Annotated in this window: 66 protein-coding genes (2 of these 66 only partly in view); 14 read left to right on the top strand and 52 right to left on the bottom strand. The window is 62.5% G+C overall.

Features of this window, described 5'->3' with window-relative positions:
• The 6 genes from LPC04_RS16590 to LPC04_RS16565 form a co-directional block, all read right to left on the bottom strand.
• Window positions 1-274, bottom strand: the start of a protein-coding gene (locus LPC04_RS16590; RefSeq protein WP_275683370.1) for a hypothetical protein. Its footprint begins 431 nt before the window's first position; the window shows 274 of its 705 coding nt (coding positions 1-274); its start codon is at window positions 272-274; its stop codon lies beyond the left edge, outside the window.
• Window positions 275-386: 112 nt separating this feature from the next.
• On the bottom strand, window positions 387-875 hold the full coding sequence (locus LPC04_RS16585; protein ID WP_275683369.1) for an HAD domain-containing protein: 489 nt from the start codon (window positions 873-875) through the stop codon (window positions 387-389).
• Window positions 872-1,348 (bottom strand): HAD domain-containing protein, encoded by a 477-nt coding sequence (locus LPC04_RS16580; RefSeq protein WP_275683368.1) that lies wholly within the window; start codon window positions 1,346-1,348, stop codon window positions 872-874. The genes LPC04_RS16585 and LPC04_RS16580 overlap by 4 nt, the downstream gene beginning before the upstream one ends.
• 59 nt (window positions 1,349-1,407) lie before the next feature.
• Entirely contained in the window at window positions 1,408-2,211 is an 804-nt protein-coding gene (locus LPC04_RS16575) for an antitoxin Xre/MbcA/ParS toxin-binding domain-containing protein (protein ID WP_275683367.1), read from the bottom strand.
• Window positions 2,212-2,218: 7 nt separating this feature from the next.
• Window positions 2,219-2,812, bottom strand: a complete 594-nt coding sequence (locus LPC04_RS16570; RefSeq protein ID WP_275683366.1) for a hypothetical protein — start codon at window positions 2,810-2,812, stop codon at window positions 2,219-2,221.
• The gene (locus tag LPC04_RS16565; protein ID WP_275683365.1) at window positions 2,809-3,807 is read right to left on the bottom strand and encodes an antitoxin Xre/MbcA/ParS toxin-binding domain-containing protein; all 999 of its coding nucleotides are present in this window, start codon (window positions 3,805-3,807) and stop codon (window positions 2,809-2,811) included. The genes LPC04_RS16570 and LPC04_RS16565 overlap by 4 nt, the downstream gene beginning before the upstream one ends.
• A 202-nt stretch (window positions 3,808-4,009) precedes the next feature.
• On the opposite strand from LPC04_RS16565, the gene LPC04_RS29090 reads away from it, so the two are divergent.
• Complete coding sequence (locus tag LPC04_RS29090) at window positions 4,010-4,327, top strand: antitoxin Xre/MbcA/ParS toxin-binding domain-containing protein (RefSeq protein ID WP_420854734.1); 318 nt, start codon at window positions 4,010-4,012, stop codon at window positions 4,325-4,327.
• Here LPC04_RS29090 and LPC04_RS16560 read toward each other — a convergent pair.
• Window positions 4,322-4,618, bottom strand: a complete 297-nt coding sequence (locus LPC04_RS16560; RefSeq protein ID WP_275683364.1) for a hypothetical protein — start codon at window positions 4,616-4,618, stop codon at window positions 4,322-4,324. The genes LPC04_RS29090 and LPC04_RS16560 overlap by 6 nt on opposite strands.
• 209 nt (window positions 4,619-4,827) lie before the next feature.
• On the opposite strand from LPC04_RS16560, the gene LPC04_RS16555 reads away from it, so the two are divergent.
• The 3 genes from LPC04_RS16555 to LPC04_RS16545 are packed head-to-tail and all read left to right on the top strand — an operon-like array spanning window position 4,828 to window position 6,684.
• The gene (locus LPC04_RS16555) at window positions 4,828-5,139 is read left to right on the top strand and encodes a hypothetical protein (RefSeq protein WP_275683363.1); all 312 of its coding nucleotides are present in this window, start codon (window positions 4,828-4,830) and stop codon (window positions 5,137-5,139) included.
• A gap of 1 nt (window position 5,140) precedes the next feature.
• Window positions 5,141-6,109, top strand: coding sequence for a hypothetical protein (locus LPC04_RS16550; protein ID WP_275683362.1), 969 nt, complete (start codon window positions 5,141-5,143; stop codon window positions 6,107-6,109).
• On the top strand, window positions 6,106-6,684 hold the full coding sequence (locus tag LPC04_RS16545) for a hypothetical protein (RefSeq protein WP_275683361.1): 579 nt from the start codon (window positions 6,106-6,108) through the stop codon (window positions 6,682-6,684). The genes LPC04_RS16550 and LPC04_RS16545 overlap by 4 nt, the downstream gene beginning before the upstream one ends.
• Before the next feature lie 190 nt (window positions 6,685-6,874).
• Here the strand turns inward: LPC04_RS16545 and LPC04_RS16540 are convergent, their stop codons facing one another.
• Window positions 6,875-7,057 (bottom strand): hypothetical protein, encoded by a 183-nt coding sequence (locus LPC04_RS16540; protein WP_275683360.1) that lies wholly within the window; start codon window positions 7,055-7,057, stop codon window positions 6,875-6,877.
• Window positions 7,058-7,066: 9 nt separating this feature from the next.
• Window positions 7,067-7,519, bottom strand: coding sequence for a hypothetical protein (locus tag LPC04_RS16535; RefSeq protein WP_275683359.1), 453 nt, complete (start codon window positions 7,517-7,519; stop codon window positions 7,067-7,069).
• 182 nt (window positions 7,520-7,701) lie between these two features.
• Here LPC04_RS16535 and imuA point away from each other — a divergent pair, with 182 nt between their 5' ends.
• The 3 genes from imuA to LPC04_RS16520 are packed head-to-tail and all read left to right on the top strand — an operon-like array spanning window position 7,702 to window position 12,927.
• Window positions 7,702-8,562, top strand: coding sequence for a translesion DNA synthesis-associated protein ImuA (gene imuA / locus LPC04_RS16530; protein WP_275683358.1), 861 nt, complete (start codon window positions 7,702-7,704; stop codon window positions 8,560-8,562).
• Window positions 8,504-9,820 carry a Y-family DNA polymerase gene (locus tag LPC04_RS16525; protein WP_275683357.1) on the top strand — a complete coding sequence of 439 codons (1,317 nt, stop codon included), beginning with the start codon at window positions 8,504-8,506 and terminating at the stop codon, window positions 9,818-9,820. Before imuA ends, LPC04_RS16525 begins: the two co-directional genes overlap by 59 nt.
• The gene (locus LPC04_RS16520) at window positions 9,817-12,927 is read left to right on the top strand and encodes an error-prone DNA polymerase (protein WP_275683356.1); all 3,111 of its coding nucleotides are present in this window, start codon (window positions 9,817-9,819) and stop codon (window positions 12,925-12,927) included. The genes LPC04_RS16525 and LPC04_RS16520 overlap by 4 nt, the downstream gene beginning before the upstream one ends.
• Before the next feature lie 96 nt (window positions 12,928-13,023).
• Here LPC04_RS16520 and LPC04_RS16515 read toward each other — a convergent pair whose 3' ends face one another.
• From LPC04_RS16515 to LPC04_RS16505, 3 genes are all read right to left on the bottom strand, one after another.
• Entirely contained in the window at window positions 13,024-14,082 is a 1,059-nt protein-coding gene (locus LPC04_RS16515) for a hypothetical protein (protein WP_275683355.1), read from the bottom strand.
• Window positions 14,083-14,573: 491 nt separating this feature from the next.
• Window positions 14,574-15,257: an SOS response-associated peptidase family protein gene (locus tag LPC04_RS16510; protein WP_275683354.1), complete on the bottom strand. Its 684-nt coding sequence runs from the start codon at window positions 15,255-15,257 to the stop codon at window positions 14,574-14,576.
• 200 nt (window positions 15,258-15,457) lie between these two features.
• On the bottom strand, window positions 15,458-15,751 hold the full coding sequence (locus tag LPC04_RS16505) for a hypothetical protein (protein ID WP_275683353.1): 294 nt from the start codon (window positions 15,749-15,751) through the stop codon (window positions 15,458-15,460).
• A 222-nt stretch (window positions 15,752-15,973) separates the two neighbouring features.
• On the opposite strand from LPC04_RS16505, the gene LPC04_RS16500 reads away from it, so the two are divergent.
• Window positions 15,974-16,768, top strand: a complete 795-nt coding sequence (locus tag LPC04_RS16500) for a LuxR C-terminal-related transcriptional regulator (protein ID WP_275683352.1) — start codon at window positions 15,974-15,976, stop codon at window positions 16,766-16,768.
• 605 nt (window positions 16,769-17,373) lie between these two features.
• On the opposite strand, the gene LPC04_RS16495 is transcribed toward LPC04_RS16500, so the two are convergent.
• The 8 genes from LPC04_RS16495 to LPC04_RS16460 all read right to left on the bottom strand — a co-directional run bounded on the left by LPC04_RS16495 (window position 17,374) and on the right by LPC04_RS16460 (window position 24,193).
• Window positions 17,374-17,868 (bottom strand): hypothetical protein, encoded by a 495-nt coding sequence (locus LPC04_RS16495; protein WP_275683351.1) that lies wholly within the window; start codon window positions 17,866-17,868, stop codon window positions 17,374-17,376.
• A gap of 640 nt (window positions 17,869-18,508) precedes the next feature.
• Entirely contained in the window at window positions 18,509-19,093 is a 585-nt protein-coding gene (locus tag LPC04_RS16490) for a hypothetical protein (RefSeq protein WP_275683350.1), read from the bottom strand.
• A gap of 9 nt (window positions 19,094-19,102) precedes the next feature.
• On the bottom strand, window positions 19,103-21,175 hold the full coding sequence (locus LPC04_RS16485) for a fimbria/pilus outer membrane usher protein (RefSeq protein WP_275683349.1): 2,073 nt from the start codon (window positions 21,173-21,175) through the stop codon (window positions 19,103-19,105).
• Window positions 21,176-21,270: 95 nt separating this feature from the next.
• The gene (locus LPC04_RS16480; protein WP_275683348.1) at window positions 21,271-21,870 is read right to left on the bottom strand and encodes a fimbrial biogenesis chaperone; all 600 of its coding nucleotides are present in this window, start codon (window positions 21,868-21,870) and stop codon (window positions 21,271-21,273) included.
• Window positions 21,870-22,397: a hypothetical protein gene (locus tag LPC04_RS16475; protein ID WP_275683347.1), complete on the bottom strand. Its 528-nt coding sequence runs from the start codon at window positions 22,395-22,397 to the stop codon at window positions 21,870-21,872. Before LPC04_RS16475 ends, LPC04_RS16480 begins: the two co-directional genes overlap by 1 nt.
• A 58-nt stretch (window positions 22,398-22,455) precedes the next feature.
• Window positions 22,456-22,998, bottom strand: a complete 543-nt coding sequence (locus LPC04_RS16470) for a glycine zipper 2TM domain-containing protein (RefSeq protein WP_275683346.1) — start codon at window positions 22,996-22,998, stop codon at window positions 22,456-22,458.
• Between the two features lie 50 nt (window positions 22,999-23,048).
• Window positions 23,049-23,555 carry a hypothetical protein gene (locus tag LPC04_RS16465; RefSeq protein ID WP_275683345.1) on the bottom strand — a complete coding sequence of 169 codons (507 nt, stop codon included), beginning with the start codon at window positions 23,553-23,555 and terminating at the stop codon, window positions 23,049-23,051.
• Between the two features lie 32 nt (window positions 23,556-23,587).
• Window positions 23,588-24,193, bottom strand: coding sequence for a hypothetical protein (locus LPC04_RS16460; RefSeq protein ID WP_275683344.1), 606 nt, complete (start codon window positions 24,191-24,193; stop codon window positions 23,588-23,590).
• 36 nt (window positions 24,194-24,229) lie between these two features.
• On the opposite strand from LPC04_RS16460, the gene LPC04_RS16455 reads away from it, so the two are divergent.
• Entirely contained in the window at window positions 24,230-24,577 is a 348-nt protein-coding gene (locus LPC04_RS16455) for a hypothetical protein (protein WP_275683343.1), read from the top strand.
• Between the two features lie 18 nt (window positions 24,578-24,595).
• On the opposite strand, the gene LPC04_RS16450 is transcribed toward LPC04_RS16455, so the two are convergent.
• The 19 genes from LPC04_RS16450 to LPC04_RS16360 all read right to left on the bottom strand — a co-directional run bounded on the left by LPC04_RS16450 (window position 24,596) and on the right by LPC04_RS16360 (window position 41,042).
• The gene (locus LPC04_RS16450) at window positions 24,596-24,823 is read right to left on the bottom strand and encodes a hypothetical protein (protein WP_275683342.1); all 228 of its coding nucleotides are present in this window, start codon (window positions 24,821-24,823) and stop codon (window positions 24,596-24,598) included.
• On the bottom strand, window positions 24,820-26,931 hold the full coding sequence (locus tag LPC04_RS16445) for a hypothetical protein (protein ID WP_275683341.1): 2,112 nt from the start codon (window positions 26,929-26,931) through the stop codon (window positions 24,820-24,822). The genes LPC04_RS16450 and LPC04_RS16445 overlap by 4 nt, the downstream gene beginning before the upstream one ends.
• Before the next feature lie 19 nt (window positions 26,932-26,950).
• Complete coding sequence (locus tag LPC04_RS16440; RefSeq protein WP_275683340.1) at window positions 26,951-27,604, bottom strand: hypothetical protein; 654 nt, start codon at window positions 27,602-27,604, stop codon at window positions 26,951-26,953.
• A gap of 117 nt (window positions 27,605-27,721) precedes the next feature.
• Window positions 27,722-27,979, bottom strand: a complete 258-nt coding sequence (locus tag LPC04_RS16435) for a hypothetical protein (protein ID WP_275683339.1) — start codon at window positions 27,977-27,979, stop codon at window positions 27,722-27,724.
• A gap of 36 nt (window positions 27,980-28,015) precedes the next feature.
• Window positions 28,016-29,836 carry a TraM recognition domain-containing protein gene (locus tag LPC04_RS16430; protein WP_275683338.1) on the bottom strand — a complete coding sequence of 607 codons (1,821 nt, stop codon included), beginning with the start codon at window positions 29,834-29,836 and terminating at the stop codon, window positions 28,016-28,018.
• A 23-nt stretch (window positions 29,837-29,859) separates the two neighbouring features.
• Window positions 29,860-31,545 (bottom strand): hypothetical protein, encoded by a 1,686-nt coding sequence (locus LPC04_RS16425; RefSeq protein ID WP_275683337.1) that lies wholly within the window; start codon window positions 31,543-31,545, stop codon window positions 29,860-29,862.
• 19 nt (window positions 31,546-31,564) lie between these two features.
• Window positions 31,565-32,452, bottom strand: a complete 888-nt coding sequence (locus LPC04_RS16420) for a hypothetical protein (RefSeq protein WP_275683336.1) — start codon at window positions 32,450-32,452, stop codon at window positions 31,565-31,567.
• Window positions 32,453-32,552: 100 nt separating this feature from the next.
• Window positions 32,553-33,800: a relaxase domain-containing protein gene (locus LPC04_RS16415; protein ID WP_275683335.1), complete on the bottom strand. Its 1,248-nt coding sequence runs from the start codon at window positions 33,798-33,800 to the stop codon at window positions 32,553-32,555.
• 191 nt (window positions 33,801-33,991) lie between these two features.
• Window positions 33,992-34,576: a hypothetical protein gene (locus LPC04_RS16410; protein WP_275683334.1), complete on the bottom strand. Its 585-nt coding sequence runs from the start codon at window positions 34,574-34,576 to the stop codon at window positions 33,992-33,994.
• A 2-nt stretch (window positions 34,577-34,578) separates the two neighbouring features.
• Window positions 34,579-35,442 carry a hypothetical protein gene (locus tag LPC04_RS16405; RefSeq protein ID WP_275683333.1) on the bottom strand — a complete coding sequence of 288 codons (864 nt, stop codon included), beginning with the start codon at window positions 35,440-35,442 and terminating at the stop codon, window positions 34,579-34,581.
• Window positions 35,443-35,460: 18 nt separating this feature from the next.
• Window positions 35,461-36,300 carry a hypothetical protein gene (locus LPC04_RS16400; RefSeq protein ID WP_275683332.1) on the bottom strand — a complete coding sequence of 280 codons (840 nt, stop codon included), beginning with the start codon at window positions 36,298-36,300 and terminating at the stop codon, window positions 35,461-35,463.
• 289 nt (window positions 36,301-36,589) lie between these two features.
• Window positions 36,590-37,192 (bottom strand): hypothetical protein, encoded by a 603-nt coding sequence (locus tag LPC04_RS16395; protein ID WP_275683331.1) that lies wholly within the window; start codon window positions 37,190-37,192, stop codon window positions 36,590-36,592.
• Window positions 37,193-37,241: 49 nt separating this feature from the next.
• Window positions 37,242-37,910, bottom strand: a complete 669-nt coding sequence (locus LPC04_RS16390; RefSeq protein WP_275683330.1) for a relaxase domain-containing protein — start codon at window positions 37,908-37,910, stop codon at window positions 37,242-37,244.
• A complete protein-coding gene (locus LPC04_RS16385) occupies window positions 37,907-38,107 on the bottom strand; it encodes a hypothetical protein (protein WP_275683329.1) in 201 nt (66 codons plus the stop codon). Before LPC04_RS16385 ends, LPC04_RS16390 begins: the two co-directional genes overlap by 4 nt.
• A gap of 95 nt (window positions 38,108-38,202) precedes the next feature.
• On the bottom strand, window positions 38,203-38,490 hold the full coding sequence (locus LPC04_RS16380; RefSeq protein WP_275683328.1) for a hypothetical protein: 288 nt from the start codon (window positions 38,488-38,490) through the stop codon (window positions 38,203-38,205).
• Between the two features lie 39 nt (window positions 38,491-38,529).
• Entirely contained in the window at window positions 38,530-39,210 is a 681-nt protein-coding gene (locus tag LPC04_RS16375) for a hypothetical protein (protein WP_275683327.1), read from the bottom strand.
• Between the two features lie 101 nt (window positions 39,211-39,311).
• Window positions 39,312-39,764, bottom strand: coding sequence for a hypothetical protein (locus tag LPC04_RS16370; protein ID WP_275683326.1), 453 nt, complete (start codon window positions 39,762-39,764; stop codon window positions 39,312-39,314).
• A 119-nt stretch (window positions 39,765-39,883) separates the two neighbouring features.
• Window positions 39,884-40,393: a hypothetical protein gene (locus LPC04_RS16365; protein WP_275683325.1), complete on the bottom strand. Its 510-nt coding sequence runs from the start codon at window positions 40,391-40,393 to the stop codon at window positions 39,884-39,886.
• Window positions 40,394-40,850: 457 nt separating this feature from the next.
• On the bottom strand, window positions 40,851-41,042 hold the full coding sequence (locus LPC04_RS16360) for a hypothetical protein (RefSeq protein WP_275683324.1): 192 nt from the start codon (window positions 41,040-41,042) through the stop codon (window positions 40,851-40,853).
• Between the two features lie 160 nt (window positions 41,043-41,202).
• On the opposite strand from LPC04_RS16360, the gene LPC04_RS16355 reads away from it, so the two are divergent.
• The 3 genes from LPC04_RS16355 (at window position 41,203) to LPC04_RS16345 (ending at window position 42,552) form a co-directional block, all read left to right on the top strand.
• Window positions 41,203-41,439 carry a hypothetical protein gene (locus tag LPC04_RS16355; protein ID WP_275683323.1) on the top strand — a complete coding sequence of 79 codons (237 nt, stop codon included), beginning with the start codon at window positions 41,203-41,205 and terminating at the stop codon, window positions 41,437-41,439.
• Between the two features lie 58 nt (window positions 41,440-41,497).
• Window positions 41,498-41,929, top strand: a complete 432-nt coding sequence (locus LPC04_RS16350; protein ID WP_275683322.1) for a hypothetical protein — start codon at window positions 41,498-41,500, stop codon at window positions 41,927-41,929.
• A gap of 128 nt (window positions 41,930-42,057) precedes the next feature.
• Entirely contained in the window at window positions 42,058-42,552 is a 495-nt protein-coding gene (locus LPC04_RS16345; RefSeq protein WP_275683321.1) for a hypothetical protein, read from the top strand.
• Between the two features lie 12 nt (window positions 42,553-42,564).
• On the opposite strand, the gene LPC04_RS16340 is transcribed toward LPC04_RS16345, so the two are convergent.
• The 7 genes from LPC04_RS16340 to LPC04_RS16310 form a co-directional block, all read right to left on the bottom strand.
• A complete protein-coding gene (locus tag LPC04_RS16340) occupies window positions 42,565-43,083 on the bottom strand; it encodes a M50 family metallopeptidase (protein WP_275683320.1) in 519 nt (172 codons plus the stop codon).
• A 36-nt stretch (window positions 43,084-43,119) separates the two neighbouring features.
• The gene (locus LPC04_RS16335; protein WP_275683319.1) at window positions 43,120-44,115 is read right to left on the bottom strand and encodes a hypothetical protein; all 996 of its coding nucleotides are present in this window, start codon (window positions 44,113-44,115) and stop codon (window positions 43,120-43,122) included.
• A 239-nt stretch (window positions 44,116-44,354) separates the two neighbouring features.
• Entirely contained in the window at window positions 44,355-44,516 is a 162-nt protein-coding gene (locus LPC04_RS16330) for a hypothetical protein (protein ID WP_275683318.1), read from the bottom strand.
• Window positions 44,517-44,563: 47 nt separating this feature from the next.
• Window positions 44,564-44,776 (bottom strand): hypothetical protein, encoded by a 213-nt coding sequence (locus tag LPC04_RS16325; RefSeq protein WP_275683317.1) that lies wholly within the window; start codon window positions 44,774-44,776, stop codon window positions 44,564-44,566.
• Window positions 44,777-44,799: 23 nt separating this feature from the next.
• Entirely contained in the window at window positions 44,800-44,922 is a 123-nt protein-coding gene (locus LPC04_RS16320; protein WP_275683316.1) for a hypothetical protein, read from the bottom strand.
• Window positions 44,923-45,154: 232 nt separating this feature from the next.
• Window positions 45,155-45,421 carry a hypothetical protein gene (locus tag LPC04_RS16315; RefSeq protein WP_275683315.1) on the bottom strand — a complete coding sequence of 89 codons (267 nt, stop codon included), beginning with the start codon at window positions 45,419-45,421 and terminating at the stop codon, window positions 45,155-45,157.
• Between the two features lie 658 nt (window positions 45,422-46,079).
• Window positions 46,080-46,820 carry an abortive infection family protein gene (locus LPC04_RS16310; RefSeq protein ID WP_275683314.1) on the bottom strand — a complete coding sequence of 247 codons (741 nt, stop codon included), beginning with the start codon at window positions 46,818-46,820 and terminating at the stop codon, window positions 46,080-46,082.
• Between the two features lie 71 nt (window positions 46,821-46,891).
• On the opposite strand from LPC04_RS16310, the gene LPC04_RS16305 reads away from it, so the two are divergent.
• Entirely contained in the window at window positions 46,892-47,995 is a 1,104-nt protein-coding gene (locus tag LPC04_RS16305; protein WP_275683313.1) for a hypothetical protein, read from the top strand.
• A 30-nt stretch (window positions 47,996-48,025) separates the two neighbouring features.
• On the opposite strand, the gene LPC04_RS16300 is transcribed toward LPC04_RS16305, so the two are convergent.
• From LPC04_RS16300 to LPC04_RS16275, 6 genes are all read right to left on the bottom strand, one after another.
• The gene (locus tag LPC04_RS16300) at window positions 48,026-48,571 is read right to left on the bottom strand and encodes a hypothetical protein (RefSeq protein WP_275683312.1); all 546 of its coding nucleotides are present in this window, start codon (window positions 48,569-48,571) and stop codon (window positions 48,026-48,028) included.
• Between the two features lies 1 nt (window position 48,572).
• Window positions 48,573-49,181, bottom strand: coding sequence for an AHH domain-containing protein (locus LPC04_RS16295; RefSeq protein WP_275683311.1), 609 nt, complete (start codon window positions 49,179-49,181; stop codon window positions 48,573-48,575).
• Between the two features lie 140 nt (window positions 49,182-49,321).
• Window positions 49,322-50,107 (bottom strand): hypothetical protein, encoded by a 786-nt coding sequence (locus LPC04_RS16290; RefSeq protein ID WP_275683310.1) that lies wholly within the window; start codon window positions 50,105-50,107, stop codon window positions 49,322-49,324.
• Window positions 50,104-50,706, bottom strand: a complete 603-nt coding sequence (locus LPC04_RS16285) for a hypothetical protein (protein WP_275683309.1) — start codon at window positions 50,704-50,706, stop codon at window positions 50,104-50,106. Before LPC04_RS16285 ends, LPC04_RS16290 begins: the two co-directional genes overlap by 4 nt.
• Window positions 50,707-51,409: 703 nt before the next feature.
• On the bottom strand, window positions 51,410-52,081 hold the full coding sequence (locus LPC04_RS16280) for an NERD domain-containing protein (protein WP_275683308.1): 672 nt from the start codon (window positions 52,079-52,081) through the stop codon (window positions 51,410-51,412).
• Complete coding sequence (locus tag LPC04_RS16275; protein WP_275683307.1) at window positions 52,078-52,809, bottom strand: hypothetical protein; 732 nt, start codon at window positions 52,807-52,809, stop codon at window positions 52,078-52,080. The genes LPC04_RS16280 and LPC04_RS16275 overlap by 4 nt, the downstream gene beginning before the upstream one ends.
• Before the next feature lie 488 nt (window positions 52,810-53,297).
• Here LPC04_RS16275 and LPC04_RS16270 point away from each other — a divergent pair, with 488 nt between their 5' ends.
• On the top strand, window positions 53,298-53,794 hold the 5' portion of the coding sequence (locus LPC04_RS16270) for a hypothetical protein (RefSeq protein ID WP_275683306.1). The gene runs 214 nt beyond the window's last position; the window shows 497 of its 711 coding nt (coding positions 1-497); its start codon is at window positions 53,298-53,300; the stop codon falls past the right edge of the window.

Here is a 53,794-nt window from a genome sequence, read left to right as displayed (position 1 = left end):
GCACCGGAAAAAGCGTCCCAGCGAGCTGGATTGCCAGGGTGTGGTTCGCGAGGGCATGCACGCCGCCGTAGTCACGGACGTCGAAGACTCGGTCGTCGAACTCAGACAATAGCGGTCCTCGTACGAAGTCCCAGACGGCCTGGATGTCGTACACGTCCATCTTCAAGATGACCTCGCGTCGCGGCCTGTCGATGGCCAGCTGCGCGTGCGTGTCACCGTGCTCCACGTCCAACGCGTTCGCAAGAACGACCGGCTGCCACTCGAGTTTCTTCATCGCGACCCCTCCATCAATGTTGCAGACGCGGCCTGCCAGAACACTCGCCACGCACTTCCGCCCCAGCCTGCAGTATTTGTGCAGACGCCGTCTGCACAATTGCTCGTCCGCTTCATCCGTGGGCACCCGAGCTATCGCGTGCTAGCCACGTGGCGATATCCGCCGCGACGCCAGGCGTTGTCAATCCCATCTCCGGGTCGCAGACGACAAGTCGGTGCCGGAGCTCGTGAAACTGCTCGAGCTCGTCATCGATGACCAAGAGTTCCTCATCAAGCAGCTTCATCGCACGCGCCGCAGAGAGAATCGACGGCTCTCGCTCGTGCCCGGGCGGTGTCACGCCAAGGAATCGGTGGCGAATCGACGCCGGAAGGAACGAACGCAGTGCGCTCTCCGACATATATGCCCGCCAGCTGCTGTGCACGATGATTCCGCATGCGTGTCCGTGTAGGGCATCGGTCAGATGCCGAGACCAGCCACCCAGGTCGGGACGCTCTTCGAATAGCTCAGAGAGACCGGCTGTTGCGATGGTGAGGTCGCCGGGTCGCGGGGCTCTGTGCAAAACCCCATCGATGTCGAGAAAGATGACGTTGTGTGGCCTCATGAGAAGCGCTCCAAAGCATCGTTGAGTCTTCGCAGCACCGTCGGTTCGCTGATGCCGAGGACTGGGTCCGTGACGACGACATGCCTGTCTAGCGCTGACCCCCACCCTGTCGCATCGTCATCAATCGCAAGCCAGGCAATCGGGCGTCGGCGCTCGACGTCATCGAGCACTTGATGGCCTCGCGGAGTGGCTTCGAAGAGGTATCGGTCCATCTCGCGATGCCAAGTCGCGCCAATACAGCGTTGCTGCAGAGCGGGGGGAAGAGCCTTGGATGCACGCGAAAAGCTGAAGACCCTTACCCAGGATGTCGACAGAACGATGGTGAGTTCCGGATAGGGTTTCAAGATTTCGGTCAAGAGCTCTGCGTGCTCGAAGAGGACGTGGCCCGGAGGATGTTTGACGTACGGCGAGGAGCCGCGGCGTCGATAGACATCCTCCGGGTGCAAGACGCCGTCGAAATCGAGGTACAGCACTGGTACCCCCGTCACCCTCGGTGGCGCCGCATCAGCAATGTTGCCGAACCTTGACGCCATCACAGATAGACCCCGCGCGCCAACGCTCGCAGCGCGTCCTCAAGATGGTCTGCGCCCGATGGGCCTTCGAAAATATCGAGAGGGCGCTCGCCGCGCAATGCAGGCAACTGGTCGATGAGCCACTGCCGTGTCCAACTCGCCGCGCTCCAAGACGACCCGAACTTCTCGGGTTCTTTCTTCCGACGCCGCTCAGCGCCGGTTTCCGCCGCTGCGACCAGGCGTAAAAAATCGGCGGTCGCGCTGAACCTGGCCAGTCGCAACGTGGCGTCCTTTGTTGCGACGTACGCGGCGCGCAGCGCATACGCGTCCGCGAGGGCGTGGTGCCGGCCGAGGCCTCGTTGTTTTAGCGCTCGGTACGCATCTTCAGCCGCGAGCTCGCCGTGAATCGTCCCCGTCAGCGCGCCGACGTCGACTGGCCACACGACCTCCCGGACTCGGTCCCAGAGTCCCGCGTCCCGAACGGCGTATTCGAGGAGCTCCCAGTCCATCCCGTAGTCGTAGGCCACCTCGACACGAGTCCCGGCCTCAGCTGCGAGCGCGAGAAGCCACTCGCCGGCGCGGCGTCCCATTTCCCACTCCGTCGCCGTCGCGCCAGGCACGATGCCCCACTGGTCGAGGACGCCCTCGTAGCGGACGAAGTCGCTCGAACTCGCGCGGCGCGCCTTGCCGATGTCCGAGCCCATGTCGAGTTCGACGTACAGCTCGCGCGCATCATCGACGAGCGTCACCATCCCAAGGGACAAGAGCTCGCAATGGATGAACTGCGTGAATTCGCAGTCGAGGAAGATGAGGACGCCCTTCATGTTCCCCTCAGTCGTTCCGTTCGTCGCTCGAGCCGCAGCGCTCCCGAGAAACCGCGGCGACTTCTGACGGACTCGGCCCATGCATCGATTCGAAGCCAGCGCGCAGCGCACGTGCGTCCGCGAGCGCGTGATGCCGGCCGATTCCCTGCTGTTCAAGCGATGATGCCCATGAGGCGTTCATGGCGTCGCTGACTACCTGTTCGCCGTGCAGGTACGAGACGATGAACCACTGGAGCCGGGGCGCGATGCGCGACCATCGCGGGCCCGCAGACTTCAGCGATTCCTCGAGCAGGTCCGCGTCGACCTTGTCGGCGTAAACGAGTTCGATGTCTGCGTCGAAGTGCTCCGCCATTCGCTCTAACCACATGGCGGCCGCGAACCCCAGGTGCTCGGTGACGTTCCTCTCGATGCGCGCGCGGCTCCACTGCCCCAGGACACTTACCAATACGAAAGGCGTTGCGACCGCAATCTGTTTCTGACCAGTCGCACTCTCGAGGTCGAGTTCGATGTAGCACTCCAGCCCGACGTCAGACACCATCCCGATAGACAGAAGCTGCGGACGCTCAAGACTGGTGAATTCGGTGTCGAGAAATACTCTCATAGGACACCGCCGTTCCTGATGGCTACGAGGATGTCGGTGACGCGCCGAGTCCCACTGCTAGATGTCGCGTACTCAAGGGGCGTCTTGCCATCAAGCATCGGGTGCGGCCGGCGCAACCAGGCGGCCGCCTCCACTGGGGAGTCAAAGGTCGCGTTGGCGAGTTCGGCCAGCGCGTTGACGGGCACATCGACTACGAGTCGCCCGTCGAACTGCGGGTTCTCCCACGAACCATCCTTCATCCGGTATCCGCGAGGTTCACTGACGACGCGGCAGGCGCCGCGTTGGTAGTCGAAGCGAGTGTGCGTGTGTCCATGCACCCAGACTGCAGGCACCACGAAGAATTCATCCGGCAGGTTCGACACGAACGCCGGCGTACACCAATCAGCTGCGTATTTGGGCGCCACCGAACCGCCGCTGGGACCGGTGTGTGTCACGACGACAGTCGGGCCTCCGAATGGCGCCTGCAAATGCTCGAGCAACCACGCTCGCTCAACATGATGAATCGCTAGCGTGTCCGCCGGCTCGAGAGGGCGTGCATGTCGGCGAAATCCGCCGGACTCTTGAATTCGAATCAGATGATAGTCGTTCATCGAGCGCTTCGCCGCTGACATTGCCCGCGCCTTGGTCTCGAGTTCGTCGACCTCGGGGCCTCCCACTGGGAGCTGGAAATCGGTCCACAACGTGCATCCGACAAAGCGAACACCATCGACAACAACGCTACCAGGTGCGAGCAAATGCACGTTGCTGTCACCGGCTGCATCGCGCATCTGCGACAGCTCCAAGCGCAGCTCGCGATGGTAGAACTCGTGGTTGCCCGGAACGTAGACCACAGGCTTGCCGCCGAACGTGCTTGGATGCTGTGCCCAGCCCACAGCCTTGTGACCAGGCGAGTGGATGTCGCCGGCGAGAACAACGAGGTCGTACTCGACGTCATCGGGAACGCCGAAGGCGTTGCCGAGCTCGAGATGGAGGTCGGAGAGGACAAGGATGCGCATGGGTTGGGCCGGGCGTCACGTGACACACAACCGAACATCTTGCGCGAGCCGCCGGCCGATGTCACCCCCAATCGGATTTCGCTCGCGTATCGAATATCGCATGCACCATCGCGTTGTCGCGAGGCGTCATTGAGACGATATCAGGGTGCTATCTTCGAGCTCGGCGTTGGACAGACGGCGGCGTGCGCGCTAGCCTGCGTGGATGTCTCGAGCTGAATCCATCAACGCATATCGCCTAGAAGGCGAGAGCCTTGCGCAGGCTCGCGAGCGACTGCGGACAGTCGTCGACCATGCTGATGACCTCGCGTTCGCAGCGCGGCTCCGGAAGACCGAAGACGGCCCTGTCATCCTGGCGAGGGCCGTCGAAGTTTTCGGAAGTCGTGCTGCGGTGCGCGCGTGGTGGACCAGGCCGGCGATTGGGCTCGGCAACTACTCCGCCCAGGAGCTCATCGCGAGCGAAGAGGGTAGGAAGCGCCTCATTGACTTCCTGGAACGACTGGCCGCCGGCGGGTACTCATGACGCTCTACGAATAGACGCCCACTCGAGACGGCTTAGGTAGTCGACGAGGAGTTGACGAATGTCGTCGTTCATGTACATGTCCAAGTGTCGCTGCCTGTTTAGGCCGATTGCACGAGCCGTCGTCCAGTTCACGGCGGCCCTGTCCATGAACTCGGCGCCGCCGGGGATGCCACTCAACACTGACTCGAGCGCATCGGCGTCGGCCTGGTCGACTACGGCGCGCAGGCGCGCGCGCGTTTGGTTGAGGCTCTCGCCTGGCTGGCGATACGATTCAACGGAGTCGACGTTCATGGTGGTAGTGGCCGCAGCGACGGGAGTCGAACCCGGCTTAGTCTTTCACGCCATCACTGACGTCGGCTCCAGCCCCGCGGCTCATCTCCGACGCCTCGCGCCCTCGCGCGCTTCGCTGCCGCCTAAAGGATACACAAAATGCCTGACATCGAAGGTGAATACGGACACGAAGACTGCGTCTTCGCCAGAGGCGGGCTGGAGGAATGATGATGTTGAAGAAGCGTTCGCGCGGCGAGGTGGTCTGCCGCGTTCCTGGATTCGAGCTGGTGAGGATTTCCGTGCTCGACAAGTTCTCCCCAGCGGCCGAGAGCGAGAGAGCATCGACTCTCATCCCTAAATTTGCTGCCGCCTTGAACCGTCCTGGCATCTCCAAAGCTGTCGTCTTCCGGGGGCTGCGGCGCGGTGTTTACTCGTATTCAATCGACATCGCGGACATAACGCGCGTCGTTCGCGTTGACGCGGATGGACGACGCACTGTGGGTCGTTTCGTTGGCAACCGATTTCGAGCGGTGAAGGAATGACGTGAAGGTGTACCTCGACACCGAATTCACCGACCTCGACGAGCCGAACCTGCTGAGCGTTGGCATGGTCTCCGCGTCTGGTGACGAGTTCTACTGCGAGCTCTCGCTCGAGCTTGCCGACACTCGCGACCGCATGCGCGTCGTGAGCGACTTCGTTCTGCACGGGCCCGTGCTGAGCCAGTGGGGACTTGTGCCCGGCGCCGCCTGCAGCCACCTCGAGCTCGGGCGACGCGCCGGCGCTTGGCTGCGCGACCTGGCCATGGCCCACGGCGGGGTTGAAGTCCTCTCAGACTGTCGGCTCGACTTCGAGCTGCTTGAAGGAGCGCTGCGCCATGCGAACGCTCTCCAGACGCTGCGTGCCGTCATCACGAGCCGCACCATCGCCGGCGTCATCGAATCGCCAGTTGGCCAGCGCGCGCAGGTTGCTGCGTTTCAGTACATCGCCCGGGAGCGCGGACTCATGCAGCATCACGCACTTGCGGACGTCTTGGCCCTCCGCGCGGCGCATATCGGAAACCGGGCGACCATCGAGTTAAGCGCCATGCGTGCACGACTGGGGATTACCGACGAGTCAGCGAGAGCCGCTGTCCAACAGCAGACAGCGGACTCTGAAGATGTGAAGGATTCCTGGGTTCGGGATGGTCTCCTCATCGGAGGCGCGCAGTTGTCCGAGGCTTGGAACTGTTCCAGTCAACGACTCGAGCAAGCCCGTGACCGCGACGACCTGGTCAGCCTGAAATTCCGCGGCCTCCACTGGTATCCGGCCCCCATGGCTGTGGTGTCAGCAGACGATGTCAGCCAAGTCTCCGCAGCCCTGCGCGGCGTCGACGCCATATCGCAGTTCATATTCTGGAGTCGGAACCATGGCAGCATTGGTGGACTCACGGTTGCACAAGCCATCGTCGATGGCAGGCTCCGAGACGTCGTGCGCCTGGCGCAGTCACTCGCGAGCGAATGGAGCGAACGATGAAGCAAAAGGGAACCGACGCTCAAACGCACACGCGAACCGATGCCGAGCGCGCGCAGGACGAGTTCCTCGCGCGGTCTCACAAAGCCATCGAGGAAGGCATCAGAGACGGCTCAGGCATCACCCCCGAGGAGTTGCATCGCAGGATGGGCGAACGCCTCGAAGCCGCCCGGCGTCAACTGGCGGCCCGCGGGGCTCAAGGCGACGCGAGTTGGCCAGCGTCGTCTGGGAACAGCCGTTGCCGGACTCCGGCTCCCCCATCGAGTGGTCATCCTATGCCCGGACCTTCAGGACACCCCATCGTCGCCCGCGCGCTCGAGCTCGCGAGGCTGCAACCGCACTCTGCGACTCGCGACATCCTCGACGCTGCGATGGAGGGGCATCACAGGACTCATCCGGATTTCGAATGCGAGTCTTGCGACTTCAACGACTGGCTCGACCCGCCGAGCCCATTCGCTGCGCTACTGCGCGCCGCGTTCGGAGCACATCTCGACCAGGCTGAAGTCAACGCGGAGTCGCCGCGGTGGCAGGCCGATGTAATCGACGCCTTCGCGACCAGATACGGTCTCTGGGTCTGATGCTGGCGGCGGCGCGGACGCGCCTATACGTGATGAACTACAGGAGCAAGATTTCACATAACGAAATTGTGCAGACGGCGTTGCACAATTTCATATGGCGAAATTGTGCAGCAGCCTGCTGCACAATTTGTGGCGGCCCCTCGAGTGGCTAGTGCCTGGCACCAATGCTGCACGCAGCGCGGCGTCGACCTCAGGCTTGACGTTCTTCAAGCCAATGCGAGCCCGGCCCGGCGACTGCGTTACCTTCCTCTACGACGATGGTGAGGTCGTGTCGATTTTCCGGAGTATCCGGAAACCATGCGCCGCCGCCCAGCGGCTCTCCTGCCTCGTTCTCGTGGAGGCCGAACAGCCAGGCAACGCGAATTTCGAGCATGTCGCCGACTCAGCTCCAGACGCGCGGCGCACCGGTCATTTCTGACCGGGCCCTGGCAGCAGCTGCGGGGTCGCTGGGCTCGATGAATGGGCCTTCCGGCACCCACGTGAAGAACGGGTGAGTTCTCATGACCACATCCCAGGCGCCAAATTCCGTGACTTCGAGATGGCCCTTGCCAGACTCCACACCCGCAGCTTCGATGGCAGCCGCCTCCGCCAGCTCGAAAACTTCGGCCGCCTCGTATGTGCGTGCAGGCGGCTCTGGGCCTTCGAAGCCACGCAGGTCGTGCATCAGCCTGGCGTGGACGCCAAGCGCCGCGCCCTGCGGCGTGATTTTCTGGCTCGCGAATGCATCTTCAGCGGCTTTGACGCCGCGCGCGACTTGCTCGGTCGAGGCGCCGGGCGCGTGAAAGAGGACTCCCATAGCTTCGCTCCTGACGTTGTTGCGTTGCTGGATGTGCATACAGTATGCGACGGACTTGCAGCCAAGGTCAAGCATCCACGGTAGCTCATGAGCTGAGCCTTAGTGAGGGTCGAATCGGCACATGCCAACTGCCGAGCTACCCGATTGAAATCTGCGCACAAAGTCCTGCAGGCCTTGTCAGGTAAGCGAATTGCAGTGGTACTGTATGTGGATACAGTCTTATGACCATGCAGCTTAGCCTCAACTGGCTGGACGCACTTTCGGTTCCGTCCCAGCCCGCTCAACCGTCTCCGTCGTCCTTGGCTTCAGTCGCCCAGGCCGGTGGTGCTGCGCACCTGCTGCAACTTCCGCCGGCTGTTGAGGCCGCCGTCTGGCGAGCCACCGAACTCGGCCAAGCGGCGACGTCCGTCGTGGGGTCCGGCTGGGAAGCGTTGGATGCCGAACTGCCTGGAGGCGGCTGGCCACTGCGGTCGGTGACCGAAGTTCTCGCCACGCAGCCGTCGGTGCTTGAGTGGCGCCTGCTGTCACCCGCGCTGCGGAGCGTCGTCGCCGGCGGCGGCCAAGTCGTGGTCGTCGGACCGGGCCGCAACCCGCACCTCCCAGGACTGAGGCACGAAGGTCTCGATGAGCGCCAGCTCGTCTGGATTCGCGCCGAGGCGCCATCCGAGCGCATGTGGGTGACCGAGCAGCTCATCAGAAGCAATTCTGCGGGCGCAATCGTCGCGTGGCTACCCCAGGCCCGGCAGGAGCAGCTGAGACGCCTGCAAGTGGCCGCATTGGCCTGCGAGGGCCTGGTCTTCCTATGCCGACCCACCGCCGCTCGTCATGAAGCTTCCGCTTCGCCGCTGCGCGTGCATGCCTCCGTCGGCCTCGACTGGGAGCTGAAGGTCAACGTGTTCAAGCGGCGCGGCCCTGTTCACGAAGATGAACTGCTTCTTCCCTCGGTGCCAGGCGGCTTGTCGTCGGTACTGACGCCGCGGCTGCGCAAGCCGAGTCGCCTGGTTTCCCGTGGAGTGACTGCCGATGTTGTGGGCAGCCCTTCTTCTTTCGCCACCTCGCGACGACACGCCACCGTCCAATGATGACGCGCTCCGCGGTTTGGCCGTCTGGGCGCTGCAGTTCACGCCCCGGGTTGCCGTCTCCGCTGAAGCCGTCACGTTGGAGGTGGAGGCGAGCGTGCGCCTCTTCGGAGGAAGGCGTGCGCTTCGCGACCGCGTCGTCCAGGAGTCGAAGGAGCTCGGAGTCGGTGCAATCGCCTGGGCACCGACGAGCCTTGCGGCGGTCGCGCTCGCGCGTGCTGGCCGCGAGAACGGATTTCGCAAGCCGCTCGACGAGTTGCTCGACGAGCTGCCGATGGAGACGCTGGGCGCTGTATCCCGACACCACACGACGCTGACGCAACTCGGTTGCAGGACGCTCGGCGACATCCGACGCCTTCCGCGCGGCGGCATCAGTCGGCGATTCGACAAGGAGCTGCTCGCCGAGCTCGACCAAGCCTACGGCCAGCGCCCGGAGGCCCACGTCTGGGTCGCGATCCCAGAGACGTTCAAGGCACGCCTCGAGCTCATGTCACGGGTTGACCTGGCGCCGGCGATGCTGTTTGGAGCTCGGCGGCTCCTCATCCAAATGTGCGGCTGGCTCGCCGCGCGCCACGCGGGCATCACCGCGTTCGTGCTGCGATGGATGCACGACTCCATGCGTTCGCGCGACATCGCAGACCGAGGCGAGTTGGTGGTGCGCACTGCAGCGCCGATGCGCGACGTCGAACACCTTTGCCGCCTGCTTGCCGAACAGCTGGCGAAAGTGCAGCTGCTGGCGCCGGCTGGCGACCTGGAGCTCGAAGCCCTCGACGTCCAGGCACTCGAGGAACGCAGCGAATCGCTGATTCCGGATACCGTGCGCGCCGGCGAGTCGCTGACGCTTGTTCTCGAACGCATCGCCGCCAGGCTCGGGCCCGAAAGGGTGTTGCGGCCGGCGCTGGTCGAGGACCATCGCCTCGAATGGATGCAGCACTGGCAACCCGCTCCGCAGCCGATGGCGCGGAGGCGCACACGCTCGGCGTCCATTCCTCAACCGACCTTCGTGTTCTCAGAGCCGCTACGCTTGGCTGTCCGCGGCCACCGGCCGATGTACCAAGGTCCGCTGCATCTGCTGACAGGGCCACATCGCGTCGAAGGCGGCTGGTGGCATCGCGTCAAGGAGGGAGATGTCGAGGGAACGCGCAACGTCGTTCGCGACTACTGGGTCGCACTGAGCGACCACTGTGGCGTCCTGTGGGTGTTCCAGGAACGCCTGGCGAACGACGAGGTCGCCTGGTACCTGCAGGGGAGCTTCGCATGAGCGCTGTACTGCCGGCGGTGCCCCACTACGCGGAGCTGCGTTGCCTATCGAACTTCAGCTTCTTGCGCGGTGCGAGCGGCCCTGACGAGTTGGTTGCGCGCGCGAAGCAGCTGGGGTACAGCGCGTTGACCATCGCCGACGAGTGCTCGATGGCTGGCGTCGTGCGCGCCCACGTGGCCGCCAAGGAACACGAGCTCAAGCTCCTCATCGGAAGCCAGTTCCAGGTGCAGTGCGATGCCCCGTTCACGCTTGTCGTCATCGCCTGCGACCTCAACGGCTACGGAAATCTCTGCGAGTTCATCACCAAGCTCCGCCGGTCGGCACCGAAGGGCACCTACCGACTGAGCCTTGACGACATCGACCCAGAAGAACTGGTCGGCTGTGTCGTCGTTGCGTCGCCGGACCGCGCATCCACGTCGGCGCAATTGGAAACGGTCTCGCGCTGGCTCCTGGCTAACTTCACGGGCCGATGCTGGCTCGGCGTCGAGCTGCTGCGCACCATCGACGACGAGATGTGGCTCTACCGGCTTCGTCAAGCCAGCGAGCTCACCGCCATACATCTGGTCGCGACGGGCGACGTGCACATGCACGTCCGGTCTAGGAAACCGCTGCAGGACGTGATGACCGCGACGCGCGCGGGCAAGCCGCTCACCGAGTGTGGCTTCGAGTTGCAAGGCAACTCCGAGCGCCATCTTCGAACGCGCCTTCGCCTGGCGCAGACCTATCCGGATGACTTGCTCGAGGAGACGTTGCGCGTTGCGGAGCGCTGTTCGTTCTCGCTCGACGAGCTCGCGTATCAGTACCCCGATGAGGTTGTCCCTGATGGAGAGACGCCCACGAGCTATCTTCGACGCCTGACCTACGAGGGGGCAGGACGGCGCTGGCCCAACGGCATGCCGGCCAAGGTGCAGCTCCAAATCGAGCACGAGCTGGAGCTCATCCGAGACCTGAAGTACGAGCACTACTTCTTGACCGTGGCCGACATCGTCCGTTTCGCGCAGTCGCAGCACATCCTCTGCCAGGGCCGCGGCAGCGCGGCCAACTCGGTGGTGTGTTTCTGCATCGGGGTCACCGAGGTTGACCCCGCGCGCATGAGCGTGCTGTTCGAGCGCTTCATTTCGAAGGAGCGCAACGAGCCACCCGACATCGACATCGACTTCGAGCACCAGCGCCGCGAAGAGGTCATTCAGTACCTGTACAAGCGGTACGGTCGACACCGCGCGGCGCTGACCGCTGTCGTCATCTCGTACCGGCCGAAGTCCGCAATCCGTGATGTCGGAAAGGCACTTGGCTTCGACGCGGAGGTTCTGGACTCGCTCGCGAGCAACCACACCTGGTGGGACGGGCGGGAGGTGATGCGCGAGCGATTTCTCGAAGTCGGACTGAACCCGGAGGACCTGGCGGTGCAGCAGCTGATGCAGCTGACCACCCAGCTCATGGGCTTCCCACGCCACATGTCTCAGCATCCAGGGGGCTTCGTGCTGACGCGTGGCCCGCTCTCGCGCATGGTGCCCATCGAGAACGCTGCGATGGACGACCGCACCATCATCGAATGGGACAAGGACGACCTGGATGCGATGGGACTGCTCAAGGTCGACGTTCTGGCGCTCGGCATGCTGTCGGCCATCCGTCGCACCCTGGAGTTCGTGAGTCAGCGCAAAGGCTACGTGTTCGAGATGCAGGACATTCCGCCCGAGGACTCGGTCACCTACGACATGATTTGCAAGGCCGACACGGTCGGTGTCTTCCAAATCGAGAGCCGCGCGCAGATGTCGATGTTGCCGCGGATGAAGCCCCGCTGCTTCTACGACCTGGTCATCGAAGTCGCCATCGTTCGGCCTGGCCCCATTCAAGGTGGGTCAGTGCATCCCTACCTCGAGCGGCGCCAAGGCAAGGCGGAGGTCACCTACCCGTCCGATGCGTTGAAGGAAGTGCTGGGGCGCACGCTGGGCGTTCCAATATTCCAAGAGCAGGTGATGCAAATCTCCATCGTCGCAGCGGGCTTCACGCCAGGCGAGGCAGATGGTCTACGTCGCGCCATGGCGGCGTGGAAAAGGAAGGGCGGGCTGGACAGGTACTACGCCAAGATTGTCGAGGGCATGACGACCCGCGGCTATTCGCTGGAGTTCGCCGAGCAAATCTTCGCTCAGATTCACGGTTTCAGCGAGTACGGCTTCCCGGAGAGCCACGCCGCCAGCTTCGCGTTGCTGGTCTACGCGTCATGCTGGCTGAAGTGCCATCACCCCGCCGAGTTCCTCGCCGCGATGCTCAACTCGGCGCCGCTTGGCTTCTACACCGCCAGCCAGCTCGTGCAGGACGCGACGCGCCACGACGTGGTCGTTCGGCCAGTCGATGTCATGTTCAGCGACTACGACTGCACACTCGAAGACCTGCCCAGGCAACCTACGGTCAGGCTGGGTATGAGACAAGTGTCAGGCCTATCGCGCGCGGCTGCTGAACGCATCGAGGTGGCACGCAGAGAAGCGCCGTTCGACAGCGCCGACGACTTGGCACGGCGTGCTGAGCTCGAGCAACGCGAGATGCGGCTGCTGGCCGGCGCCGATGCGCTCACCAGCCTTTCTGGGCACCGTCGCCAGCAAGTCTGGGACGCATCAGGCCTACGCCGACCACCGAAGTTGCTTCGGGATGCCCCGGTCGATGAAGCGTTTCTCGAGCTCCCGCAGGCCCCGGAAGGCGAGGAGGTCGTGCACGACTACGCGACGACGGGCCTGACGCTCAGAACTCACCCAATGGCCTTGCTGCGGCCGCATCTTGCCAAGCGCCGTCTACGGACCTCCGCGGAACTCCAGCAGCTGCCCAATGGCCGGCTGGTGCGCTATGCCGGCATCGTCACGCTCAGGCAGCAGCCCGCGACCGCCAACGGCGTCATCTTCATGTCGCTCGAAGATGAGACCGGCGTCGTGCAGGTCATCATCTGGAAATCACTGCGCGAGAAGCAGCGGCCTGAGGTGCTGCGCTCGAGGCTGCTCGCCGTCTACGGCGTTTGGCAGCGAGAGGGCGACGTCATGAGTCTCGTGGCGGGTCGACTCGAAGACCTTTCGCCGCTGCTAGGCAAGCTCTCGACGTCATCGAGGGATTTCCACTGACAGGAAGCCGTCGATTTGAACCAAGTTGGCACGCGGCATTTTGAGCGCTGGATGTTTAAACCGCCAATGGCCTTCGCACGAGAATCGTTTGCTACGCTATTTAACATCTGTCCACGCCGAAATATATTGTTCGACCGAGGTTGCCTTCCCGTGACCTGAACAATTAGACACTTGAGCGCTGCCGTCCGAATATGTATAACCTCTGCAGCCAACATCTCCACAGACAGTTTTGGCGCTGGGAGAAACAGGGTCATATACGCCGCTAACCGTCTCAAGGCCCAGAACCGATGCGGTTGTCTCGTACCTTGTTATTTCAGTCTTCAAGCTAATTATTCTGCCCTTGTCATGGGTCGGATTCACGCACATATGGACTACGCCAATGGTCCTTGTATAGCGGGCGTTGAATTCGGTATCCTGTACGACTGGGGTCGCATAAGCATATGTTGCAGTCCGGAGTTTCGGGGGCTCTACAATTGGCCGAAGCGCAGCCGTCTCCTTGTATTTACTCCCTCCCGTCCCCTGCAATTCAATCGTTACATTGATATTGCCCGGCTTAGTTCTTATGAGTGTAAAGTCGCTCTGCCCAGTAGCGTGCACCTCCGGCCACGTCACCGGCGCATCAGTCGCGTTTTTTGCATTGTCCCCAAAATGCAAGACGGCCTTGCGAATTACCACATCATCTAAACTTGAGTTAAAGTACCATGTCCCGTGAATTGTGTCGCCCTCCACACTCTTTAATAGGATAAATACGCCTCTCTTGTCTTTGGTTATACAGTCACGATACGCTGTGTATGCACTTTCATCAATCCGTTGATTGACGTACATCGCTTGCTGACTAAAGTCATCAGCAAGGGAATATTTATAGCGCATTAAAGTTTGTGCTTCTTGGACTGCGTCGTAATTACTACCAATGGATACGGGTATATCCCCGATGGGAATCGTCACGTCGCCTTTGAAGTTCTGTTGCATCTTGCTCCACGTCTCCCGAGTAATTGAGAGCCCGAGTCGAAGGCTGTCTGCTTGAGAAGATGAAGAGATTGTTGATAGTGTTTTGAGCGCGCCATCGCATTCTGAGCCCTCTGACATAAATGAAAGTGCGGCACATGTGCTCTGAGCGCCCAGTGCCAAAAGGGCTGCGAATATGATTCGGCTCATTGCTTTTCTCCTTAGGTTTGAACGCGGCCAATGCGAGGCTAAGGAGTGCAGGGGGGTTGAGCAACCCCCTAGAAAGTTGGCTAATTCCTCGCCTAGATACCCCAAATACAGCTTGGGCTCAAGCAACATTTATATGTTTGCAGTAGGCGACGCTGCAGCGCGATGCGCCGGTCAAAGAAGCATTCCGACAGTTCCCGCGGGAACCGGATGGCAAGGACGTTGTGCACGACTACGCGACGACGGCCTGACGCTCAGAACTCACCCCACGACCTTGCTGCCGCCAAATCTGGCCCGGCGCCGTTTATGGACCTCCGCGGAACTCCAGCAGCTGCCAATGGCCGCCTTGTGCGCTACGACGGCATCGTCACGCTCAGGCATCAGCCGCCGACCGCCTACGGAGTCGTCTTCATGTTGCTCCAAGACAGGACCGGCGTCGTGCAAGCCATCATCTGGAAGTCGCTGCGCGAGAAACGCCGGCGGCGCCTGAGACGCTAGACGTCTAGGTCGCTTTGGCTTTCGCGAGAGATGATGGCCAGCATCTCATCCGTCCGCACGGCGTCGCCCTGGTCGTAAAACTCATTCGGCGCTGCGACGAGCAACGGATGAGCCTCGCTGATGTCACCGCGCAGCCAAGTCATCCAGTCCTCAGGCTCGATGTGCGCCTCGCCCCGCTTGTCTTGCTGTTCAAACGGCAGCGGGCGTTTGGTCACCCGGTCGACCTCGGGCCGGTGCAGGCGGCTGAGCAGCGGGTGGTGGTTCACGTTGAATGTGAGCATCGCGTAGTTCGGCACGAGCTGGCCTGAGTCCCCGTCAGTCCACTCCGACCAAATGCCGGCAATCATCCACGGCTGCGCGTCAGCGCGCCGCAGTTGCCACCACACGCACCTCCCCGTCTGCCAATTCGGCTCCTGGAGCCACAGCGCAGGGATGAGACACCGGCGGCCGTTGTTCCACGCGTCCTTGAAAGCCGGCGACTTCGCGACCGTCTCGATGCGGGCGTTGTTCTTCAGCATAGGCTCGCGCACGGGCTTGCCCCCCGGCTTCTTGGACGGGCGCTCCTTGTATTCGATGCGCTCGCGCTGCCCTGCGCGAATCATGCCCCACTGGCCTGCGTGCGCGATGAGCTCGCCATCGGCGGTCGCTGTCAGGAAGACGCCAGTGTCGAACGGGCCCACCGTAGGCTTTGCTGTAGGCGGCAGTGGCCACCCCGGCAGGGGCACCTGCCCTCGGTGCCTCCGGATGTAGTCTTCGAAGGCGTTCGCAGCCGGCTCGGAGTACAGATTGCACATGATGTCAGCATAGCCTGCAGTGGCTGCTTCCACCATCTGCGCTTTCGGCGCGGAAAAAGGCCGCCCGGAGGCGGCTTCGAGTTCGGTCAGTTATGCAGGTACGGTTCCACGGGCCAGTGCTTGCAGTTCGTCGGATTGAAGTACGCCGGCTCCATGCAGTAGGTGTCACCTCGGCGAACCCCGCTCACCTCCCACCTCTGCCCGGGCGACAAGCTCGCGTTGGTCATCGACCCGCCGCGGAAGAGCGAGATGTAGGCGATGGGCCAGTCAGTCCGGCACTGGAACGTCATCCGGTAGCTCTGCTGCGCGTACGCCGCCGAGGCTGCGAGAACGCCCAACGCGAGCGCGACGAGCGGGAAGAGGGTCTTGAACTTGAACATGAGAAAACTCCTTGATGAACACATCGCAAGACGCTGGCGAAATCGGGGATGGACTCGCGTCGCGCATGAGGTAAACATCACCGGCTAGGCCTCGGTTGCGACGAGTCGCGGCCTGCCGTCTCTGTCATCTGCGTTGCACCTTCTGTCGTTTCGATGCCTGTATCAGACGGGAAATCCCGCAACGGAGCCATGCGCGCTCACCCACGGTGTGGAGGAACCACGATGTCTGAAATTCCCGACGAGTTCGAACAGCTTGAGAATGCAATCCCACTGACGGCGGAGGAAAGCTCGGCCGCGGAGAAGCTGCTCGAGAAACTTCGCGAGCACATCCAGTTCGACGCGTACGTGCTCGGACTGGGGCAGCGAAACCTAGACGGTTCCATCGAGGCCGTGCGCTGCGAGTGCGTCGGGCTGCCTCAAGACTTCGTGACTTGCTACAAGGCAGTGTCCCACGACGACGTCGCAGCTCAGCTGTTCTCTTGCAACGCTACGAGCGTCCTGGCCATTAACGTGGCCACGACTTACCCTGGGAAGGGCGAGCGGAGCATAGGCTCTCGCGTTGGAAAGTTTCTTGCTGATTTCGGCGTGACACACCTGCTGCTGTCGGGCATCGACTCCCGGTTCGGCTTAGCCTGGCTGACGCTTTACCGGTTGAACGGCCCGACGGCGACGCCCTTCACTCCGCTCGAAGCCGAGACGGCGAGCTACCTTGCCAGGGCTGGACTCTTTGAATGGCAACTTCAGGTAGGCGAGCCGGTGCGCGGTGTCGATGGGAAGCGCTATGAACTCCTGCGACTGACCCCGGCGCAGCTCAACGTCGCTCTGCGCCTCGCGAGGGGCTACAAGCACCTCGAAGTCGCCGACGAACTGGACATCTCGGAACGCACAGTCCAGGACCACGCAAAGACCATCTACGAAGAGTTTGAAAACAACCGAGCCGTCGCTGAGCGCCTGCTAGGCCCGCTGCCAGCGCTCATACGTGATGAGTTACAGGAGGCCAGACGCGCTTCGAACTGAAGGCGCCGGAAACGAGGGGAGGCGCTCTTAGTTGTTGATTTTCCTGCGCCACAGCGGCTGAAGCATTGCCCCCAACGGCTTCACGTGATGTGTTACGGGAGCCATTTTGGTGCATACGTGATGACTTACAGGAGCACCGTCATCGGGAGCGAGCACCCGACTGAACGATGATTTCAGGAGCATTCCCTATGAATTCATGGCCAGCCCCGCTGAAATCATGCCCATCGGCACTGAATTCATCGCCATGCGACCGCCGCCGGTCGAGTTGGCGCGAGCATTAGATGCTCCTCGTAATGCACGGTCTGCTTCGCAAGAGTCCGAAAGTATGCGCTCGGATTCCGGGAATCCGCTCCGAGACCCATGGGTCAGAGAACGCTTCACCGGAATCTTGGTGTAGATGAAGTCTGGCCAGCCTGATTCCGAGACGCTACTAAGCCGACTCCTCGAAGGCAAAAGGGCAGCGTTCTTGGCTTCGTGGCGGGAGACGGTAGCCAAAGAAGCTGCCACTCGTGGGGTTGAAGACGAGTTCAGAGAGGGAAGTTGGAGCGTCGATGCTGCAAACGACGACACTGGCGACGATTGACGTGGAAGATGGACGAGCCGAACTAGGCTCCCATGCGCCGGCGCCTCGGAGGTGCCGCGGTCTCACTCAGCGACTGAAAAGGCGCGCCGGCAAGGCTCTCGTCCACATGAACCCTCATCATGATTTCGCGAGCGCATGCAACAACCTCGCTGGACGGAATGGCATCAATGCTTTCCACGCCGTAGTAGAGCGGCAGCAGCTCCATCGCAAAGTGCTTTGTGCGCAAGCGCGCAGGAAGCTCGTCAAGATAGCGTCCACACGAGAGATGAAGCAGCGCAGCATGCACGCCCTCAGTTGATGAGAGCTGGAAGCGAACGGGACGGCCTGAGCCGGCGAACAATCTGATGTCTGGTAGTAGCTCGAACCATTGCTCGCCAGGAGGGCGGTCAAAGTCGTCAGCGCCATGTTCTTGATATGGCAGCCTTGTGGCTCCGGCCAAGACAATCAGTGGGTGTTCTGACGGCAGCGAGATTTCGCCACAAGCTTCCTGGCCAGCGAGCGCGCAGTGGAAATACATGCGTTCATTGGCTTGTAGAGCCCAAAAATCAGCTCCTACTTCACTGAGCGCCGCGCCAATTGCCGCCTCGTGGCTTGGCGGCATCCCCGAGTACACGCGCTCGTGCAACGGCAATCCCCACCATGCCCCCGTTCCGTCGTCGGCGGAAGGCTCTTCGGAGTCTGTTGGAGATGACTGGGCGTTACCCAGTGGCCAAGCCGTTGTCATTGCATGCCCGGGTCATCGGCGCGCATTATGCGTGTCGCGTCCCGATGGTAGCGCCGTCGTTCGGGAGAGGGATGCGTACACGCATGCAGGCTTCAAGGCTAGGCGGAAACGCACAAGACTTCGTGACGTATTTGGCGGACGAAGCTTCGACGGAGAAAGTGGAGGTGGACACAGGCATACCAGATGCGTATACTATATTTTATCCACTCGACGAACACGCCAATGAACGCTACGCAGCACGAACATCAAGCACTCCTTCTGGCTTCGAAGAGTAGATTGCCCGAGCAACTGGCGGAGCTTGAGAGCGCGTGGGTTGAGAGCGCCGGCCCGATGGACGTCGACATGCTCGAATACCATCGAAGCCGCCATCGCGATGGCGCATGGCGACAGCAGTACGACCTGCCTGTCGCAGGCTAGTCGACGCTCTGACTAGTCAGTCGGCCTGCGCGCCGAAGCCCTTGAAGCGCGCGTCCACTTCCGGACGCGGCAGGGCTTTCAATGCAGCGGCAAGGTCAGCCTCTTTCGCGGGATGGACAACCGTGGTGACCCACCAGAGAAACGTCAGCGCGAAGGTCGCGCCGCTCACGCCCTCGGCAGTCGCAACCTTCTCCACCTTCGTTCGAGCGGTCGCTCCACTGACGGTGCGTCCATTGACAACCACCGGCTGCAGCTCGATGTGGAAGTCAATAATCCCCTCGCTCTTCGCCCGGCTGCCATGCCATGGAAATGCATGCTTTCCGTGCAGCTCCTTGTCCCAGGGGCGGTCCTCGAGAAAGCGGTGCATCAAAATGCTCAGCATCTGCACCTTTGAGCGATACCCATAGGACGCCGTCGCCGCAACTTGGTTGATGTAAGCCGCAACGAGCGTCGGCGCACGAGTGCTGAGGCGCTTGACCTTTTCGGAACGCTCGCCAGTCTTGTACTCCGCGCGGCTGCGGCCAATTCCTTGGCCCGAGTTGTTTTGCTGCATGGTGTCTGGCTTCGTGCTCTGAATAAAGGTGTGGGTATTGTAGTACATAAGTAGGCGTTAAAAAGCGGTGAAGTCGACGCTCACGCCACCAGCTTGGCCAACGTAGTGCCCGGAAGCCAACTCGACCCATGCACCACGGTCGGTTACGGGGTACTCGACGCCATCAACCACGAGGGTTCCGGTCGTGTGACCCGCGACTTGCACGAACTGGCCGTGCACGGCTCGGCGCCTGAACTCGAAGGCGCCCTTGCGATACGCGACGGCCGGTACAGGGCTCAGGTCGAGCCCGTCAGGAGCGGTATCAGGGTCGATTCTCAGCTGTACGCTGCGCAGCGACGGCATCGGCACCACCGCGTACCCCGCGGCATCGGTCGTTGCATTGGCGCCGAAGGAGTTGCGGACGACGACGCCCGGTGCGCCAAGGTCGACCAGCGCGAAGCCACCATCAGAGTATTGGGTCGGCACGAATGCCACGCCACCACGATGGAGTACGACGCTGCCACGAAGGAAGGCCTGCGCAGCCAGAGGCTGTCCGTTGACTTGCGCCACGTTGGCGAGCAGCCGCGTGGGGCCCATGGTGGCCGTCAAATCAGCTTGAGTCCGGTCGAAACCGTGGACTCCCTCGGTGGAGAGTCCGCCGTAGACGTTCCGGTCGATGGCACCGTTGATGGCGACGCGCTTGACGATGCCATCGGAACTCGAGCGAGTCGTGAAGTTGCCGCTGACCCCGCCGCCGAATGGAATCGAGAGCCCGAGGAAGGCCGAGTTGGACTTCTGAGTCCCGGACTCAAACCGCGAAACCGAGAGAGACAAGGTCGCGCCGATGGCGTCGAGGCGGTAGGACCCGCCAACCTGCTTCAGCTTTCCGGCCGGAGACTGCGCCATCGTGACGTAGCTCGAGCCGCCGTAGGCACTTGCACCCAGAGTCCCGGAGTAGTTGTAGCGCTGAACCAGTCCGCCGCCCACGTTGTAGTAGCCGGCGTCCGAGTGAGTGGCCTGTCCACCGGCGTTGACCGTCCACGCCCCGACACGGTGGACGGCTGAGTACGTCATCGACACCTGGCCAGCACCGCCGAGGCCTCGAACGTCAACGCTCAGGTCGCCGGCCATCGTCGCGACGTCGGCGCTGAACGCCAAGCGCGAAATCGCAGGCGCCACCTCGGTGGCCAAGGAGCCTTCGTAGCTTGTCTCCGCGGTGAGCCACCGTGTCAGTCCACGCCGGTAGTAGCCAATGGCAGCGCTACCTTGCGACTTCAAATTCTCAGTGTTGAGTCCACCGACCCAAGCCCCGTATTCCGACTGGCCGACCTCGAGCAACATTGGATTGCTGAACAGCTGCGCGCTTACAACCTGCTGCTGACCAAGCTCGTCGCGAACTACGACCTGGGCGACGCCAGCCTCCGCGATTGGCTGGGCGACGACGCTGAATGACCCGGCGCTGACCTGGGCGGAGGAGACCCGTTGGTTGTCGATGAGAACGTCGACAGTCGACTGGCCAGAGGAAACGCCATTTACGCGCAGCTGCGGGCCCGTGATGAAGCCGGGCGTGACGCTTTGGTCTCGGCGCATGCCGATGCCGACCATGGCAGCGGGGTTGCCGCGAGCGCCTGCCATGCCGACGACCGAGCCGGCCTCGAGGAGGCTTGAATCCTCGAGGCTCTCGCGCACGAGGTGGGCCTGGTACAGACGAGTACCTTGACTGTCGCCGGTGGAGCCTGAGAGCTCGATGCGATTGAGTCCGATGTACTCAACGCCGTTGAGCAGGAGTCCGCACTGAGTGCGGTTGTTGAGAATCTGAGTCTGCAGGTCGTAGTCAATGAATGCGGCACTCGCCGGCGCTGAGTCCGGGATGACCGTCTGGATGGAACCCATTCCGACCACTTGAGGTTGCAGGAGCTCGGAGCGGACGGTCACGTGCAGCTCGCCGGAGAGCTCGTCATATCGAACGACGCCAAGGTCGGCCAGGCGGACTTGGCCAGCCTCGGAACCCACCAGGTTCCAGCGAACACGGGAAAGGCCACGCAGCTCTGCGAGCGACGCCAGGTAGCTGTCGCCGGACGCATCAACCACCAGGTCAATCAATGCCGGCCGCGACCCCGTCGGCGTCGCGACGCCGACGTTCTCAAGCACGATTCGCACCGGCAGCGGAGTAGCCGCGGCAAAGCCGCAGGACAGGGCCGCCGCCGCGGCAATGCATCGCGGCCGGAGAGCGCGAACCCAACCCGTCATTGAATTCCGGAAGTCCAGTCGAGGTCTTCTGGCAGGAATTTCGTCTCCCAGCGCTCACCAGGAAGCAGGTACCGGAACACGTCGGAGGTTCCGTCCTTCTTGACGCCGGCGACAAAGACGGCCGCGGTGCCGGAGTTGATGAGGGCACCGTCAACGCGCTGCAGACTTCCCTTGGCGAGGCGCGAGTTCATGACCTGCATCGGCAGGGAGTAGCGCATGCGTACCGACTCCGAAGCCTGCGACACCGGAGTGATATCTTCGACGAAGACGCGGTAGTAGTCCGCGGGCGCCGCGCTGCGCTGAAGTACCGCAACGCGAATCGTCGCCGTTTGACCCGGCGGAATATTGATGACAGGTCGCGCAGTGATGACCGCGCTGGTCGAATCGAACGTGCCGTCACCGGAAGTGCTCACCCACTTGAGGATTCGCACGTCGTAGGTACGCGGGGACATCGAGTCGTTTGTGACGCCCAATGCGACTGCCCTCTGGCCTGCCGGCAGGTCGAGCTTGACCGGCGAAAGCGAGATGGCATTCGCACTGGTGGCCGCCGAGATGGCGCCCGCGAGCAGAATGCGGCGTGCGAAGCCCATCACCATCAAAACGCCAGCGTCAGGGGCAGTGTTCCGCTCAGGGCGCCGTTGCCGCGGAAAGCCTTGACCGTCGGGCTGTTGCTGTGCACCAGCAGCAAGGCGTTCCGGGCCTTCGTGCCCGCTCCGCCGATGATGTTGGTGCCAGTTGCGGTCGCATCGGGGCATACGGCGATGCTCGTCGTCGACGCGTCATTGGCCAGGCACATCGTGTTCGACGTATCGCTGCCGATGGTCAGGACGTCGGTCATGGACTGGCCGCTCGAGTTGAAGATGGTCCAGGGAACCGTGCTGGCGTTGCAGGTGACGTTCACGACCACCGGGATGCGAAGGTGCTCGAACGGGCCGCCAGGGTTGTAGATGTACGTGCTCAGGTCGACGCTGCCCAGCGCGAACGACGGTGCGGTGAAACTGCACGACGCCGTGAAGGTGCCGGAAACGTCGAAATTGCCCGTAGACGTGTCCGCCATCGACACGGACGCCCCGAGCGCCAGGACGGTGGCCGCGGCGAGTGCGGCAAGCTGTTTGAACTTCATGGGATAGGCCCTCCATTTCTGTACGCTGGTGGCGGACCAGCTGCCGGCGCGCGTGCGTTTACTGTGCGGGCACCACGCGGGCCGTGCGGTCGAGCTTGGCAATCAGCACTTGCACCTTCTGCCCGATGACGTAGCTGTAGAGCGGCTGGCCGTTTTTGTCGAGCGGCGGGCATTCCTGCGCGTAAGCCATCTCCTCCTTCTGAACGCCGTGGTCCACGACGGGGCGCTCGAAGCGCACGACGAACGTCTGGGTGCACACCGCGGTCTGGCCTGCGCTGGTCACAGCGTGCCCGACCAGGCCGCCGGCGACGGCGCCGAAGATCGTGGTCAGCGCCCTTGCGGCGCCGTTGCTCTTGGGGCCTACCGCATTGCCGGCGATGCCGCCAGCTACCGCGCCAATGCCGGTGCCCAGGTTGCTGCCGCCTTCGGCCTTGTTCTCCGTTGCGGCCAGCAGATTGGTCAGGGTCCCTTCGAACACGTCCAGGCCACTGCGCAGTTGGGCCGACGTGAAGCCGGCGCCAGACAGGTCGGTGGCGCTGGCGCCACCGGAAAGACCGAGCAGGCTGGCAGCGATGAGGGAGGCGAGGGCGATTTGTTTCATGTGGTTCTCCTTTGATGATGAGGATTGATTCGGGAGCTCGGGAGCAGAAGTCAGCCGGCAATGAGGCAGACGCCCCACGAGCTGACGTAGACCAGGCCAGCAGCGCAGGTCTGGATGGGCTGCGCTTCGGACGTGGTGTTGCCGGTCAGAGCGACGGTGGTTACCGCGGTGGGCTCGTCCAGGGGAGAAATCGCCAGGTTGGCGCTGTAGCTGGTGAGCGTTGCGGCCGGGAAGAAGACCACGCTGATGGCGCACGTCTGGCCGGCCGGAACCGAACTCGCGCAGCTGTTGTCGATGACGTGGAAGGCCCCGGTCTGCGAAGTCGACGTCACGGCAACGTTGAATGCCTTGGCCGTCGAGTCCGTGTTGGTCACCGTGACGGACTGGATGGAACCGGCGTCGGCGGGCATGTCCTTGAAGGACACCGCCGATACCGAGGCCTTCGGCGCGACCGGCTGCACGACGTCGTCGCTCCCGCCGCAACCCACGAGGGGAGCTGCCGAAAACATCATCGCCGCCAGCAGGGCGGTGTGGCGCTTGTTGAGGTTGAGGTTCAAACGAAATCTCCTTGTTCAGTTGATGTAGACGGTCACTTGGCGGCCGAGGCCGTGGTCGAAGCTGCGAGTTGACGATTCAGGTTGGTGTTGACCATCCGCATCTCGATGCCGGAATAGCCGGCCGAGGCGAGGGGGCCCACTTGCTTCGTAACCTTGAGGCCCGGCGCCGCCTTGTGCATCTGCGTGACCAGGTAGTCCGCACCCTCGTTGTCGGAGGACACCGCGATGAGCTCGAGCGCCTCGACGGCGTTCCACTCGACCAGTCGCGCACCCAGGGCAGCGAACATCGGCTGCAGCTCCTTCGACTCGGCGTCGACGGCGTCTTGGGGAACCGCGAACCGGAACGTCTTGGCAATCAGCGGCGAGTCGTAGCGGCGGCCGATGGAGTCGCGGAAGGTGACGTTGCCGACCTCCACGCGAGGTGCGTAGCCGGCGTGCTTCATCACGCCGTTGGTCGCGTCGAGCACGGGGCGCGCTGCATCGGCATAGGCCTTGTAGGTCATCACCTCCCTAGGCGTGACGGCAGCCTGCACGGACGTAACGGCGCTCTGCGCTTGGCGCTGCAGGGCGGTCGTGTCGCAGCCGGCCAGCAGGAGAGTCGAAATCGAAGCAGCGAGGATGAGGGTGCGGGACATCATTGCTTGGCACCTCCCAGTGCGCTGGTCATCGATTGAATGAGCACCAGGCTTTGGGCCGACGCGAACTTCGGCGCAGGCTTGGCGGCCGCGAAGGGCTTCTGGGCAGGCCTCGAGGTCTTCGCAGTGGATGCGGCAGGCTTCGGGGGCGTCGAGGCAGCCGACGCCGACGAGGTTGCCGTGGTGGGCGCGGGGACTGCAGCAGGAGCCGGAGAGGGCGCGGGCGCGGCCGCCGTGGTGTCGGCAGGCTTCTTGCAGCAGACTTGGGCTGATGCGACGCCGCCGATGGCCACCGACAGCGCGGCGACCACACAGCGAACTGCGCGGAGTTTCGCGGTTCGGTTCATTCGGTCGTTCTCCTTTAAATTCATCGTATGCCTATTGTAGCACATTGGCGTCAATAAGTCAATGCGCGCCTTCGTTCAGTCCTTGCAGGAGGAACTCGAGCCCCTTGTCCTGCGCTAAGCGCAGGACAGCCGACGTCGTGAGCTTCTTGCCCTCCGAAGAGAGCAGCACCTTGCTGAGACGTTTGGCGTCAGCCAGATGCTGCTGAGAGACATGGACGCAAATGCGTTTGAGCTTGTCGGCCGCCAGCGCGGGGACGGCCTCGAGTGCAGAAGTGACCTTGCTCATTGCGATTGGAAGTTCGATTGGCGCTGGGTCTCTTGCTCCTGACGCTGCGCCTCGAGTTGAGCGGCCAGCTGCGCCTCGCGTTCCATGGACTCACGCACCTGTTCACGCACTTGTTCGCGCATGTCCTCAGGAAGGTGCGAGAGGTCTAGCTCGCCGTGGCCTTCGGCGCCCTCCGCTTCCTCTTCACGCTCGACCTCGCTTTCCGTTTCCGATTCGGTCTCGCCCTGGGCCTCAGACTGAACCTCCTCTTGCCCAGCATGCTCCTGAACTTCTTCGGCGCGGTCAGGCGGCTGCGTCGGCGGAAGCGGCGTCGGGCCGAGCATCGGGTTGTTGATGCTTTGTGCGGCGGCTTGCTCCTGAAGGGCGCGCTCGCGCTGCATTTCACGAACCTGCCAGTCCGTGGGGTCGGACGCATGCTGGCCCCAGTCGACCTCGGGCTGGTCATTGCGTTGCGCCGGTGCCTCCTGGGGCGCCTCACGCGCAGGCTCTGACCGCGGCTGCTCAGCGCGCCGCGCCAGCTGCTCGTTCGCCTTGAGGCCGTCGTCAGCCTGGCGGTGGGCTTCCATTTCCTGTTCGCGGCGCAGCTGCGGGTCGTTCGTCCCGCGCGATGCATCCAGGCCAGCGCGGAAGGCTTCGCTCTGCGTGTCGGTCAGGTTCGACTGGTTGCTGAGAACGTCAAGCTTCAGCTGTGCATCCTGACGCTGTTGTTCACGGCGTTCCAGACGGCCCGCATCGCGCTGGGGCATCTCCGGCACCTGGGCGCGCTCTTGCACCGGACCTTCGGCCTGAATTGGCCGCTCACCAGGTGCTTCCGCCTGGCGCTCAGCCCGAGCCTCCGCCTGGGCGTTTGCCTCGCGCTGCGGCTGGTCGTTGCGCTGAGCCCGCTGTTCTTCGGCGTACTGCTGCTTGTAGTCCTTGATGAATTCGAGCAGCTCAGGGTTCTTTACCCTGTCGCCGAGGCCCTGGCGAACCGCCTCACGAGCGTACTCCTGCTTGCGCTCCTCGTGGGCTGTGCGAATCTCGAAACCATTCGGAAAGCGCTCAGCAACCATGCTGATGACATCGCGGCGTGCTTCTTCGCTCTGCATCTGCTTCGGGTCGGCCGAAATGCGATGCCCGTAGTCGCGAACGGCGGGCTTCTCCGCATCGTCCCTGCTGTAAGCGATGTGGTCAGCGTGGCGCTCGACCTTGTAGCCCGCTTCGCGAAGGAGCTCCGATTCAACAAGCTCACGGCGCTGCGCTTGCTCGTCAGAGGCGGGCTGGCGGAGGTACTGGTCATTGCGCGGGCTTTCGTCGGCCGCACGGTCAGTTTCTGCAATGAACCGTTTCGGGTCGAGACGAGGCGCGTCGTGCTGAGACGGCTGCGACTCCTGAGAATTGACTTCGTGAATCCGGTTTTCCTGCGAGCGCATGTCTTGCCCGTAGCCTTGGTCGACGATGAACTTGTGCGAGAGCTCTCGCTCACGGTCGGACATTGCGTAGGTGTCGGGGTCCTTGCCATGGGTGTTCGCAAAGCGCCGGCGGACGTCGTCGACGAGCGAGTCGTAGTCTTTCTGGTGCTCGGGCGCGATGCGTTCGCGGTAATTCTGCTCACGGGCTTCGACTCGAGCTTGGTAGTCCTCCTTGTTGCGCTCCGCGGACAATTGCTCAGCCAGCTTGCGCTCCTCGGCGTTCCGCAGCTCCGCCTCGGTGAAGTAGTGGTCGGTGCGAATCTGCGCGGTCGATTCCCATTCGGAGTGCGTCCGCTTGTCCAGCTCGGCCATCTTGAGCTGGGTTTGAGTCATCTGCGCGCGCGCCTCCTGTGCGCGGCGTTCGTGGTCGTCATTGAAAGCTTGCACCTTGGACGCGTCGGCCAGGCGCTGATGGTTGTCGGCCACCTGTGAGGCGCGCTCGAATTCGGCTTGGATGGCATACCGCTTGGCACCATCTTTGTCGCCAGTCGAGAAGAGCTGATCGCGCTGGCGTTCCAGGCCGGAAATGTAGGCCTCCCGGCTCTTGCCGTTGAGCGCGTACTGGCCGGACGACGGCTTGAAGTTGCTGCGCAGTGCGCCGCCAGGTTCGCGACGGAGTCGGACTTTGTCGGCGTTCTCGTGTGCGTCGATACGCATGGTGTCTTCCTCGTTCCTATCAGGCGGCCAGGCCGGCGAATAGCTCGGCCGGCATCGTCAACTGCGTCAACTTCTCAACGCGCGCAGAGCGTGCAGTGACCTCGCTGAGGTCGCGCGCGAGTTGAGGCACACGGTCGAATTCGAGTTCCTTCACGTCCATCTTGCCGACAGACACGAGCCGGCCTTCAATGTGCGCACCAGCGATTTCACCGTTGACGCCATCGTCGACGTAGAGGGTGGCGAAGTCCGGAAGCGGGAACATCTGACGTCGCATCTTGGAGCGAGCATCCCAGCTCAACTCCATGTAGCGGTCGTCTTCGAGGTAGCCGTCGATGCACCGGCTGATGTCGTAAGAGGCGCCCATCACCGCGGCCAGGCCGATGCCATCAACACAGGAGCGGTAGACGAAGAACAACTGGTCGTACTCGGCGTCGGAGTAGGCGATGAGGCAGACAGCCTGCTCGACCTGGCCTTCGATGAAGTTGTCCTGAGTGACAGAGACCGGCTCGTCCAGCCCAAGGTTCACCAGGAACGGGTCGTCACCCATTTGCTTCAGGATGGATTCGCGGCAGCCAAGACGCATGTCCGGCGGCAGCTCACGACGCGAAACGAAGCTCAGTTCTTGCTCCGTGGCAAACGAATTCGTTGCGGTTCTGATGACTGTGCGAAGCATGAATCCTCCATATCTTACGGTGCGCCTATTGTCGCACATCTAGGAATGAACGGCAATCGTTCAACCATTGAGAAGGGTCCGAAGGTCCCCTTGGAGTCGAGAAGTTGCAGGAGCGCGTCAGTGCTTGATGGTCTGCTGCTGATTCTGGGCCAGGCGCTCGGACGCAGCCAGGTTGATGGCCATGGACTCGGCGACGTAGTTCTCGCGGGCGTAGCGTAGCGTCTCCTGGACTTCGGGACTGTCGAATTCCGCAATCATGGCGGCCTCGAGCTCGCATACCTTGCGGACGGCGTAGCTGTCGTCCGAGGTAGCGGAGGCAGAGGCGGAGGCGGAGGCGGAGGCGGAGGCGGAGGCGGATTGTGCGGTGGTAGTCATGGTGGATTCCTTTCTAGATGATGTGGTTCAGGCGACTCAGCGGGCGACGGGTTGCTTGGCCTGCGCACGATTCGCCAGGACGGCGGTCGAAGAGGCTTGGGCAATCTGCTCCATCGGCACGTTGCCGACTTCGCGCGCCTGGACGTCGATGATGATGTCGCGGTCGACAGGCATCTTGGCCAGGTCGGGGTTGACGTCGACCTTGTCGGTGCGAAGGACACCCGCGCGATTGATGAAGACGATGGCCTGACCCATCCCCAGCGACGATACGTCGTTGATGGTGTAGAGAGGCTTCTTCTCCCAGCCGCCGTAGTACGTACGGAGTTGGTCTTCCTGGCGGTTGCGCATTTCGAGCTCGATGCGCTTGGCCTGGTACTCGGCAGACGCCTCTGCGGCCATGTCGCGGCCGGCTTGAGCGTCGGCTTGCGAGACGAACTTCGACGCGTGCGCGAGTTCCTGCAGGTCGCCCATCATGCCGTGCTTGTCCAGGCGAACGACCTCGTGGGAACGCGCCTCGACGCGTTGCGGAGCGCCGAAAACGTCGCTCGTCGACAGCGTGTAGTCGACAGAGTCGACGGGCAGCGGCCGGATGGATTCGTCCATGTGCCCGCGCTCGATGCGAAGCCGCTGGTGGTAGTTCTCGAACTCGCCGCGGGCCGTCGACAACGAGCGCCACGCTTCGCCGCCGAGACGGATGATGATGTCCTGGTCTTCCTTGGCCTCGGTCTGCGTGAAGATTTTCGTGCGCAGGTTGTTGATGAGCTGCCAGGTCGCGTCGTCACCGATGCGCTTGATGATGCCCTTGACACCTTGGGTTGCGCAGGCGAAGGAGAAACCCCAGCTCCGGGACATCGCCGTCACATTTGCCAGGCCCCAGTAACCGGACACCACGATTTCCTGCATCTCGTCGATGACGAAGGCCAGCTTGGCGACGTCGCCGATGTCCTTCTGCACCAGCTGGCGGACGCCACCGCGGGCGAAGATGCTGGCCAGCGTCATGATGCCGATGAGCTTTGCGGTATCGCCGATGTCGGTCTGGAACGACAGGCGGAAACACGTGACGGTCTTGTCGTCCCAGATGTCGTCGATTTCCAGCATGTTCCCGCCGGCGGCGCCGAAGCGCTTGCGGATGACGGGGTCGCTGACGGTGCCGGACAGCATCTTGTGGACATTCAGCAGGAAACTCGTGACCGTGTCGGCCGGCCGGTTCGGCAGGTCTTTACGCAGGAACTTGATGTCCGACCACAGGTCGCTGGTGACCAGCTTGGCGATGGCCTTGCCGGCAATCGGGTTGACGGCCGCGCGGTTGATGGCGTCGACAATCTTGAACAGGCGACCGTCCGCCTCCAGCACGGACTGCGCCACGTCCTGGACGTGCGCGAAGCTGTACAGGCGCTCCTTGCGACGCGCGACTTCGGCCTTGCCATCGGGCGTCAGCTCGTAGCAGCGCAGCAGGTTGAAGACCGCGCGGATGATTTCGAGCGCCATCTTCTTGAAGATGGGGTTCGACTCCTGGCCGCCGCCGTCCATTTGCTCTTGCGCGTCCGAAATCATCGCGACGATGGCAGCCGGCCCCTTGCCGTCGCAAAGGTCCACTCCGTATTCGCCATCTTCGACGCCGATGATGCGCCACTTCCAGCCACGCGCGATGGCGAGCTTCACGGCGTCTTCCCAGGCCACAGCCTTGCCGTCGATGACAAACATCGACAACGTCTGGGTGGTCTGGCCGCCCTTGAAGCGCGGCGGGAAAACACCCAGCGCGACACGAGTCTTTGCAGCGACTGCGGCACGTTCCTTGACAAGGTCCTTGAGTCCTTGCGCGGCCGCGACACCTTCCTTGAGTTCTTGCATCGACATGTTGATTCCTTTCTTGAAATGGGTCAGGCCGCGACGAACTCGTCGTTGGAAGTTTGGCTGGTCGCCGTGCTGGTCGGCGAGGCGACGAACTCGTCTTCGAGCTCATCCAGGCCCTTGAAGAACATCGCCTCGGCGTTCATGAACTGCGCCATATAGGGCACCAGGTGCGTGAACGTCTTGCCGCTGCCGGTGGGGCCGTCCCAGAAGACACCGCCGCGGCACACGTCGTGCGAAGATGCCACGATGACCTGGCCCTGGATGTAGGCGTAGATGGAGCCACGGTACTGGCCGGTACCCCGCGAGGTACCGAAGTTCATGAGCTTGAAGCCATCGTACGAAGCAATCTCCAGCTGCTTGCTCCACTGGGCCCGCGCGTCCTCGATGAGGTCGTAGTCATACTGGTACGGCCCCACCGCGTCACGCGTGTATTCCAGTTCCATCTGCGCGGCCTGGGAATTGATGATGCGGTTGATGACGGGCGCGATGTTGCATGGACGCAGGGCGGCGGAGGCGATGCGTTGAACCGAGTTGACTTGGTGCCACTTCCACGTCGCGAACGCCGAGGCCCCGGCGATGGGAAGGCACATCACCGTCATGAACCAGCCAATGCCAAGCAGGCCAGCAAGCAGGTTCGCGACGCCGAAGAAAGCCGCCGCGGCCAGGAAGTAGCCCGCCACCGAGACCGCGCCCTCGCTCGGCATCGCCGTACTGATGGAGGACTCATAGGCCTTCGTAACGTGCTCGCGAGTGACGTACAGTCGGGCGCGCACGCTCAGGGGTTCGTGCGTGATGGTGTGGCCATAGATGACCAGCGAACGCACCAGGTCGACCGGCATCCGCTTGAACAGCATCGGGTACTTTTCGGGCGGATAGTCCCTCTTCGCGGAAGCCTCGATGTTTCCCTTCAGCAGCTCGTCGGGGTCGTCCTTGAACATGACGTCAACGAGTCGGGTCATCAGGGCGCCGCGGCTGTTGAGCCTCTCGTGGTCTGCGGGTTGGCACTTGACCACGTAGGCAGCGAGCACATCGTCGACAACCGCGAGCGCACGGCGGCTGATGCTGCCCAAGCGATTCGCACGGCTCAGCTGGTACAGGCCCTGCGCATCGCGAGCGAACGTAGCCGGGTCGCCGGACATGTACGGCTTCGTGAGCAGGTAGAGCAAGTAGCCGCCAATGGCAAGCACGAAGGCGATGGCCACCAGCATGGCACCGGCACTCAGCGAGCTGCCGAATAGCTTGCCTGCGATGATTTGGGCGTACACCAGGAAATGCGGCATGCCAGACACGTCGCCGGTGCCAAGGAAGCCACTCTTCCCGACCGGGACAGCAGCGACGTTGGCATTCATCCAGCTCAAGTCATGGCTAGCCGCATGCATGGCATGTACCGGCGCCGGCGCCGCAGCGGACTCGGGCAACAACGAGTGGATGCCGAGGACGAGGCCGATGACCACGGTGATGATGAGGCCGAATGGCAAGCGCTGCTTCTCAGCCTCGAAGGAGCCAGCCGCCGCGACGTAGGAGGCGCGTTCGGCCGTCTTGAAGAGGCCCCAGAAGATGAGCGGGCCGAAGCCGACGAAAGGCAGGGCAGCCAAGGCCAGCACGAAGCCGACGACACCCTTCATCGCTGAGCCGGCGCCGAAAAGCTTGCCCACCAAGGGGAGTTTGGAGGCCGACCCGAAGAGACGGCCCAGAGGGGAGTCTTGATGCATGTTGTGCGTCCTCCTTGGGTTAGTTGGTCGACGCCGAGGCGGCCGCAGCCGGCGCCGGCATGAACGAGCGGACGAACTGCTCACGCAGCTGGCCGCGCAGAATGAAGTCGAAGTCACCCGTATTGAACGTACCGGCGGGTGCAGTGAACTGCCGCTCCGGAACACCGGCAGCGGGAATTCGCAGGCCTGCGATGACGTCGTCTTGACCGGGCTGACCGCGCTGGGCGTAAAGGACGAGCACCTTGCGGGCCTCGCCATCACGAACCGCGACGCCGACCAGGTAGCTCTTGTCGGTCAGTCGCTTCGCGACGATGGGCGCCGGCCACGGGCCGACGTTGTCGACCACCTTGGCGTAATCGCTGGGCTGGCCGGCGAGGATGGCAGTCACGGCCTGCTTGATGCCGTTCACGGCAGCCGGCGTCGGCATGTCGGACGCGCCGGCGTAGGTCTTGTCGAGGGGGAGCGCGTCGACCCCGGTGACGAACGCCAGAAGCTTCTGGTCGGCGGTCGCTTGGGCGTCGGCGTAGGCCTTGGCATCAGCCGCGCGCACTTCCTGCTCCTTGCGAATCACTTCCATGTTGGCCTCGGCCTCGAGACGCGCAGTGCGCGCCTGCCAGGCATCGACCCCATTCTTGGCGCTGGCGAGCACAAGAATGCCGGCGATGGGCACCGCGAACGCAATGATTTTCCAGCGTTTTCGCTGGCTCTCGTGCGAGGCGACGACCTCCGCCGTCAACTGGGTGACATGAGCGCGCGAGTCGTTGAGGCGCCTCTCGATGACGTGGCCGTAGCCTCGCAGCTGCTTGTACAGGTAGTCGGACAGGCCGTCGTTTGCGGCCGGTTTGACTTTCTGCGCCGGCGCCGCCAGGCCTTTGCCTGTGTTGAGCGCGACTTCGGTTGACTTCATGGAGCTCCTTTCGGGTTGGTGATTTCTGCAACGCAGCGCTTTGTGTGCCTATTATAGCACATAGTGGCTTCGTTGGCTAGGGCCTACCGTTCGGCCCCCATCACAGCTTCTGGGTTCTTTGTTGAGTTTCGGACTCGATGTCGCCGTGGCGCTGCACGGAGACGGCCTCTCGCAAGGAGGCTCCGTGGCGGCGAACGAGCGACGCCAGCTGCGCAAGCTTGCTCACCTGAACTTGGTTGTTCGCCTGGCTCCCTACTGGCTCCGGCACCGCGGGCTGCATCGTCTTCACGACGACAGCCTTGAGCTCGAGCTCGATGCACACCGCGCCAGCACGCTGTGCGGCTGCGCGAATGACAGCGGCCGACTCGGCGTGTTCGCTGCCATCGGTGATGACGACCAGGGTGCCAGCGTCGAGGGAGCCAGATGCGGCAACGCCAGCGCCAAACGAGACGCCGCCAGCATCGGATGTGTCGGACGAGACAAGAACAGTACGCAGGCCTCGTTCGTCCGCAGTTTCCACAAGCGTTGCAGCCAGGCCACCGACTGCTTCTGCCGAGCTCAGAGACACGATGCCGTGTCCATTCCCCAACGCGGAAAGAAGGGCCGCGCGTTGCGCAGCCCCAAGCCGGCTGGACAAGGTGGGTGTGGCAAGGCTGGAGCTCCCGGGTTGGCTCATGTCCGCGGCCAGACCTGCTCGCCGCTCAAAAAAGACTTGCGCCTGGCTGTGCTTGGCCACCTGCGTTGCGTCGTTTTGGCGAAGAATCCCGCGCTCCGTGTGAACAAGCTCACCGATTTGGAGCTGGCGAATGACTTCGCGAGAAATCTCTTGGTGAGGCGTTGCATATCCAGAGCATTTGATGGCCTCGCGCACGAGCGCGAAGTCGCCGTGAATCCGCTTTTCGTTGAGCTGAACCTGGTCGAGCACTGCGGCGATGGCCTGCTTGGGCGTCATAGGGGCCTGGCGCAAAGCACGTTGGGCGAGCCTGGCATCGCCAGGCGCGAAGACGGGGACCCCGGCGGCTTGGGCGCGAGCAAGCCACATCTTCTGGACGGCCTGGAGCGGAACGACTCGCTTGGTCTCGCTGCGCGAATCGAGGTTGGCCACCTCCTTGGCGCGGCCGGAAGCCGTGCCCATGTTGAGCCCTTTGACCTCCAGCGCACGCTGCACCGACTTGTAGCCGTCGCTGAAGCGCAGGATGTGCTCGCGCGAGTAGGCGGCAATCTCGACGCCGTGTTCCGTGATGCGATAAGCGATGCCGCACCTCTGGAGTCCAGCCGCAACCGTTTGATGCATCACGGCATCGGCCGCCTTCCGGATGCTCATCCAGCGTTCGTTCTCGATCGACATGAGACGCGCCACCGGACGCCCAGCGCCGACCCTCTCATCAAAGAGGTCGCGCTGACGATTCTCGCGTTGAGAAGCGCCGTCACGTCGCGATGCAGACGCGCCGCCGGCCTGGGACGCTCCCTTCTTGGCTGCTCGACGAAGGCCCGCTGATGGGCTGGATTTCTTCGATGCCACGCGATATCGCCGGCACATCACTGGGATTGCTTCACAGCACGCTTGCTGCCCGCGACCGTCGCCGCCTTTTCAGCCGCGGCGGCCTTCTTCTTTTCATCCCTCGCAACAGCTCGTGCGGCCGCGGCCTCCTGGGCCTTCTTTGCGTCGTTTTGAGCCTTGATGTTGATTTTTGCGGCGTCGGCCGCCTCCCGGATGACCTCGTCGGACGGCTTGAAGTCTTTGTCGGCGGAGAGCTGGGCCAACTGTTCCGAGAGCTCTTCGACACGCTTGACCGCATAGTCGCTGCGCTCCACGACCACGGGCTCATCCTCCTTCGAGTCACCCGATGGCGACTCCGGCGAAGAAGGCGAGCCCGCACCACTGGCAGCAGCATCGACCACTTCGACGTCGACCTTCACGGCCCCGTCGACAGGATGGCGAACAACCTCAACGAAATCGACGTTTCCGGCGGGGCCGTCCTTGGCCCTGGTCGCACCTGCCAAGGAGGCCTCGAGCTCGGCTTCGCGCTTCTCGCGAATCGACGCCATACGTGCTGCAAAGGCCATCAGCTCTGTGTCGTGGCCTCCATCGCGCCCGGTCGCCGCAGCGATGAAATCATCCATGTCTACCTCGCGAAGTGGACGACGGCGAAAGCCATCAGGGCGCCCGCCAGAATGCCGAAGCCGCACGACATCCATGCCAGGCGTGCACCGGCACTCGTGACCGCCGCGAGCTTGCCTTCGGCCATCTCCTTGTACTCGGCCAGGCGGTCTTTCGCATCCCGCTCGCGCGAGAGTGCGACATCGCGCTCAGAGGTCAGCCTTTCGGCGTCGCGTCGGCGTTCCACAAGCTCATGTCCGTCCACTGCGGCATCGACGTGTGCCTTGACCAGCTTGAAGACGAACCGGTCAACGTCAACGAGGATGTCCTCGAGGAGCTTGCGCGAGGCCGGAACGATGGTGTCGATGACCGTCTGCAGGCGGCCGACCACGGAGTTGCCGCCGGTGAAGAGGTAGGCCTCGAGCTTGGGCTCCAGGGCGTTCAGCTGACCGGCCACGGCAACAGACTTGCCGGCGATTTTCTGGCTCGCCAGCACGACGAGCAAGGCCTGGCGCATCAGGGCCGTGATGGCGTGACTCGGCCTTGCGTCGACGTCAACAACTGCCTGGTACTGACCAACCGTGCGAGTCAGGTACTCGGTGAGCATGGAGGGCTCCAGCAGCTCGACCAGAGCAATCTTGTCGATATCGGCGAGAACCTGCTCGGCACCGCGACGAAGCTCGACGCCAGCGATGGCGTCGGGGATGCCGTTGGACACGGTCAACGGTGCCGATTCGCGCGCCGGCGCCGGAGCTACCACGACTGGAGCGGCGACCTGGATAGGTGTCTCCGGCGCGGAAGGTGTCGCCGGAGGCGTCGCAACCGGCCCCGCCGTGGGGTCATCGAATTCGTCGGCGCCGACGTCAGATTCGCGGTCGAAGACATCCATGAAGAGTCGACTCCCGCGTCAGGCGGTGGCCGTTGCGGTTTCGGCCAGCGTGAAGCTCGCCGGAAGCTCGAACAGCTCTTGGACCATGCGGTCGATGTACTCGATGACGCTTCCAGCATTCATGGCCATGACCCGGAACCCGTGGACCACGTCGCCTTCCGCATCCTTGCCCTCCGCCCACAGCTTCGCAGCCTCCTTCTTGAGGGCGTCGGCCGAACCGACGAGCCCACCGATGGTGTATTTCGGGTGCTCACGAAGGTTGCGAATGGAGTCGCTCGACGGGATACCGTTTTTCAGCAAGCGATAGCCCCACTTTTTGGAGTGCGCCACCAGGGACATGCCGATGGACGGAATCGGAGCCGAGAACGTGGGGGTAGCCCACATATCCTCAGCCGTCGCACCGTCCGGAAGAAGGTTGTATGTCAACGCCAGTCGCTTCGCGTCGAAGCCGGCGGCGATGTAGGAGGCAATGGTTTCCGCCAACTTGTCCGGCTTCATGCCCGGGCGGACGGTCAGCACGACCAAGTCGGCCGCAGCATGAGCGCCCTTGAGCTTGCCGAACTGCGTCAGCATCTTGTCGGACTGGCCGGCACCGATTTCGTATACCGAGCCGACCTCCCGGACGGCGTCCTTCTCGATTTTCAGCAGAAGCTCCGGCATCTGTTCGGGCGTGAGCTTCAGGGTTTCACCCTCGCTCACGCGTTGCTTGGCGGGGTCCGGACGCTCGACCAGGTAGTAATTGCAGCTGCCGTGCAGCCTGGTCAGCGCCGGACGAATGAAGTGACGGATGGTCGAAGACTTCGTCGAGTCACTGTCCTCGCCGCTGATGACTGCAACGGAACGGATGTGATGGGTCAATTTGGACTCCTTTGGAGGGTTACGCGATGAAATCAGCGGCGCCGCGACGCCTTGGTATGCCTATTGTAGCACATAAACGGTATGCCTGCAAGTCAACGGTCGCTTCTGACCCGCTGCGCTCGAACTTCGTCCCGGTACGCTTGCGCGACTCTCGAGCTCTCGGGGACGCTTAGCGCCACGTCCGTGCGCCGGGCATTGACACCGGGCGTCATCAACAGGCCGGAGCGCAAGAGTAGTACGACACAGGCGATGCCAACGCCTGCGCCAAGCAGATGGTTGCCCTTCTCAATCAGGGATGCGCCATGCCGCTCGATGCAGCAGACGCACGGCTCGGTGCCGGCGCAGCCTCGGTGCCGATTGCGCCTCGTACCAGGTTCCGGTAGCCATCGAAGATGCCGGTGACGGAGATGTCCTGCAGATGCTTCCTCTCGGCGTACGACTGAAATTCCGTCGATGTCAAGATTGAGGCCGCTAGGATGGCAAAGCCACCAAGTACCGCGATGCCGAACATGGCCGAGGTTCCGATGCCGAACAGGAACTTCTGATCACCGATACCTCCAAGGCCAGCACCCCTCACAGCGACCGCGCCGTGCTCAGCAAGCTCAGGTCGGACATTCCAGGCAACGAGCGAAAAAGCGAAGAGGATGGCCATGGGCACAAACCAGAACAGGTTGAGCACCAGGAAGACACTAGACCACGCACCGTTGTGGCTGGGCTCGAGGAGGCCCTGGATGAAGTCCGGCGAGCCCCAGCCGATGTAACGCTGATACAGGGGAAGTGCTACCCGCGGCGAAAACACGAACATCACGAAGACCGTGCAGAGCGAGACGTTCAGGAGAACGGCAACGACCTTGAGGGTTCGAACAAGGTATTGCGCGAGAGAGAAGAACATGGGACTCCTTTCGATTGCTGAGGCGGACAAGGTCACGGCTCGTGGGCCGTCAGTCCTTCGACACCAGCTCGACGGACTGGTGTGCAATCTGGACGTCCTTGCCGCCGAGCTCGAGCAGCCCATCGACGCCGACAGCACCAGCGGGGAGTACCAGGCGATGCACTAGGTTGTGGATGTGTAGCTGCGGGTCAGCGCCGCCGGTGATTTCAGCGGCCTCATCCGGGTCGCGCTCGCGACTTGAGATGTGCCACCAGCTGGCGTACGCCAAGCCGGTCACGGGCACTTTGTCGACGAAGCCGTCCTCACCGGTGACGCGCACAAAGCAGTAGCGGGCGAACATGTCCATGACTGCCCTGTTGGCGTCCCTCACCACGTCATTCAGACGGCGGTCACCGGACACCAGCAACTGCAGGCTGATGGACTTCGGCAGGGAGACCGCCACCTCGTAGACTGCCCGCGTCAGCTCCTCGGGGCTGCAATGCGTCTCGCGCGCCATGCGGAGACGCCGCTCGCGCAGGGCCGGGAAATCGCCCAGCACGAACTCGGTGTACTGCTGCAGGGTGAATGGGCCAGGGCTGAGCCCAAGGGCAGGCAGGAGCGCGCCGCCGAATTCAGGCGGAAAGTCCTGGTGCTCGATGAGCTGCTCGAAGCCTTGGGACTCGCGCAGGAAGTAGCCAAGGGCCTGTATCAGGCTGATGGGACGAGGACGGCCAATCATTGGTCGACACCGGAAGCGCCCTGATGCTTCGCAGCGCGTCGCAGCGCCTTCTCCTCTCGCACGCGACGCAACACCTCGCTGTAGCTCGGACGCCTCGGTCGCAACGCTCGAGTCGCCGGAGTGCCGTGGAGAATCTGAGGCAGTCGCTTCGCGGTGCCAAACAGCGCAAGGACAACGATGATGAAACGCTCGAACATGTTTGCACTCCTCGGAAAGCGTCTAGGCAGTGAAGGAAGGGATAGCTGACCGCAAGGCGGTCAGCTCAAATTCAGGCGGGCTGGCAAGAGGAGGGTCAAGCAGGCTCCGTGACGTTGGTGTGTACAAAGGTCGGACGCCGGCCGCGCTCTGCGTGGAGTCGTCCGCTCTTGGTTTCCGCGGCGTCACGTTCGTCCGAGATGCTCATGAGCTCAGCGTCGTGGATGAAGAATGCCCCCCGCGGGATGCGTCCGGCACGCTCCAGCGCGGCGATGAAAGCCTTCGCATACGCCGGGCGCATCGTGGCGACACGGTAGGCAAGCGCGGCGTATTCGAGTGCCACCAGGTCGACCAGGGGAGAGTGAGGTCTAGAGGGGTTCTTCATGGCAAATGGCCCGCTTGACGCCGGCCCTGTTGGCTCTGGTTACTCGAAGGAGACCGACAGCGCCGACTGCACGAGCTCGCGCTCCTTGCCGTCCAGACGCGCGACCGCGTGGTCGATGGTCTCGAGTTCCTCGCGGGTGAACTTCGACATCGAGTACGTCTTGCGACCGCCGTTGTAGTCAACAAGCACAGGCGCCTTGTAGCCGACAGCGATGACGACACCGTCAATGACGAGACGTTCGCCGTCCGATAGCAGGATTTCGGAAGCCTCCGGGTGTGCCTTGCTGAGCATGCCCGCCCGCACGACAGTGCCATCGCCGTCAAGAAGCAAAGCGGCATCTGTCGTGATGAAGCGGTCAGCGAAACCGGCCCTGGTGGAGAAGTGACCTTGCGAGACCCAGATGTCGTAGTGCATCACATCGCCGAGGCCGTCAATATGCTGAGTGCCGCCGACCTTCCTGACTTCAACGGCCCCGGACGCGTAGCCGTCGGTACCCTTGTCGCCCAGCCGGGCCCAACAGGTACCCTTGCCGGACTCGGTGTGAAGCGCATGCAGCACAGCGGTGTTTTCGAGTACCTCGAACGACACCGTGCGCGGCGACAAGTTGCCCTTTGAGCAGACGGAGATTTCCGGTGCCTGCATAGGGGAATTGCCATCGGCAGCCAAAGCGCCGAAGGAAGTGACCAGGGCGGCCGCGACGAGGACGAATTTCTTCTTCATGGTTTCCTTTCAAGAGATGTTGTGTGCTTGTTGTAGCACGTCCAGGCGTCAAAGATGGTGTCTGGACTGCGGTGAACCGAGGATTGAAGCCAGGACGGCTTTCAGGTCTTCGCGCCGCGCGGCCAGGCCAGATTCTTGCGATTGACTGGCAGGCCGGACTTGGTGACGAAACCTTCGAGCTCCGCGAGCTCGCCCAACTTGAGTTCGGCAGAGCTGCTCGCCGTCTTCGTGACCGTTTCGCCGGCCTCGGCATCGCAGCCGACAGGCAGAATGCTCAGAGGGGCGCAGACACGCGCCGTCACAACAGAGCTGAGAATGACAGGCTTTGCGCCGGCAGACTGCGACGCATCGTAGACGTAGTGCACGTCGGTAACGCGACCCATTGGCGCCTGGTCTGCCATCTTCGCGCCAACGAGGTAGTAAAAGACAGCGGCCTCGTTGTAAGCCTGTTTCCGAGCAGGCGCCTGCTCAACGTAGACAGCAGCGCCGCCGGCGCCGGCAACCGCGACGCCGGCGACAAAGCCAGCAACCAGAGTCTTCAAGGAAATCTTCATGCGTGGTACCTCCTGAGTGGTTGATGAAAAGCTGCAAATGAAATCCGATTTTTCCTTAGTGCGGCTATTGTCGCACATGTATGCGTTTAGGGCAATTGCGCTGTTGACGGAAACACCTGCTAAGAGCTAGGAATCAGCTTGGCCGCAACAGCCATCAGCGGCTTCAGCGAACCATGATGTCGGTCAAGGGGCACCGCGACCATGAAGCCGAGCCCAGTGCTCTCCGGCATCGCGAGCTGCTCGAGCTCGCCGGCGCCCAAGCGCTCGCGCATTGCCGCCGGGAGTTTTTCGGAAAACACCGCGATGAACCGTGGGTAGCGCGTGTGCATCATCGCCAGCGTCTCGAGTTCCTCGTCGCCATCCTGCGCGACCGGAATGGTGAGCTCGACGAACTCCGGCAGGTACCGCGTCAGAATGGTGTTCGCCAGGTCACCGGCACCCAGGTCAACGCCCTGACTGATGTAGTCTAGAACGCGTTGGATGGGGCCGGAGACGGGCCGCTTACCTTCTTCCATCTCGATGAGGCGGTCGTTGGCATTGGCTCCGGCCAAGCCGACGAGGTCACCCATGTCGCGGTAGCTGGCATCAATTCCGTGGCGTGTAGTGCGAAGTTTGTCGTCGGGTTGCATGCTCAGGATTGTCGCGCTTCGCTCAGAACCCACTGGTTATGCCTGACGGACGTTGCTGTGACTTCTTCAGCGAGGTCTCGCCAGAACGCCAGCAACCTGGATGCACCTCCGCGCCGACGCAAATGCTCCATAGAATATAGCGGCGGCGCATTTCCCCTAATGAGAACCTCGGCCTCCAGGATGAACGACGATGCGCACGCCGCCGGACACTCCCGAAGCCACTGTAGCGAACGCATCGCATTGTCCTGGAATGAGGAGCAGCGCAGAGCCACCAGGAGCCCGGCCTGTTCGGGGCCGTCGAGAGTGCTCAGCAGCTTAAGGGCTCGCCGCTCTGCGTCTGCGCCCAGGCTTCCGCGAACAAATGCCAGCGCAGCTTCGCGGCCTCGACGGATAGACGACTGGATTTCGAGGTTGCCCTCCGCATCCTCCCTTGTACGCTGGCTGTCGCGCATACAGTTCAACGACCCAACAATGCCAACATCTTGCGGCGGCTCACTTCCATGCGCTGACGCCGCTGGTCCTTTCGCCCGCCATGCCAGTTGGCGTCGGACAAGTCGCTGAAGGTCTCGAAAGACGGCGCGCCGCGAAGCTGGCCGCGTTGGGTCTTCGTGGACTTGACGGGTTGGAAGCCGGTGTTGGTGAACGACATGTTGAACTCCTTGGTGAAGGCTGCCCTAGGGGCGAAGGTGCAAAGAAATGCGTTTAGGATATCGTGTACGCGTATTTTGTCAAATGAATTCGGCTGTAGAGTCTGGGGGAGCGTTGGTCTCTCCTCGTCAACGCAGAACTTTCTAGGCACGGAGAACGGCATGCATGACAGCTCACCGAAGACGCTCTGGCACGATGCAGAGGACTTTCAGTTCGGTCTTGACGTCGAAGGGCGGCTCATGGTTTCGTGGGCTGCTCCGAACGGCATCGAAGGTCTTCCTCGATTCGGTGTTTTGGTTCCTGCGTCTGCTCTCGCGATCCTGAGGCTCGGACTCGCACAGTCCGAGCCGTTCCAGGCGGCGCTGAGCGTTCAAGCTCCACCCTCAGGTGCGCATTGACTTTGGCCTCCGTTCTTCTATGCGTGCAAGCGCATTTTTCGAGGTAGGGAGCTAGGTCATGTTCGGATTTGGAAAGAAGCCCGACCATTCTGGAGTGCTGCTCGAGTTCCTAGTGGATGTGTGGAAGTTGAAGCCTCGAATTGCCGGCGCGTTTATCGTCGCGTATGCCAAGGAAGTGTCGGCCCGCTATGAACGCGGAACGGCTGCGGCCGGCACGGCGGCTTCGTCCATGAATGCGGGAGCACGGCTTGCAGCATTTGCGATGGGTGACGACCCCCGCAAGTTCGCAGTGATGGCACAAGCCTACGACGCATTTACCGGAGACCTTCGACTGAGTCGCCATGCAGGCACCGACGTGGAGCTCGCCATCTGGTCCATCCTCTGGAATGATTCCGAACTGCTTCGCCAGATCGACGCTGCGCTGGCGGACTTTGTGGTCGAGCAGCAGCCCACAAAATATCCTGACATTGACCTGCTTGCATTCGACTGACGATTGCATGTGGTACCCAGTCACGGGCTTCCATGATTGACCCAGCAAGCCAAGCAAGAGAAGCCTTGGTTGAACACCTAGCTTCTCGGGGTTTCCAGCCAGACTTCTAATGGTGTATACTGTGTTGCATGAAAGAGACAGGCGCACACACCGCAGAGATGAACCTCGAGGTAGCCTCGCGGCTGCTCGACGCCGCCAGCTGCATCACCATCGTTCGCCAGGTGCGAACGACGGCTCGGGGGTACGCTTACCGACTGTCGCTGTTCGTTCGACGTTCAGACGAAACCGAACTCCACGACCTGGCTAAGGCCATCGGGGTGGAGGGCCACGTGGCGCCAATCTCTACGCGAGGAGTGACGTACTTCCAGCTGTCGTGGCACGGAGCCAGTGTCGTGTCCGTCCTCGAGGTCGCCAAGCCATGGCTGCGTGAGCGGGCCAAGGAGGCTCGCCTGGCGGCCAAGTTCTGGCGGGACGGCGCATTCGACCAGCACACCCGCGGGCCCGTAGCTGAAGAAGTCTGGGCCAAGCGAGACGCCTTATACGCCGCGATGCGCGCACTCAAGGTAGAACTCGCAGGTCGAGAGCGCGTCGTGAGCGCGCATCGAGACCTGTCGGCGATTTGACTGCCGCTGCGGTCAGCCGCCGTTGTGTTGAGCCACGATTGCGCGAGCCTCTTCGCCGCTGAGAGTGGTCTGCGCGTCAAGCTGATTTGCAATCGCCTCGATGGCCGGCATCATCGGCGTCAGCAGCGGCACGACCTGCTTCCAGCCGAAGGTCATGAACTCAGAGTCCATCTCCAGCGGCCACGATTTCGCGTCTCCACCGTGGTCCGCGCCGAAGAATGACTTCTTGTCATCCCATGCGTTGGCCATCCCGAGGTTAATGAAGTCCTTGTCGGTGAGCTTCGCGCCGGTCGGCAGCATGAGTCGACCGCTCCTGTACAGGATGAACTCGACCGCATAGCCGCCACAAGCGATGAGCCGTCCTTGCTGAGTATCGCCGCTGCGATTCACACGGCAACGCCCGCCGCCCTCCGGAAAGAGTTCCAAGAATTCGACATCTGCGCCTGACAGTAAGGCTGCCACACAGTGACCGGCCTCGTGGAGCGCACGATAGCGACGCGACTTGTGGTCAACGACGTTCGAAGATGTCATCCGGTTGCATCCCTTCGTACAGATGTAGCTCTTGCTTCACTGTACGCTACCGGTGGACTGCTCATCGTCAGCAAAGAGACCGAGCGTGCAATTGTTCCGACCCGGGACAACGAGGTCGGCGAAGTCGTCGAAGGAGTCACCTCCGGCAACGGGTGAGGCCGGCATTTCGGTGCTGTAGCGGCCGCCCTGGCCGAAACCGTTGCGCTGATTGCCGGACGCCACGACAGCCATCGTGACCTCGCGGCGCTGTGCCGAACGCGACAGCCAGCCGGTGACGAACGCACGGGCACCCTTGAGTGTCTTCCTGCGTTCCGGCCTGCTGTGACACCACTCTGAGGCGCACAGCATCTCGCGATTGACATCGACGCCGGGATACAGCGGCTCCATGGCCTTGCGGAAGGCGTCGGTGAACTCGACAACCTGGCCGCCCTTGACCTCCAGACGCATGATGACCGGCGACTCGTAATCATCATCGGTGCCGATGCGAAGCGGATTGGGCGCCGGCGGCCGCCTGGCGGGTGCCTGACGCCCGCCGGCGCCGCTGGGATGAATCGGAGCCGGGTCGAGCAAAGAGGTCTGCAAGGCTGCCTCGATGGGGGCTAACCCAGGGGCCGCAGCAGAAGCGGGCGACGTCGGCGCGACCCTTGAAGGCGCTGCAATGCCATCCGCGGAACCATTCCGACGCTTCTGCCACCCTGCTTTCCGGCGGGCGGACTCAGCGCTCTTGCCGCGCATGGAGTCGGCCAGGTCGACGAGCTCCAGAGTGTCATCGGCGCCGACGGCCACCAGGCGCATCGCAACGAGCTCGTTCACGAGCTGCTCGAAGCCGGCTGCGTCGAGACCGGCGAAGTAGGCAGCATGGTCTCGCAGGTCGGTGCGCCGCATTCCGGTCTGCCCAGACGCCAGCGCCTGGCGAGCCCACGCGAAGAGGCAGCCAACGTGGACTGCCTTCATGACCGGGAAGGAGTCGCGCGCATAGACCGCAGACGCGAACAGTCCGGATACCTTTTCGAGGCCCTTGAATGATTTCATGATGGTCTTCCGAGGCTGAGGCGTCGCTGCGCGAATTTAGTCGCGCGGCTCACCAGCGAGTGCAGCACCGGTGACTCCATTCGCCCAATGCGACGGCAACGAATCCAGGCGCGACGCCGAGGTGCGCGCTGCCCCAGAGGTGGTCTCCCCAGGGGCGGCATCAACGAAGCCTGAGACTGACTCCAGGATGCTGAAGAAATAGCGCATGCGCGCCTCTTTGGAGCTGGTGAGGCGGCGCATCAAACAAGCTCAGCGTAAAAGTCGTCGTCGGACTGCGTGAAGTAGCCGTCGACATCCAGGACGCCGGCGGCGCGCAGGCCGGCCTCAAGGGCGTCGGCCCGGCTCAGGTCATCGTTGATGGCGCGGGTCCTGGATTCGGAGATGATTTCGGCAATGCACATGATGATTTCCTTGCGAAGTTGAAGGCTGCCCTTTGGGCGGGTGGGAATCAGGCGAAGAGTTGCAGCTGGGCGTCGTTCGAGGCGGCAGCGCACTTGCGACGCGCACGCGTGACGGCCGGCAACCCCACTTGCTGCGCGAACCAGAGCTCGAGCAGGTCGTCGTTGGAGAGGAGCCCGACGACGGTGCCAGCAGCCGGCGACATGAAGTCGCTGGCGTCGAAGGTAGCAACGTCGTCATCGACGGAGTAGGTCGTTGCCATGATGGGTCTCGCTGCGAAGGCGGTTAGAAGCAGGGGCCGAGGTCGTCGTTGAAGTCCTTGTCGTCCGGCGAGGCGCCCAGCACGATGACTTCCATCTCGAGTTCGGTGACTTCGAGGCCAGGGATGCTGTTGGCAAATTCGTTCATGGTGATTCCTTGGTGAAGGCTGCCCTTTGGGCTGGTAGGCATCAAATCTCGATGCCATGACTAGAGTATACTGTAATGCGGGGATGAATCAAGATACTTCGAACACCGCAAGAGAATTCTTTTGCATAACTCGGGCCTGGCTTATGACCAAATACAGCAATGCTTTTGACGGATAGTAGTATATACTGCAAATGCTAGATTGAATGAGCGCATTCCGCCCAAAGGGCAGCCATTACTGGAATCCATCATGCAGAGCAACACCGATATCCACGCCATGAAGCAGCAACTCGACGAGGGCTTCACTGACGAACAGAACGCGCGCTTCGAGACTGCTTTCGCTGCGGCCAAGGTCGCCGCCGGGACTCTGTTGTGCGCAAGGTATGGCGTCGGTGCTGCCGACCTCATCGACGCTATGCGATGCAGCAAAAACGTCAACGCGGAGATGGAGCGTCTGGTTGCGCGCATCGAGATGGAGCCGGAGTTCATCCGGTTCATTCACAGCGGCATCGACTTTAGTACCTGTTTCGCTCGTCTCAGGGGGCGCTTCGGCGCCCTTTGTCGTTCTTACCCAGGCGTGAGTGCTCGCGCCAGATGCGGCACGGAACTTGAAGCACGCCCGTCGGCGGCACACCGCCGACACAAGCCTGGAGCTTGCCGACTTAGCACAGCAGGACGCGAGAGGAGAAGCAGCCTTGCACGCCGTTTGGCGTGCACAAACCGGGCAGGCTGGAGAAGAGAATGTGGGTTGAAGGCACGGCCACCACGACGCGTGAGGTGCGTCCGCGCGCCACCGATGCCGCTTCCGGAACATGGCCCTCGGGGAGTCCAGTGCACGCCACCGGCCATCACGCGCGCGCCAACAACGCCTTCCACCACACCCTTCCCACCAGCCCGCCTGCATTGCATCTGACTTGCCCAGGCCCGAGCGCTGGTACATCGCATCGAGTGACTGGACGTGGGCCGAAGGCTGCTCCGCACCAAATGCCAGGCTCCGCCCGTCTTGGCACAGCCGTTGAACATCTGCACTCTCCACGCCCGTATCCTCGGCCCGGAATCGCATCGCACGGAGCGCACCCGCGTCGGCCGTCGGCCGCTTGGCCCGGCTTCATCGAGTGGGTTCCGACGTCAGTGGAAGGAGTCGATGTCCCCAGACGCTTTCAGTTGCTGGATTCGTCCCGGGCGGATTTCGTGGCCAGAAGGTAGACCGCCAAGGCGCCAGCGAGGTTGACTGCGAGCTCGGCATGTCGCGGCGCAGGCTTCACGGCCACCTTCCCCGTTCCATGCGCATCGCTCAGCCGGTTCCGCAAAGCCCCAAGGCCTTCTACAACCGCAGTGCAGCCACCGAGAATCTGCTTGAAGACCTGTCCGGTGTGCTGCGAAGGCGCCAGCTGCAGCCGTTCCGCAGTCTGGCGGTATAGCTTGCTGATGTCGGGAGCGTCGTCCGTCGCGGCGCCGCCCTCTTCGAGGATGTGCTTGCAGATGGACTCGAGGAGCGTGCGTGCCATCGTGATGGCCCCTTCGGGGTCACTGGCGCGACGCTCAAGCGCCTTGCTCCACGCCGACTGGACGTGCGCCGAGTCAAACTTCTCTACCGCAGCAGACACGAGACCGTCTGATGGCGCAGCCTCAGTCTCCAAGGCGTCCATCAGTGGCTCGAACTCTTTCCAGAGGTAGGTTCTCCGTTCGGCGTAGGTCGGAAACTTGTGCTTGATGAACTGCCAGAACTGCGGGAGGTCGCGGCAGGTGCGGACGAATCGCGGAATCAGCTTCGACAGCCACGGGTCTTCAATCATCATTTGACGCAGCCGCATGTACTCGGCTTCGTCGCCATCGGTCCCGGTAGCCCGTGCAACCAGGAGATTCTTCAGGGCTTCAGCGGATTCCAGTAGTGGGTGCATCGTGATGGAACGTCTAGTTCGATTGGCTGCATAGAATCGACAACGAGCCCAGGAAGGGCGAAGAGGTCATATTGGAACAGGTAATCCCAGAGATTTCGGAAGCACAGCGCCACGCCATCGAGACCTTCATCGCCGCCCGACGGGCCCTCAGCGACCGCGAACCACGGCCTGCGTGGTTCGGGCTCTGGAAAGACACTGTCTCACCGTCCACGTTCGTCGACGGCTCGATACCAGGAGACTACGCCTGTCCGCCCGCCGACACCCTGAGAGCCGTGCTCCCGTTTTTCGACTCCAGTTCTCCGCTCGTCCGGCCCGCCCGGAGCGCACGAATCCCAGTGAAGTCGGTGGTCGGCTCAAGCTGGCGTTGGCACGAGGGGTCCCTGCCATACGGCGCCCGGGATTCCGTCGAGAGCGCAATCGCGTATTTCACGGACGATGCCTGTGCTGAAGGTTCAAGCAAGAGCGCGCACGCCTGCCTGGTCAACCCCTTGGGCATCTTCTACATCAACGGCGAGGGCAAGAATCGGGTTGCATTTCTCGCGCGAAACGGTGTCGAGATGATGCCGTGCGCGCTGACGGAAAGAACATATCCGAGCGCCAGCAGACTCAGCCTGGTTGCGGTGCGAGAGGGTATCCTGGCGTCCTGGGTGTGCGTGCTGGATTCAGCGCTTGCGGTGTCGGTACCCTACCCGGAATTCACCTTGCCAATCCTCGAAGCCTACGGTGTCCGGCGCGTCGAATGGTGCAAGGATTGGCCGATGCAGGCAACGGTGATGAACTCCTTCCGACTGCAGCGCGGCGAGACGGACGTCATGCGAAACGGCACTGCGAATCCGCTCAGCTTCGCCCATCTGAAAGCTAGAGAGGCAGATGCGCGCAACACAGCAAGCACGGTGCGTCTGCCGCTGTACAGCCATCGATTGCTCGACCAACACCCGAACTACGTGCGCAAGGTCTTGGCCGTTTTCGCATCTCTGCTTGTAGTGTGTCTGGTCTTCAAGGCGTCCGAGGCGCTACTCGGGCTTGGCGGACTGCTGGGCGCGATGGCCATTCTCGCCATTCCAATCGGTGTTCGCACGGCGGAGGTGCCCGATGCCGAGGTCTCGCTACGCGCGGCCGACACCTGCGCTAGTGTCGAGTTAGGCCTAGAGGCGTTTCGCGAGGACAGCGCTTGAGTCCAGTCGAACGGGCCGTCAGCGCCGGCGTCAGTGCTCGCCGAGCTCCACGAACTCGAGCCCGGTCAACCCGGCGCTGCTCGCGAGGCTATCAAGCCGTTCCTTCGCGGCCAGATTCACGTACATGCGTGTGCCCACGGTACGAGGGTCTTTGAAGATAGAAGGCTCAGTCGGCGTGGCGCCTTCACGGAAGGCTTCTTTGACGATGACGCCAGTGGAGCGCTTCTCGGAGCGCTCGGGGTCGATGCAATCGACCACGTTGGTCACGTTGTAGAAATACTCCGTCGAGCCGCCGACATCGAGCTCCAGCAGCTGGCCGAACTCTTGCAGGAACGGGCCAAGAGCGTCATGCGCCTTCTGATTGAGGACAAGCGCGCCGGACATCAACAGGCTCACGTCAGCCCGCGGCAGCGCAGCCTTCTTCTTCGGCTCCTGGAAGACACTGACTTTTTGCCGCTTCTTCCACTGCAGCGGTTTGCCACGTGCCTCGAACGTACCGGACATCGCCTGCGCCTCCGTCGGTGCGAGTGGTGCGAACTTGTCCGCCGGAGCGGTTCGGAGTTGCCAGATTGCCATGTCAGCTCTTCATGTAGGGGAAGGTGCCCGCAACCATCTCGGCGCGCATGGCACGTAGCTCTTCTCGAGCTGCAGATGCAGGCTCGCCTGCGCGGTCACGTAGCCTGTCGGTCACCTCGAAATGATATGGGCCGCTGTGGAGCGGACCGTGCGGCACCGCATTCTCAAGTCCTGCGACATTGGCCCCCAGCTTCTTGGGTAGGAACACGCCATTGTCGGCGTCGTCGATGCCGATTTTCCACCGAAAGAGGTAGCCGCGAGCGACCGCAGCGAGGTGATGGCGACGCGCGACGATGTGGTGGGCGTCAGTGGCATCCGGCTGCAGCTCGCCGCGTGCGAGCTGGATGTTTCCGGAGAGGGCCTGGCTGTGGCTCCCTTTCGCAAGGGCATCTGCTTGCAGGCGCTTGACGGACACGCGTTGCTTCGTGATTCCGTTCTTGTAGCAGACGAGCGACTTCGCTTTTCTGAGCGCTCGGTCGTTTCGCACGGCGTAGGTGTTGACCGTCCGGTCGTTCCGCATCAGAAGGTTCGCCAGAATCGCTTGCTCCTGCAGCTCCGCCGCGGGTGCGGCAAGTGCCTGCACGCTCCCCTTTGGCACTTCCTTCGCCATGCATCTCTCCCTGGTTGTCGTGTCGCCGTCGCGCCCCATTCGTGGAGCGTAAAAAGTATGTCACGACATCCGCAGCCGACCCGCCCACCCAAAAGGGGGGAGGAATGCAACACTATGTGTCCGTAGCGCGGGTAAGGTGCTCAGTTGGTGCTGTTGCTCGAGACCGCGACATGCTGAGCGCCGATTTCGTAGGTCACTTCCGAGCTCACAGCAATCGCCGCCAGATTCCCATCGAAGAGAACCTTCGGTTGAGCAAGGCGCAAGGCGAGCTCATCGACCGTCACACGATGCAGTGACTCCCAGAACCGGTACGAATCCGGGTCACGGACCAGGAACGCTTCGACATGCCCATCGCTCGCGCGCACAGGCTCGACGAGCGAAATCACGTGGTCGGCTTGCGTGTAGGTGGAACCCCTGTCTGGATGCTCCGCCGTCATAGCGAGCACAGCGTGGCCGCCTTCGAGCGCCGCTGCGGCCACCACAGTCCACGCATCCCTGGGAACCACCATTTCGAATCGCAGCGACTGCGCGACAGAGGCGCCGAAGAATTCAGGTAGACGCCGCTCGAGCGCATCGAAGTCAACGGTTCTGTCCGCCGCTGCCGGGAAGAACATGTTGTTGGCGATGGCCCAGCGACGAAAGCGTACGAATTCTCGCGAATCGAAGTGGCGACCACTGCGTTGCAAGGCGTAGTCGTAGAGCGCGTACAGCGAGCAGCTGGTGCCGGCGCCCTCATTGGCATGTGCCAAGACGTCGACGACTTCATGGAAGAAGGGCAGCGGGTCGAGGCGAGCGAGTCGCTCAGCCGGGCCAACCGACCCACGCGATGCCGGCGCGGAGAGATTCGATGGCGCAGTCACACAAGAAGCGAGCGCCATCGTCGTCGCCAGAGCCAACAGGCGTACCGTCGTGCGGATACCGCTCATTTGCCACTCCGGAGGCCGGCCGTCCGACGCATCTCAAGCGGGGCCCGGGTATCCATCGCGGTATCCGAGCTCCAGATGGCCCACACGCGCTCGCACAAGTACCTTCGGTTTCGGGGAAGCTCCCAAACGGAATCGATGCGGAACAGTTCCAGCACCCACTTGCACATCTCCGACACCGTCTTGAATCGCTCCGGCATCACGTTCCAGTAGGCATCTGAGCAAGCCAACGCTGCCAGATGCACCTGGTCAACGGTGTCGGTAGGGCGTTGACGCCATCCCCCCGCAGGCATGAGCGGAGTGTCGGGCGACCCGTTGCCCCAGTCGTAGCCCACGCCGTCACTCTCGATGATGATGGTCGGAATCTTGGCGTCGGGCAGGGCCTGAAATGGCATCCCGATACAGCCAAGCAGGCGCTCGAGCTCAGGGACGTAGTCGGTCTCGACACCGCCATCGGGCTCGGACAGGTGCATGGCCAACGGCTGGATGCTGGAAAAGCCCAGCAGCGAATCGTCCACACCCAACTCCCGCATCGCCTCATAGGTGGCGCGAAGTTCCGGGTGGCTGACGGTGAAGTGGGTGGTGAGGTGCGGGTGGTTCAAACGAGGCCTCCTTGCATGGCGGGTTGTGCGTCTGGCGTGTCTGGGGGTAGGACAGCCTTCGGCTGCTCGATGGCAGCCTGCGGCAGTTCAGGCGGGCTGGCAGAAGATGGGAGGCCGAAGGCCGCAACAGCCAAAGCGGTACGGACTCGATGAACCGAAGACGGGAAGCGGAGCCCCGCTCCCACGCCGTGGACAAGTCCCCGCCCACAAGCTCGCGCGTGTGGACGCCCGACACGCTCGGTGCGGACTTGCCCACCGCTCCTCTCACCCTGTTGGACCGATTTCCTGAAGACCGAACCCGGAATCCCATAACCACAAGGAATGCGCCGAGCCAGGCCGAGACCAGTGACCATCAGCGAGACCAGTGAAATCTGACCGGCATCGGGGAACTCAAGACCGGCATCGATGAAGGTGCAGGGAACTCGTTCCACCCGGCGAGTCAGGTCGGAGGGGAGGTTGTGCATCGCAATACAAACAGCCGACACCGCATGCCGCTCGTTGGCGGCAAGCTCAAGGAGGGCGGGCTGGACAAAGGAGAGAACGGGCAGGCGAGCAGCCTGGCCGTTCTCTCCCTTCCACTGCACTTGGGAGCGGAGCGACCCACGGAGGCCCGCCGGGCCGAAGGCATTGACAGCTTCGCTGTTGGGGTGGACGACTGGCGCGGGCCCGACAGGGTTCGCGAGCACCAACGATGCGCCCAATTTCATCGTCCGCCCTTACCGGCGCCAGCAGCACTGACCTGCGAATCCATCTCGGCAATGATTTCGACCATCATGTCCACGGCGCCGTTCGCCAACAGGACTCCAGCGTGAACGACACCAGCCTCCTTGCGAGACTTGGGGCACCACAGGATTGGCAGCACCGGTCTCGTGGAGGACTTCATAAGCGCCTTGACACGACTCGCCTGGCTCTGAGCCTGACGCAGCTCCTTGTCCGCCGGCGTCGCATCACGATTGGTGCGAACAACACGTCCACTGCGAATCGTCAACCCGCCATAGGACTTGATTTCTAGGATGCAAACCATCGAGTCCGTGGTGATGACGGCATCCAGGTTGCCAAGACCGTCGAACCACATGTCTCGCTGCAGCTTCCACCCGCGTGCATCGCACTGAGTCTGTAGTCCGGCAACCACCTCGTCTTCGACGACAAAGCCCCGGCCCCGGCGTTGACCTTCCCGATACCAACGATACGCCAGGACTCCGGCACCAACCAGCAGGACGGCGCCGGTCTTGACGAAACCGGTCCAGGCCCCGGCACTCATCGTCACCACACCGGCGCCGGCCATGATTGCGGCATCGCGGTAGCACAGGAGGTCGGGTCTGAATGCGATGACAGAACCCTTGTTCGATGCCATGGATTTGTTCATCGGCTTCATTGAGCCCCCTCCGGTTGCGTGTCTTGTTCATCGGCATCGGACTCTTCATCAGCGCCGCTGAGCATGCGGTCAAGCATCCCCTCAACGTCTTCGGCCGTGATGAACCTGGCCTCCTGCAGTTCCACCGTTTCCTTGAGCTGCGCAGCCACCGAGTCCAGTGAAGCAAGCCGAGCCCGGACTTCGTCCATCGAGCCGAGCAATGCATTGCCAGTATCGGCCACGAGTCGAGCCACCCCCTGCATTTGGCCCAGGATGGAGCGCTGCTCCACGGATTCGAGGTACTCCACTACGGCGACATAGACCAGGCCAGAGCTACTGAGTCCGGAGTCCTTCACCGCGGATTCCCATCGCGCGCTCAGTGACGGCTCCAGGCGAGTCCCCGGAATCGGCTCCGTCTTCTTCTCCGGCTTCACCAGGTCAGCTTGGCGCCGTTGAAGTTCCTCGAGATGTCGGGTTGAACGCTTCCGGCTTCGTTGGATTTTTGGATTGCGCATTCCACTGGCGCCAGCTTCGGAGTCCACGGATTCACTGACCGATTCACCGACACCAGCGACAGGCATACCTTCCGAAATCGGTGGGGCTGAGCCATTGGTGCCGTGGGGCTCTTCACCGGCTTCGCTGCTCCGGGCCTGGATGTGAGATTCCGCTTCCATCGTCACCGGTGCCGTTGCATGCAGCGGATTCGGTGAGATGGGTTGTGGGCTCGGGAGGGTGATGGTTTCGGTCATGCTCCTGTGGATTCGCCTGTGTGTGCCCATTGTAGCACATTAGCCTGTTAACAGCAAGTTGCGCCCCTTGGTTGCGCTAAGCCTTTGATTTCGTTGGGTTGGTGACATTGGTTTTTGTTGACGCTCTCGGCTCTGTTGTTGACATTGATTGGTACGTTTGGTCGGGTTGGTTTTGCTTGTTGGGTTATGGCTGTCTGGGGGCTTTGTGAGAGGGGGATGCAACGATGAGCAACGCCACCAGCAGCTCCTTCGCTCAACGAATCAATAGGGCGTCATGTATGGCTGGTCTTTTCGGCATTCCCAAGTACTTCTCCATAGGAGAGGCAGTCCCGATTTGCCTGACGTTTTGTTCGGGCCTGCCACACCAGTGCCACATAGCCGTTTGCTTCGCTTCACAGCGCAACAACACGGTTTTGCTTGACACATGTGCGTGTGTTGTCGCACATTATCATATGTGCCACGTAGCGCCCTTGAAAGGAGCCAACGCCATGCCCGCTGCTTATGCGACTCCGCCAGCTACTGTCTCGAAGGCACTGGATGCCATCGCCGCCGAGGTGCTCGCAATGGCTGTAGGCAGTCCGCGGCCGACGCATCGGCACCTAGCCAACTCGATTCAGCGCCGGTTTGCCATCGAGGTCTCGCCGGATAACTTGCGCATGTGGCTGACCAAGCGGCACGCTGAAGCCGTCCGTGACACGGTTGTGCCTGGCGTCAGCAACCCGCTCGACCCGCACCTTGAGCTCGTGAACGAGCTTCGCGACCCGGCGCGCAACGACGGCGGCGTCTACACGTGGGTTCAAATTCTGGACGCCATCAAGGGCATCGACCCCTCGCTTGTTGACTGTAAGGACACCACCCTGCGCTCCTGGTACTCGCGTCGCGCCAGACGGGCCGCCTCGGCACAGGCCATCGCAACCAGCGCTACCATCGGTCGGGACGCCCTGGCTGCTCATGACGCAAGCGTTGGCGTGGTCACCCCCAGCGC

It is taken from the genome of Scleromatobacter humisilvae (assembly GCF_023231945.1).
GTDB lineage: Bacteria > Pseudomonadota > Gammaproteobacteria > Burkholderiales > Burkholderiaceae_C > Scleromatobacter > Scleromatobacter humisilvae.
This window is presented reverse-complemented; position numbering and strand designations above follow the sequence as displayed.

Coding starts and splice junctions, on each gene's coding strand:
- LPC04_RS16585 (WP_275683369.1), bottom strand. CDS start 875: ATGAGGCCACACAACGTCATCTTTCTCGACATCGATGGGGTTTTGCAC.
- LPC04_RS16575 (WP_275683367.1), bottom strand. CDS start 2,211: ATGAAGGGCGTCCTCATCTTCCTCGACTGCGAATTCACGCAGTTCATC.
- LPC04_RS16570 (WP_275683366.1), bottom strand. CDS start 2,812: ATGAGAGTATTTCTCGACACCGAATTCACCAGTCTTGAGCGTCCGCAG.
- LPC04_RS16565 (WP_275683365.1), bottom strand. CDS start 3,807: ATGCGCATCCTTGTCCTCTCCGACCTCCATCTCGAGCTCGGCAACGCC.
- LPC04_RS29090 (WP_420854734.1), top strand. CDS start 4,010: ATGTCTCGAGCTGAATCCATCAACGCATATCGCCTAGAAGGCGAGAGC.
- LPC04_RS16560 (WP_275683364.1), bottom strand. CDS start 4,618: ATGAACGTCGACTCCGTTGAATCGTATCGCCAGCCAGGCGAGAGCCTC.
- LPC04_RS16555 (WP_275683363.1), top strand. CDS start 4,828: ATGTTGAAGAAGCGTTCGCGCGGCGAGGTGGTCTGCCGCGTTCCTGGA.
- LPC04_RS16545 (WP_275683361.1), top strand. CDS start 6,106: ATGAAGCAAAAGGGAACCGACGCTCAAACGCACACGCGAACCGATGCC.
- LPC04_RS16540 (WP_275683360.1), bottom strand. CDS start 7,057: ATGCTCGAAATTCGCGTTGCCTGGCTGTTCGGCCTCCACGAGAACGAG.
- LPC04_RS16535 (WP_275683359.1), bottom strand. CDS start 7,519: ATGCACATCCAGCAACGCAACAACGTCAGGAGCGAAGCTATGGGAGTC.
- imuA (WP_275683358.1), top strand. CDS start 7,702: ATGACCATGCAGCTTAGCCTCAACTGGCTGGACGCACTTTCGGTTCCG.
- LPC04_RS16525 (WP_275683357.1), top strand. CDS start 8,504: ATGTTGTGGGCAGCCCTTCTTCTTTCGCCACCTCGCGACGACACGCCA.
- LPC04_RS16520 (WP_275683356.1), top strand. CDS start 9,817: ATGAGCGCTGTACTGCCGGCGGTGCCCCACTACGCGGAGCTGCGTTGC.
- LPC04_RS16515 (WP_275683355.1), bottom strand. CDS start 14,082: ATGAGCCGAATCATATTCGCAGCCCTTTTGGCACTGGGCGCTCAGAGC.
- LPC04_RS16505 (WP_275683353.1), bottom strand. CDS start 15,751: ATGTTCAAGTTCAAGACCCTCTTCCCGCTCGTCGCGCTCGCGTTGGGC.
- LPC04_RS16500 (WP_275683352.1), top strand. CDS start 15,974: ATGTCTGAAATTCCCGACGAGTTCGAACAGCTTGAGAATGCAATCCCA.
- LPC04_RS16495 (WP_275683351.1), bottom strand. CDS start 17,868: ATGTATTTCCACTGCGCGCTCGCTGGCCAGGAAGCTTGTGGCGAAATC.
- LPC04_RS16490 (WP_275683350.1), bottom strand. CDS start 19,093: ATGTACTACAATACCCACACCTTTATTCAGAGCACGAAGCCAGACACC.
- LPC04_RS16480 (WP_275683348.1), bottom strand. CDS start 21,870: ATGGTGATGGGCTTCGCACGCCGCATTCTGCTCGCGGGCGCCATCTCG.
- LPC04_RS16475 (WP_275683347.1), bottom strand. CDS start 22,397: ATGAAGTTCAAACAGCTTGCCGCACTCGCCGCGGCCACCGTCCTGGCG.
- LPC04_RS16470 (WP_275683346.1), bottom strand. CDS start 22,998: ATGAAACAAATCGCCCTCGCCTCCCTCATCGCTGCCAGCCTGCTCGGT.
- LPC04_RS16460 (WP_275683344.1), bottom strand. CDS start 24,193: ATGATGTCCCGCACCCTCATCCTCGCTGCTTCGATTTCGACTCTCCTG.
- LPC04_RS16455 (WP_275683343.1), top strand. CDS start 24,230: ATGAGCACCAGGCTTTGGGCCGACGCGAACTTCGGCGCAGGCTTGGCG.
- LPC04_RS16450 (WP_275683342.1), bottom strand. CDS start 24,823: ATGAGCAAGGTCACTTCTGCACTCGAGGCCGTCCCCGCGCTGGCGGCC.
- LPC04_RS16445 (WP_275683341.1), bottom strand. CDS start 26,931: ATGCGTATCGACGCACACGAGAACGCCGACAAAGTCCGACTCCGTCGC.
- LPC04_RS16440 (WP_275683340.1), bottom strand. CDS start 27,604: ATGCTTCGCACAGTCATCAGAACCGCAACGAATTCGTTTGCCACGGAG.
- LPC04_RS16435 (WP_275683339.1), bottom strand. CDS start 27,979: ATGACTACCACCGCACAATCCGCCTCCGCCTCCGCCTCCGCCTCCGCC.
- LPC04_RS16430 (WP_275683338.1), bottom strand. CDS start 29,836: ATGTCGATGCAAGAACTCAAGGAAGGTGTCGCGGCCGCGCAAGGACTC.
- LPC04_RS16425 (WP_275683337.1), bottom strand. CDS start 31,545: ATGCATCAAGACTCCCCTCTGGGCCGTCTCTTCGGGTCGGCCTCCAAA.
- LPC04_RS16420 (WP_275683336.1), bottom strand. CDS start 32,452: ATGAAGTCAACCGAAGTCGCGCTCAACACAGGCAAAGGCCTGGCGGCG.
- LPC04_RS16415 (WP_275683335.1), bottom strand. CDS start 33,800: ATGTCGATCGAGAACGAACGCTGGATGAGCATCCGGAAGGCGGCCGAT.
- LPC04_RS16410 (WP_275683334.1), bottom strand. CDS start 34,576: ATGGATGATTTCATCGCTGCGGCGACCGGGCGCGATGGAGGCCACGAC.
- LPC04_RS16405 (WP_275683333.1), bottom strand. CDS start 35,442: ATGGATGTCTTCGACCGCGAATCTGACGTCGGCGCCGACGAATTCGAT.
- LPC04_RS16395 (WP_275683331.1), bottom strand. CDS start 37,192: ATGTTCTTCTCTCTCGCGCAATACCTTGTTCGAACCCTCAAGGTCGTT.
- LPC04_RS16390 (WP_275683330.1), bottom strand. CDS start 37,910: ATGATTGGCCGTCCTCGTCCCATCAGCCTGATACAGGCCCTTGGCTAC.
- LPC04_RS16385 (WP_275683329.1), bottom strand. CDS start 38,107: ATGTTCGAGCGTTTCATCATCGTTGTCCTTGCGCTGTTTGGCACCGCG.
- LPC04_RS16380 (WP_275683328.1), bottom strand. CDS start 38,490: ATGAAGAACCCCTCTAGACCTCACTCTCCCCTGGTCGACCTGGTGGCA.
- LPC04_RS16375 (WP_275683327.1), bottom strand. CDS start 39,210: ATGAAGAAGAAATTCGTCCTCGTCGCGGCCGCCCTGGTCACTTCCTTC.
- LPC04_RS16370 (WP_275683326.1), bottom strand. CDS start 39,764: ATGAAGATTTCCTTGAAGACTCTGGTTGCTGGCTTTGTCGCCGGCGTC.
- LPC04_RS16365 (WP_275683325.1), bottom strand. CDS start 40,393: ATGCAACCCGACGACAAACTTCGCACTACACGCCACGGAATTGATGCC.
- LPC04_RS16360 (WP_275683324.1), bottom strand. CDS start 41,042: ATGTCGTTCACCAACACCGGCTTCCAACCCGTCAAGTCCACGAAGACC.
- LPC04_RS16355 (WP_275683323.1), top strand. CDS start 41,203: ATGCATGACAGCTCACCGAAGACGCTCTGGCACGATGCAGAGGACTTT.
- LPC04_RS16350 (WP_275683322.1), top strand. CDS start 41,498: ATGTTCGGATTTGGAAAGAAGCCCGACCATTCTGGAGTGCTGCTCGAG.
- LPC04_RS16345 (WP_275683321.1), top strand. CDS start 42,058: ATGAAAGAGACAGGCGCACACACCGCAGAGATGAACCTCGAGGTAGCC.
- LPC04_RS16340 (WP_275683320.1), bottom strand. CDS start 43,083: ATGACATCTTCGAACGTCGTTGACCACAAGTCGCGTCGCTATCGTGCG.
- LPC04_RS16335 (WP_275683319.1), bottom strand. CDS start 44,115: ATGAAATCATTCAAGGGCCTCGAAAAGGTATCCGGACTGTTCGCGTCT.
- LPC04_RS16330 (WP_275683318.1), bottom strand. CDS start 44,516: ATGTGCATTGCCGAAATCATCTCCGAATCCAGGACCCGCGCCATCAAC.
- LPC04_RS16325 (WP_275683317.1), bottom strand. CDS start 44,776: ATGGCAACGACCTACTCCGTCGATGACGACGTTGCTACCTTCGACGCC.
- LPC04_RS16320 (WP_275683316.1), bottom strand. CDS start 44,922: ATGAACGAATTTGCCAACAGCATCCCTGGCCTCGAAGTCACCGAACTC.
- LPC04_RS16310 (WP_275683314.1), bottom strand. CDS start 46,820: ATGCACCCACTACTGGAATCCGCTGAAGCCCTGAAGAATCTCCTGGTT.
- LPC04_RS16300 (WP_275683312.1), bottom strand. CDS start 48,571: ATGGCAATCTGGCAACTCCGAACCGCTCCGGCGGACAAGTTCGCACCA.
- LPC04_RS16295 (WP_275683311.1), bottom strand. CDS start 49,181: ATGGCGAAGGAAGTGCCAAAGGGGAGCGTGCAGGCACTTGCCGCACCC.
- LPC04_RS16290 (WP_275683310.1), bottom strand. CDS start 50,107: ATGAGCGGTATCCGCACGACGGTACGCCTGTTGGCTCTGGCGACGACG.
- LPC04_RS16280 (WP_275683308.1), bottom strand. CDS start 52,081: ATGAAGCCGATGAACAAATCCATGGCATCGAACAAGGGTTCTGTCATC.
- LPC04_RS16275 (WP_275683307.1), bottom strand. CDS start 52,809: ATGACCGAAACCATCACCCTCCCGAGCCCACAACCCATCTCACCGAAT.